The following is a 57,671-nucleotide window of genomic DNA, read 5'->3' as shown; positions in this document are numbered from 1 at the left end:
TTGAAACAATTCGATAATGCATTAGTGGTTTATCAAAAAGGAATGCAGCGCCCCCATTTTTTAATATTTTTAGCCATAGCGCATAGTCTTGACCTGTTCGTATGTCTGGCATCATCAGATCATCAAATCTATCGCATTTAAGTATCACTGTAGAACAGCCCAACGTAGCTTTTTTTAATAACATATCACGGTAGTCAAAAGACTTTTTCCTTCTTCCTACATCAATATTTTTATTGATTAAAGCTCCACTTTCATCCATCAATTCATAACCTGTAAAAGAAAAACCATAATCACATTCTTCCATAAAGGAAATTTGCTCAGAAAGCTTTTCTTTTACCCACAAATCGTCACTATCAATAAAAGCTATATATTCACCTGCTGCATGAGATATTGAACAATTACGAGATATTGCCGCTCCAGAATTAACAGCATTGTGAAATACTCGAACACGCGAATCTTCATTTTGAATTTTAGTTAGAAATTCTTTCGTCTTGTCAGTGGAACAATCATCAGTTATTAACCATTCCCAGTCCGTCAGTGTTTGACTTTTAATTGAATCATAGGTTGTATTTATAAATTTATCTGAATTATATGTAGCTGTGATAATAGAAACTTTAGGCATAATAAACTCTAAAATGGTTATTCATACGGATAAGATAAATCACCTTGAATCGAAATGAAAAAAATTTCAGGAATTTTGTCATCACGGTAAAAATGATTCACTCCCCTTTAAGCAGTTTAAAAAGATATTTGCCGTAATCATTTTTCGCCAGCGGCTCCGCCAGCTTTTTCACCTGCGCCGCATCGATAAAGCCTTTACGGTAGGCAATCTCTTCCGGGCAGGAAACCTTCAGTCCCTGGCGGTCTTCAATGGTTTTAATAAAATTACTGGCTTCAATCAGGCTGTGATGCGTGCCGGTATCCAGCCACGCGTAGCCGCGCCCCATCATCGCTACTTTCAGCGCGCCGCGTTCCATATAGAGGCGGTTGATGTCGGTGATTTCCAGCTCGCCACGCGGGGAAAGTTTAAGGCTTTTCGCCATCTCAATGACGCTGTTGTCGTAGAAATACAGGCCGGTTACCGCATAGTTGCTTTTTGGCTCCAGCGGTTTTTCTTCCAGCGAAACGGCAATGCCCTGTTTGTCGAACTCAACGACGCCGTAGCGCTCCGGATCGTTGACGTGATAGGCAAATACCGTCGCCCCGGAAGGCTGACTGATGGCTTCTTCCAGCTCTTTTGGCAGATCGTGGCCGTAGAAAATGTTGTCGCCGAGCACCAGCGCGCAGTTATCTTCACCGATAAATTCTTCACCAATGATAAAGGCCTGCGCCAGCCCGTCCGGACTGTCCTGCACTTTATACTGCAGATTCAGTCCCCACTGACTGCCATCGCCCAGCAGCTGCTCAAAGCGCGGCGTATCCTGCGGGGTACTGATAATCAAGATATCGCGAATTCCCGCCAGCATCAGGGTGCTGATTGGGTAATAGATCATCGGCTTGTCGTAGATTGGCAGCAGCTGTTTACTTACCGCCATGGTGACCGGATAGAGGCGGGTTCCGGAACCGCCAGCGAGAATAATGCCTTTACGCTTCATAGTTTTCTCTTTTTTAATTCTACCGCAGAGATTTAACGTGTGACCTGCGAATCGTTAAGTTCTTGCAACATCCGCCGCACGCCGACCTGCCACTCAGGCAGCGAAAGCCCAAAGGCCGCGCAGAACTTATCGGTTGCCAGTCGGGAATTTAACGGACGTCGCGCCGGGGTCGGGTAACTGCTGGTTGGTACCGCATGCAGCTGTTTTAACGCCAGTTCAGTACCATTGTTCCGGGCTTCGTCAAAAACGAAGCGGGCATAGTCGAACCAGCTTGTCGTACCGGATGCCACCAGATGGTAAAGCCCTGCCGCATCGGGGTTATGCTGAACCGTACGGATGGCGTGTGCGGTACAGTCCGCAATCAAATCAGCCCCCGTTGGTGCACCAAACTGATCGTTAATGACCGACAGTTCTTCACGCTCAGCGGCAAGACGCAGCATGGTTTTGGCGAAGTTATTGCCCCGGCTGGCATACACCCAACTGGTTCTGAAGATTAAATGTTTTTTGCAGTGCTGCTGAATCGCCCGTTCGCCCGCCAGCTTACTGAGCCCGTAAACGTTCTGCGGATCGGTGGCATCGTTTTCCTGCCACGGGCTATCGCCCTCCCCCGGGAAGACATAATCGGTGGAGTAATGCACCAGCAGCGCGCCCAGCCGATGGGCTTCTTTTGCCAGCACCTCAACGCTCGCGGCATTGACCTGATGCGCCTGCTCCGCTTCCGACTCTGCCTTGTCTACCGCCGTCCAGGCAGCGGCATTCACAATCACATCGGGCCGCAGCAGGCGCACGGTATCAGCGAGATCCTGTGGCCGGGTGAAGTCGCCGCAGTAGTCGGTTGAGTCAGAGGACAGGGCCGTTAGCTGGCCCAGTGGCGCAAGAGCACGCTGCAGCTCCCATCCCACCTGACCATTTTTACCGAGTAGCAAAATCTTCACGGCTGACGCCCGCTGTAGTTTTGCGCAATCCACGACTGATAGGCACCGCTTTTGACGTTGCTGACCCATTCCGCGTTATCCAGATACCACTGTACGGTTTTGCGAATGCCGCTTTCAAACGTCTCCAGCGGCTGCCAGCCTAGCTCACGGCCGATTTTATCGGCATCGATGGCATAGCGACGATCGTGGCCCGGACGGTCAGCAACGTAGCTGATTTGCTGGCGATAGCTCCCGGCTTTCGGCACCATTTTGTCCAGCAGGTCGCAGATCGTTTCCACCACCTGCAGATTCTGCTTCTCGTTATGGCCGCCGATGTTGTAGGTTTCGCCAACCTCACCACGGGTCACCACCGTGTACAGGGCACGAGCGTGATCCTCGACATAGAGCCAGTCGCGGATCTGATCGCCCTTGCCATAAATGGGCAAGTTTTTTCCTTCCAGCGCGTTGAGAATAACCAGCGGGATTAACTTCTCGGGGAAGTGATAAGGTCCATAGTTATTGGAACAGTTAGTCACCACCGTCGGCAGGCCGTAGGTACGCAACCATGCACGAACCAGATGGTCGCTGGAGGCTTTAGAAGCAGAGTAAGGGCTGCTGGGCGCGTAGGATGTCGTTTCGGTGAACAGCGGCAGGTTGCTTTGCGCATCGCTGACTTCATCAGGATGGGGCAGATCGCCATACACCTCATCGGTCGAAATATGGTGGAAACGGAAGGCCGCCCGGCCTGAATCGTCCAGCCCGCTCCAGTACTGGCGAGCAGCCTCCAGCAGCACGTAGGTTCCGACGATATTGGTTTCAATAAAATCAGCAGGGCCGCTGATAGAGCGATCGACGTGGCTTTCCGCCGCCAGATGCATCACCGCATCCGGCTGATGACGGGCGAAAACAGCGGCCATGGCGGCTTTATCGCAAATATCGGCCTGCTCAAAGGCGTAGCGGGGATCCTGACTGACGGCGGCGATGGATTCGAGGTTTCCTGCATAGGTCAGTTTATCAACGTTGACCACGCTGTCGGTGGTTTCGTTGATGATATGGCGCACGACGGCAGAGCCGATAAAGCCGGCACCGCCGGTCACTAAAATTTTCACGCGGTATCTCTCTTGTTATAGCACCTGGCAAAATGACGCTGAGGAGTGGGTTTCCCCAGCGTTAACGCACGCTAAATCGGCCTATTTTACGGCCAGCAAGCGTCCAAAGGTCACTTTTAGTTTTTCCAGCGATTTCATCGCCAGCAGCATTGAAATAAAGCTGCCGACAAACAGGGCGAGCTGCCAGTTATCAGGCACGCGACAGCCTTCCAGGATAATGCCGATCATGCCACTGAATACCTGCGCTGAAGTCATAATCACTAACGTCCAGCGCCCGCTGAGACCGGCACGCATCAGGATATGGTGCATATGCTCGCGGTCGGGACGGAACGGGCTACTGCCACGACGAATACGCGCAATCATCACGCGCATCATATCCATGAGCGGTACCGCAATCAGCCATAACGCGGTTACCGGGCTCATAATCGCATCCTGCCCCTGAGAGGCAACGATCAGCAGCCAGATCACCGTAAAACCAATCAGCATACTGCCCGCATCGCCCATGAAAACTTTGAATTTTCTGCCCCACGGAATACCGAGGTTCAGCAGGATATAAGGCAGGCAGGCCGCCATCAGGCACATGCACCACATTGCCATATTATCATTGCCGCCCATGATAAATGCGATCCCAAGCGAGCCAAAGGTGACACAGGAGAGTGCACCTAACAATCCGTCAATACCGTCGACCATATTGAAGGCGTTAATAGCTGCAATAACGGCGAACAGGGTAATCACATAGCCACAGGTTCCCAAAATCAGCTGGTAACCAAACAGGATATTACCCAGTGAGGATAAATAGAGCCCGTTGTACATCATAATGCCCGCTACCGCAGCCTGCAGACCCATGCGCGGCATCACCGGCAGGTCGAACCTGTCATCAAGCACACCCACCAGCAGCAGCAGCGTAGCGCAAATCATGTAAATGTCGAAATCAGGCAGCCACGCTGGCTGCAGCGCATAAAGGATCCATAAGGAAAAGTAGACAGAAACGCCGCCGACCAAAGGGATATGCCCGCTATGAAGCTTACGCGCGTTTGGCTTGTCCACCAGCCCCACTTTACGAGCTATTTTCCTCGCAATAAACAACAGCGCTAAAGCCCCCAGAAAGATGAGAACAATCTCTTGCATATGTGCACCAATGCTCACTTAGCTTTTTGCATTTCGCTCAATGAAACCACGCTACCGCCCCTGGCACTGCAATCCAGCCCACTAAACGCGATTTCCCCTACTCAAGCATAGTCAGACTATCCTGCCTGGCTAAATTTTTTCTTCAGATAACTCCTGGAAACAAAATCACATCAAGGATTATCAAAAGAGTCACTAATTCTCCCGCCTCGGCATGAGGCATACAAGTTTAATTTGAAAATTTTTATGAAGAGTAGGGATAATTGCTTTATGTGCGCAATTAAGCAGCATGTGAGCTCTTTTTTTTCATCTTTTAGCGTCAAAAATTCGTTATTGGGAATTTTCCCATATAATTCAGAAGATAAACAAAAAATTAAATCTTTTCGTTTTGAAAGAGAGCAAAAAAAGCTCCCACAAAGGGAGCTTTCGATTTAATTACAAAACTAATTGATTATTAACGATAACCATTTGGGTTATTTGACTGCCAGTTCCACGTATCGCGCATCATTTCATCAATACCGCGCGAAACCCGCCAGTCGAGCTCGCTGTCGGCCAGAGACGCATCGGCCCAGAAAGCGGCCAGATCGCCATCACGGCGTGGAGATACCTGATAAGGCACCGGGCGACCAGAGGCTTTCTCAAAAGCCTTAACCATCTCCAGCACAGAATATCCCTTGCCGGCGCCCAGATTATAGGCCTTATAACCGGCAATCGCGGGCAGATGGTCCAGCGCTTTAAGGTGCCCTTCAGCCAGATCCATTACGTGGATATAGTCACGCACGCCGGTACCATCTTTCGTTGGATAGTCATCACCAAAAATGCCCAATTTTTCCAGACGGCCGATCGCCACTTGTGCAATATACGGCAGCAGGTTGTTAGGAATCCCGTTAGGATCTTCACCAATCAGCCCGGACTCATGCGCACCGACCGGATTAAAATAACGCAGGGCGATGGTTTTAAACTCTGGATTGGCTTTAGCGTAGTCGCGCAGGATCTGCTCGACCATCAGTTTAGACGTGCCGTAAGGACTGGTCGTGCCGCCAATCGGCGTCGTTTCCACATAGGGAACCGGCGCATCGGCGCCGTAAACGGTGGCCGAGGAGCTGAAGATAAACTGATTAACGCCCGCGCTGCGCATCTCTTCCAGCAGCACCAGCGTACCGGTGACGTTATTCTGGTAGTACTCCAGCGGCTTACGCGTTGACTCCCCTACCGCTTTCAGCCCGGCAAAGTGGATCACCGCGCTGATATTGTGGCTGGCGAAAACATCTCGCAGACAGGCGCGATCGAGAATATCGCCTTCGCGAAAGGTTGCGGTTTTCCCCGTCAGCTTTTCAACACGATTCACCGATTCTTTCGAGGCGTTGCTCAGATTATCCAACACCACCACATCATCACCGCGGGCCAGCAGCGACAGTACAGTATGGGAACCGATATAGCCTGCTCCACCCGTTACTAAAATAGCCATTCAGACTCCTTCACTCAGCGGGCAGACCCGCAGCACCCTCAGATTGTTATTTTGCCAGAATTTTTTTCACTGCATTGCGGAAATCACGCCCCTGGTCGTTATTACGTAGTCCCCAGGTGACAAATGCCTGCATGTAACCCAGCTTGCGGCCACAGTCGAAGCTCTGTCCCGTCAGCAGGTGCGCATCGACTGGTTTCTTTTTGCTCAGGTTAGCGATCGCGTCGGTTAACTGATAGCGTCCCCACGCGCCCGGTTCCAGATTTTCCAGCTCGGACCAGATATCGGCAGAAAGCACGTAGCGGCCCACTGCAGAGAGGTCAGAGTCCAGCGCCTGTGGCTGCTCTGGTTTTTCAACATAATCGACAATCTGACTAACGCGGCCAGGAATGGTCAGCGGATCTTTCGTGGTGATCACCGAGTATTCGGAAAGATCGGCGTCCGGCAGGCGGTTAACCAGCACCTGGCTACGTCCGGTTTCTTCAAAGCGAGCTACCATCGCGGCCAGGTTGTAACGCAGCGGGTCCGCTGAAGCGTCATCCAGCAGCACATCCGGCAGCAGCACAACAAAAGCTTCGTCGTGCAGCATTGGGCGGGCGCACAGCAGGGAGTTCGCGAGGCCCAGAGGCTGCGGCTGACGAACGTTCATAATGGTTACGCCCGGCGGGCATATTGACTGAACTTCGCTGAGCAGTTGGCGCTTAACGCGAGCCTCAAGCAGCGCTTCAAGTTCGTAGGAGGTATCAAAATGGTTTTCTACTGCATTTTTAGAAGCGTGGGTGACCAGTACAATTTCCTTAATGCCCGCAGCCACACATTCATCGACGATATATTGAATCATCGGCTTATCAACGATAGGCAACATCTCTTTAGGAATCGCTTTTGTAGCAGGGAGCATATGCATACCGAGACCCGCGACCGGGATAACTGCTTTAAGCTTGGTCATAATTTTTCCATATAAATGAAGTAATAAGCGTTAGCTGATTATGCATTATCGGTGCGATCCTTAAGTATAATCTCAATCTGAAAATTGTTCAGCAGTCAGTACCAATTAAAACTCAAGAAACCGGCGAAGTCGCTCTTTAATATGCAGTTAGTACGGCTTAATAATATGCTACGCCACCGACAATAAACCAGCTTAATCGGGATGATTTTAGTATTTATAGTCAATAAACAGTTCATTCCATATAAGTCAATAAATGATAATAATCTGCAACTATCTCAGCAGGGGGTTAGCAGTTGAAATCATGGGGATTCACACTCATCATTAACGCAACAACTTTTGGTTAACAGGTAAAAACAATGTTCGAATGGATCGCCGACCCGTCAATCTGGGCCGGACTGGTCACCCTGGTGGTGCTGGAATTAGTGTTGGGCATTGATAACCTGGTGTTTATCGCCATTCTGGCGGAGAAACTGCCTCCAGCCCTGCGCGACCGTGCTCGCGTCACCGGTTTGCTGCTGGCGCTGCTGATGCGGCTGATGCTGCTGGCCTCTATCTCCTGGCTCTCTTCCCTCACAGCTCCGCTGTTCTCGATTGCCGGGCACGCCTTTAGCGCACGTGATGCCATTATGCTGACGGGAGGCGTTTTCCTGCTGTTTAAAGCTACGGTTGAACTGAATGAGCGGCTGGAAGGTAAAGATGAAGAGGAAAATCCACAAAAACGCGGTGCGCGATTCTGGCCGGTGGTGGCACAAATCGTGGTACTGGATGCGGTATTTTCCCTCGATTCGGTAATCACCGCCGTGGGCATGGTGGACCACCTGGCGGTGATGATGGCCGCGGTGATTATCTCGATCATGCTGATGCTGCTGGCCAGTAAACCGCTGACCCGCTTCGTGAACGGCCACCCGACGATTATTATTCTCTGTCTCAGCTTCCTGCTGATGATTGGTTTCAGCCTGGTTGCCGACGGTTTTGGCTATCACATTCCTAAAGGCTACCTCTACGCGGCCATCGGATTCTCAGTAATGATCGAGGCACTTAACCAGCTGTCGCAGTTCAATCGTCGTCGTTTTCTCTCAGCTAAAGCTCCGCTGCGCAAACGTACCGCTGAAGCGGTTTTACGCCTGCTGCGCGGCAGCCATGAGCCGGCGGAACTGGATGTGGAAACCGCCTCTCTGGTGGCCAGCAACAGCGCGCCAAAGGCGATTTTTAATAAGCAGGAGCGGATGATGATTGCGCGGGTGCTGGCAATGGGGCAGCGCAGCGTCAGCAGCATTATGACCTCGCGCCATGATATCCAGCATATTGACCTGGCCGAATCGCCGGAAGAGATTATGTCCTGTCTGGACAATAATCAGCACACGCGTCTGATCATTACTGAAAAGAGCGAAGAACCGCTTGGCGTGGTTCACGTGATTGAACTGCTGAAACAGGCGCTACACGGTAACAGCCTCGATCTGCGGGCGTTAATCCGTCAGCCGCTGGTGTTCCCTGAACAGCTACCGCTACTGCCCGCACTGGAGCAGTTCCGCAACGCGCGCACCCACTTTGCTTTCGTGGTGGACGAGTTTGGTTCGGTTGAAGGCGTGGTTACGCTGAGTGACGTGATGGAAACTATTGCCGGCAATCTGCCAAACGAAGGTGAACGGCTGGACCCACGTTATGATATTCAACAAAATGCCGACGGTAGCTGGACCGCTAATGGCCATATGCCGCTGGACGATCTGACGATGCATCTGCCGCTGCCGCTGGATGAAAAGCGTGAATACAATACGCTGGCAGGACTGCTGATGGAACATTTACAACATGTCCCTCAGCAGGGAGAAGAAGTGCAAATCGGTGATTATCTGATCCGCACCCTGCAGGTAGAAAACCATCGGGTACAGAAAGTGCAGATCGTACTGACACAGGCGGAAGAGTAGCAGAACGGCAAAGCCGGGTTGTGCTGGCCCGGCTTACATATCCTTCAGCAGCTTTTTCACATCGTTACGCTTTTCATTTTCCGGGTTGCGCCCCATCCACTCTTTCAAACGCTGTTTCGCTTCATCACGCAGCTGCTGGCGAAGCACCTGATCGACTTTCAGACTGTAATTAATCGTTGACCAGGGGCCGTAAATACGCAGCGGTATCGGCGTTTGCTGAAGGCGCCTGATCAGCGAATCATCGCCCTGCCAGCCGCGCATCACCGTCACGCCAAAGTTAATATCCAGCTCCCTTTTGGCCAGATCGACATTGCCGCTGCCGGTATAGTTCAGGATGGTCGATTGTGCATTCAGCTCAGGGAAGGTTACCAGGCCGTTATTCAGCGTGGCGTGGCCGCTGATCTGCTGCAGGATCGGCTGATCGTTACGCTCACCGCGCACTTTGTCACTGTTGCCTTCCACGGCACGCTGAATCAGCTGCTGGAAGTTAAGCCCGGCAAACTGGGCGTTATCCAGCTTGAGATCCGCACTGCCCTGCCACTGGTGGTTAAATTCAGCCACGGTCAAGCCGTTACCGCTGAAATCACCGTCCAGCGACAGCTCGCCGCTGATGGTATCCGGCAGGTTAAACGCCTTTAACAACGGGCCGATGCCAACGCGCTGTAGCGAAGGCTTAAGTGCAACCCGGGTCTGCGAGCTGCGAACGTCAACGCTTCCCGGCAGGGAGAAACGGCCGCCGCTTGCCTGACCCTGTAGCGTAGACAGATTGAGTAAGCCCTGCTGATTATTGGCCTTAAGCTGCACAGTATCCATATCGATACCGCGCCAGCGCAGTTTAGCAATCTGCAAATCAACGGTCCCGTCGATCGCATTGAGCGGTGAGTCCGCATTATTAGCAGGGGCAGATTCTGCGATCACCGGCGCTCGTCCGGCGCGCTGGCTTTGCTGGGCGGTGTCACCGTTAGAGGATTCTGAAATCCCCAGCAGAGTATCTATATTCAGCGACGGGGAACTGAGGTCCGCCACAACCTGCGGCCGGTTACCGAGACTGCCGGTAATTTTCCCGCTCAGCTGGCTGTCATTGGCGCTGAGCTGGATGTCGCTAAGGCTGAAGCGCTGATTAGCATTATCCCAGCTTGCCGTCATGGCCGCCTGACCTTTAATACCGGTTTGCGGCAGATCGGCCCCCTGCAACTGGTAGTCGAGCTGTTTAATGGCGGCGTTTATCTGGCGGGGATAGTGGGTGATATCAAGTTCGCTGCTGAACTGAAGGCGCAGATCGCGCTGGTCACGGCTAATCCGGCTGCTGAACTCAATATTAACCCAGCGCGGCTGAGTCTGATCAAACCGCAGATTAAAATCACGGACGTTAAGCTGCTCGCCGTTATCCTGCTGCCAGATCAACAGACTATCGACAATCCGCAGATGAGAAATATCGAATCGCCAGCCACGAGTCACATCTTCAATCACCGAAGGCGGCGCACTGCCTGCAGGACCAATCGGCGCATCGGCAGGCCGCTGGTGCTCGCTTTCCGGAATCAACCGCACAACGGCATTCTTAAGCATGACCTGTTTTACGGAAAGCTGGTGGGAGAGAAGAGGCAGAAGATTGACATCCAGACGCATGTTTTCCGCACTGACCACCGGCTGAGAAGCCCCCTGCGCGGTCAGCGTGACCGGCCCGGAAAGAATACTCAGCTGCGGCCAGACGTGCCAGCGCAAATCGCCTTTCAACTCAAGCTGATAGCCGCTGCGCTGCTCAACCTGCTGGGCCATATAGGCGCGAAAATCATTGGGATTGACCAGCAGAACGAGTGCGGTCATTCCGACCACCATCACCACCAGTAGAATGGCCAGTGTGGTTATCAATCTTTTCATGCCTCTGCCACCTTTAGTCTTTATCGATTCGACTGGCAACCGCGCCCTGCTGACCTTTATATTTCGCATCCTGGCGGCTGTTGTACGGGCGTGCTGCCGGGCCCGATAGCGGTTCAAAACTCAATGCGCCAATCAGCATGCCGGGGCGAAGAGCCAGCGGAAGTTTACCGGAATTGTAGAACTCCAGCACAATACGCCCCTGCCAGCCGGGATCGATACGGTGCGCGGTCACATGCACCATCAACCCCAGTCTCGCGAGGGAGGAGCGCCCGTCCAGCCAGCCGACCAAATCGTCAGGCAGTGTCACCGACTCAAAGGTCACTGCCAGCGCCAACTCGCCCGGATGCAGAAAGAACGCTTCACCTTCCGGCAGAACGATTTCGTCGCTCATCACCCGATCCAGCGCAGCGCTGACTTCATGCTTTGGTCCGCTCAAATCAATAAACGGAGCCGTGTGGCCGCGAAACGTGCGGAACTGGTTGCCAAGACGCACGTCAACCGTAGCTCCACTGATGCGCTCCACCGGCGGGCGTGGGGTAATGCCCAGTTTGCCATTATCGAGCCAGGCTTCAATATCGCGGTCACATAATCTCATAACGGGTACTCCAACCTATTCAGAAATGCTTAAAAGCGGCTACGAGAACAACGGGAAAGAGCACCGTTCGACATCCGTAGCCTGCCCGCCACGCGGGCCTGCGAGGGTTACTCAAAGAACTGATTAATCTTCGCCTTGAGGATATCAATAGCAATACGGTTTTTCCCGCCGCGCGGCACGATAATATCCGCATACTGCTTTGATGGTTCAATAAACTGCAGGAACATCGGGCGAACCGTCTTCTGATATTGAGCCATAACCGAATCCATCGAACGACCACGTTCATTTACATCACGTTTCATGCGGCGCATCAAACAGATATCAAGCGGAGTATCAACGAAGATCGAGAAATTCATCTCCTGGCGCAAGCGCGCATCGGTCAGCAGCAGGATACCTTCGAGAATAATGACCTTCTTCGGCTTCTGCGTGATGGTTTTTTTCTCACGTGTGTGTTCGACATAGCTGTAAACCGGCAGTTCAATCGACTGCCCGGCTTTCAGAATTTGCAGATGCTGAAGCAGCAGCGTGTGATCCATAGCACTCGGGTGGTCGTAGTTAGTTTTAACCCGTTCTTCCATCGTTAAATGGCTTTGGTCTTTGTAATAGGCATCCTCCGGGATCACGCCAATATTGTCATCACCCACACGGTCGCGCACTTCGCGATACAGCGTGCTGGCGATAAGACTTTTCCCCGAGGCTGAAGCGCCTGCGATACCTACGATGACGCACTGATGCGACTTGTCAGCCATAAATTAACGACCTGATTCCGAGACAAAATGAAAGGATAAATAGCCAGCTTCCTGAAATATGAAGGGCATAGCGCGCGCAATTATAGGGAGTTCACCCATCTGATGCCAGAAAAAAGCATCCCCGGCCTTTTCAGATTATACCGTTAGATAATATGCTGGCGCCCGGTTAAAGTACGACAAGCAAAAAAGCCTCCAGGAAACAGCGTGCCAGATCACATAATGCATCTTTTGACCTATTTTGGTGACAGCATGCTGTTACTGCCGACTGCGGCCATCATCGCCTTCCTGCTGCGCTGGAAAAACGACGACAAACGCGCCGTCTGGTTCTGGCTGCTGACGTTCAGCTGTGCGGGACTGGTGGTCAGCCTGTCAAAAATCGCCTTCCTCGGCTTTGGTATTGGCAGCGTGCACTTTAACTTCACCGGCTTCAGCGGCCACAGTGCCATGTCCGCCACGCTGTGGCCCGTGATGTTCTGGCTGCTAAGTGGCCGTCTCTCTTCCCCGTGGCGGAGCGGGCTGCTTATCGCGGGTTATCTGATCCCGATCATCGTTGGTATATCACGCCTTGAACTTAACGCTCATTCAGTGAGCGAAGTGATTGCCGGCCTGGTTCTGGGCTTTACGCTTAGCACCGCCTTTCTGCTCAGCCAGCGTACCGTTCGGCCGAGGGGGTTTTCTCTTGCGCAGCTGTGCATCGCGCTGCTGGTACCCGTGCTTCTTTTCAGTAACGGACGCGTCGCCACCACCCAGCAGTTTCTGCAGAAGCTGTCGGCGCAAATTGCCGGCATCGAACACCCGTGGACGCGTGCGGATCTGTTAAAAATCAAGCAATAAACTCGACTTAATCTGGGGCATTTCTCGCAGGTTTTTTGTACCATCCCCTTCAACCTGGTTTTCTTGTGCTAGCATGGCTTTAGAGATAAAGATTGCGCCGCTGACTGGCGCCGTGCTGGATAAGTGTGGATGGCCTCAGAAACGTTAGCCAATGTACAACATAGCCGGACGCAGTGGCTGAACAGCCTGCTGCTGGGTTTACTGAGCCTGGCATCCACCCTTTACTGCCTTGAGTTGATTAAAATCAGCGGTCAAATCTCGCTGCTGTGGTTTTCTACTGCGCTGATGACCATCGTGGTATTTCGCAACCCGGTGCGTACCCTGCCGCTGTTGTTAAGCGGCTGCATGGTAGGGGTGATCTGCGCGAATGCGATTATCCTCGGCCCCGGCCTGTCTAATCTGAAACTTCCACTGATTAATCTGGCCCAGGCGCTGATGGGGGGCGTCATGTTACGTCTGTTGCTGGATCATCAGACCCCGCTGAATACGCTTTACAGCTGGGCCAGAATGATGCTGGCGGTCGGCCTGTTTACCCCCCTTTTGGGAGCAATACTGGCCAGCGCGCTGCTGAACATTCCCACCGCGTCACTGACGCAGTTTTTCTCAACATGGGTTGCTTCAGAGGTCATCGGTATGCTGGCGCTCGGTCCGGTAGCACTGCTGTGGCGGCGCGACTCGCTGATGAAGCATCGGGTACTGATCGAAACGTTACTCACCCTACTGGTCACCCTGGCTCTCAGCTGGCTGGCCTTGCGCTTTCTGCCGTGGTCGTTTGCCTTCGTGATTGTCATTCTGTTTTACAGCGCCGTGCGTCTGCCGCGGCTGGCCGCGTTTATTGTTTATCTTGTGACGGTATCGATGATCTCACTGATGCTGGCGCTGAACCTGATCCCGCAGGACTTTATCAGTGCGCCGCTGCTGGTCTCGGTTCCCTGGCTACCCTTCATGCTGGCGCTGGTGCCCAGCCATTTGATGACCCTGGTAATGCACTCGTTCCGCGAGGAGCGTAAGCATATCTCGGAGAGCGAAACCCGCTTTCGACACGCGATGGAATATTCGGCTATTGGTATGGCGCTGGTCGCACCCGGCGGCCAGTGGCTGCAGGTGAACAAGTCACTGTGCCGCCTGCTTGGCTATCGCCAGGACGAACTTGAAGGAATGACCTTTCAGCAGCTCAGCCACCCTGACGACCTGAATGCCGATTTAATACAGATAAATGCTCTGCTGGCGGGAGATATCGCTAGCTACAGTATGGAAAAGCGATACCTGCGCAGCGACGGCCAAACCGTCTGGGCACTGCTGGCGGTTTCTCTGGTGCGCGATAGTGAGCAGCAGCCGCTCTATTTCATATCGCAAATAGAGGACATAACCGGACTTAAGCAAACCGAGAAGATCAATCAGCAGTTGATGGAGCGCATTACTCTGGCCAATGAAGCTGCCGGCATTGGGGTGTGGGAGTGGAATCTGATCAGTGGGGAAATGACCTGGGATCGGCGCATGTTTCAGCTCTACCATCTGCCGGAAAGCGCAACGATTACTCAGCAGAACTGGATAAACTGCCTGCTTCCCACCGATCGCAAAAAAGTCACTGACCTGCTCGCTGAGGCGGTCAGAACCGTCTCGCCGGTGGATGTTGAGTATCGCATCGAAACGACCGCAGGCATCCGCTATATCCGCTGCCAGGGCAATATGGTGGCGGATGAAACCGACCATACCTCACGCATGCTAGGAATTAACCAGGATGTTACGGTATTCCGCCAGTTAACCGATGCGCTCGATCAGGAGCGGGAACGCATGCATATCACGCTGGATGCCATTGACGAAGCGGTAATCAGTACCGATGAAGAAATGCTGGTGATCTTTATGAATCCCGTGGCGGAAAAGATGACCGGCTGGCCGCAACATCATGCTGTTGGCAAGCCTATTACCGATATATTGCAGATCACGCACGGCGGCGAAGGGCCAGAACAGGAAATCGTGCTGAGCTGTGCGTTGCCGAAAAATGCCAAACCCGGTACGGCGGATGAGGACCTGGTACTGCACAACCGCGCCGGGGAGCAGTTTGCCATCAACTACAGCCTGTCCCCTCTCAGCACCCAGGAGGGCGACAATATTGGTAGCGTAATGGTAATCCAGGACGTTAGCGAGTCGCGGGAAATGTTTAAGCGTCTGCGCTACAGCGCCTCTCACGATATACTGACCCGCCTGCCGAACCGTGCCAGCTTTGAGCAGCGATTAAAAGCAATGCTGATGTCGCAGGACAATCAGCGTCTGCATCACGTGCTGGCCTTCGTCGATCTGGATCGCTTTAAGGCGGTGAATGACAGCGCCGGACATGCCGCCGGAGATGCACTGCTGCGGGAGCTATCGACGATCATGATGCGGCAGCTGCGCGGTAGCGATTTCCTCGCCCGTCTTGGCGGTGATGAATTTGGCATGCTGCTACCGGAATGCTCCCTGGAGGATGCCGGCGAGATCGCCAGCCGCCTGGTCGCCACCATCAGCCAGTATCGCTTCCTGTGGAAAGGCCACGAGTTCTCTGTTGGGGCCAGCGCCGGACTGACGGTTTTCGACAGCAGCAGCAACGCGGTTGAAGTGATGTCACAGGCCGATATCGCCTGCTACCAGGCCAAAAACAGCGGTCGGGGCAAGATTGCGGTTTATGGCGAAGCAACGAATAACGACCTGCCTCCGGCAGCGGGCATCTCCCCCTTCCTCCGTTAATAAAACCACTATTCCCCCTTGCTCTGCCGACACGGCCAGGCTAAAGTCGCCCCCTTTTTTTTCCCCACTCAGCGGAGAGAACGATGTTTATCGGTTTCGACTACGGTACGGCCAACTGCTCGGTCGCCATCATGGACCACGGCCAGCCCAAAATGCTGCCTTTAGAGCAGGGTTCACCTTATTTACCCTCAATGCTGTGTGCGCCAACTCGTGAAGCCGTGAGTGAATGGCTGTTTCGTCATCATCAGGTACCCACGCCACAGGCGGAAAGCCAGGCGCTGCTGCGCTGCGCCGTCGCCTTCAACCGCGAAGAAGATATTGAAGTCACACCGGCCAGCGTGAAATTTGGGCTGGCCTCGCTGGCGCAGTATATGGACGATCCGGAAGAGGTGTGGTTTGTAAAATCCCCGAAATCCTTCCTCGGTGCCAGCGGCCTGAAGCCCCGGCAGGTCGCGCTGTTTGAGGACCTGGTCTGCGCGATGATGCTGCATATTCGTCAGTCGGCAGAAAGCTCACTGAACGACAGCGTGACCCAGGCGGTGATTGGCCGCCCGGTCAACTTCCAGGGTCTGGGCGGCGAAGACGCCAACCAGCAGGCGGAAGGCATTCTGGCCCGTGCAGCCAGCCGCGCCGGTTTCCGCGATGTGATTTTCCAGTTTGAACCGGTGGCAGCTGGTCTGGACTTTGAAGCCACGCTGAGCAAGGAAAGCCGGGTACTGGTCGTGGATATCGGCGGCGGAACCACCGACTGCTCGATGCTGCTGATGGGGCCGCAGTGGCATGATAAATCCGATCGTAGCGACAGCCTGCTGGGCCACAGCGGCTGCCGCGTGGGCGGTAACGATCTGGATATTATGCTGGCCTTTAAGGAGCTGATGCCGCTGCTGGGCCTGGGCGGTGAAACCGTGAAGGGAATGGGTATGCCTGCCCTGCCGTGGTGGAATGCGGTGGCGATTAACGACGTTCCGGCACAAAGTGATTTCTATGCCGCGGCCAGCAACAAGCTGCTGCAGGATCTGATCCGCGACGCGCGCGAGCCGGAGAAGGTGAAGCGCCTGCTGAAAGTGTGGCGTCAGCGCCTGAGCTATCGTCTGGTGCGCGCGGCGGAAGAGAGCAAAATTGCCCTTTCCGACCGACCGCAGTCGCTGGCGGGTCTGGATTTCATTGACGACGGGCTGGCAACGGATATCAGCGTGGCGGCGCTACAGGCGGCGATCAGTCAGCCCCTTGAGCGCATTCAGGAGCAGGTGGCGCTGGCGCTTGAAACCAGCGGCACGAAGCCCGATGTGATTTATCTGACCGGCGGCAGTGCCAAGTCACCGGTTCTGCGCCAGGCGTTGCAGCGGCAGTTGCCGGATATTCCGCTGACCAGCGGCGATGATTTTGGCTCGGTCACGGCGGGGCTGGCGCGTTGGGCGCAGGTGATGTTCCGCTAAGAACTGCCTCAGTTTCTTCACCCGGCTGCTGTCTCTTCAGGCCGGGTGATAGTGACCCGGCATCTCACAGAAGAAATCGCGACTTATGCTTTACGTCGATTAATTATCGCACGGGCACAGCGGCCAATCAGCGGAACGGCAATTATTGCCAGGATCACCGAGACGATCGCCAGGAAGAGCAGCACGGAGGCGATTGGGTTAAGCACGCCACCAAGGCTGGTGATATGGCTGAACGAGGCAAAGCGCTCTGGCGGCATATCGCGTAGAATAGCTCCCGGCAGGATCATAAAGAACACCAGGCTGACCGGCAGGTAGACGATAAAGATCTTTTTCTTGTTCATACGGTTTGCCTCACGGCGGTGGGAACATATACAGGGCAGTGATGATACCTCAAAGCCGCGAGTTGCATCAACGCGTTGCCGTGCGGGGCGCAGTAAAATGGGTGCCTGGGGTACAGCCTCTGCTGCTGCTCCAGGGCGGGTCCTCGCGCCGCGTTGCGGTACCCTCGGTTACGCCATTTCGCCGACGGTTCGGCCAGGATTGAACATCCCTGTTCAAACCCGGCCTGACGCCAACATCCCTGTTGTCGTCTCCTGGTTCAATGGCTCCACCTCAGCGCTGCGGATGCCCTTACGCAGCAGCAGAGGCTGTCCTCTTTAATTTTTTCATCGCTTTTAGATTTCAAAGAATAACCAGGTTTGCAGATAAACTTGATGCTGCATGGGGCAACTCATTGGGCAAAAATCGACCTGCTAACCGTAAATGAAAGAACACCAGTTCTGCATAAATGCTCCAACACCGCTTAACCAATTATTTTCAGGCAACACAAGAGTTTGAGAGCAGGCGGGTTGTGCCCCCGAGAGGGCAATCCGCAGCGCTGAACGCAGAGAGGAAGCCAGGATTTGGCCGCATGGACGCGGCCAAAAGTCACAGCCGGGCCAGGACGGCCCGTCTGTGGCGGTCCGGGAGGCTGACGAGCGAAGTGAGGGGACCGCAACGCGGTGCGAGGACCCGCCCTCTCGGGGGCACAACCCGCCAGCGCCAACTCCGGAATTTACAATCAGGCAACCAGCCAGCGCTAACTACCGAACCGGCAAACAGCACTCGTCCCTTTTACGGTCATCCTGCAACCGGCTTACTCGCAACTCAGTAACTACTGACCTCAGAAAGCAAACGCTTATCTGCATCACTCAGCTTCAGCTGAGTCGCCTTCACCAGCTCATCCACCTGCGCCAGCGACGTCGCACTGACAATCGGCGCGGTAATGCTCGGGCGGGCAATCTGCCAGGCCAGTGCCACCTGCGTTGGCGACGCGTGATGCGCTTCGGCCAACTCCACCAGCGCATGAACAATCTTCAGCCCGCGATCGTTCAGATACTTCTCCACCACGCCCTGCCCGCGCGCACTCTTCGCCGCATCTTCCGGCTTGCGGTATTTACCGCTGAGGAAACCGCTGGCGAGCGAATAATAGTTAATCACGCCCAACCCATGCTTCTCCACTACCGCTTCCAGCCCACTTTCATAGCCTTCGCGATCGTACAGGTTATATTCCGGCTGCAGCGTTTCATAGCGCGCCAGTCCGGCATCCACACTGATTTTCAGCGCTTCGCTCAAACGGTCGGCAGAGTAATTTGACGCACCGATAGCGCGGACCTTACCCTCTTTAATCAAAGCATCAAAGGTAACCAGCGTATCCTGTAATGGCGTATCTTCATCATCGCGGTGCGCCTGATACAGATCGATATAGTCGGTTTGCAAACGTTTGAGGGAGGCCTCCACCGCCTGGCGAATGTATTTTGGTGCCAGACCGGTTTTACCGTTGCCCAAATCCATCCCCACCTTGGTGGCCAGAATGATTTTGTCGCGCTTGCCGCTCTGCTTCAGCCAGTTACCGATGATGGTTTCTGATTCGCCACCCTGGTTGCCGGGAACCCAGCGGGAATAGACATCAGCGGTATCAATAAAATTCAGGCCTTTCTCTACCAGCGCATCCAGCAGGGAAAAGGACGTTGATTGATCGGCCGTCCAGCCAAAAACGTTACCCCCAAAGGTCAGTAGCGGAACCTGAATGCCGGAACGACCAAGCTGGCGATGTTCTGAAGTACTCATTTCAATCTCCTGGTAGATGGGTTGCACGGCATCAATCTTAGCAGACTAACTATCTGTGGCTTCGACATTTTCTGTCTAATAATTTGCAGAATGTGAACAGAAGACAATGCAGAACTATACAGTTATCCTTATTTCCTTCATTTTTCGTAAGTTATAATTAGCTAATATGAAAAGTGGACGCCTTTTGGTCCCATCTGGACATTTCCCCGCTACCGGAGAGCATGAGAGTTAATGAAAGCACAGCGCCGTTTCCCCGTTATTCCACTGGTTGTTATTCTTGCCGCACTGGTTGGCGGTGGCCTGTACTGGTGGCACAGCCAGGCTGATGCTCCGGGAGCAAAACCTGCCGCTGCAGAAAAATCCGCGCATCCTCGTGGCCGTGGTGGACGCGGGCCGGGCGGTCCTGGCGGTATGGGCGCAGAATTAAGCCCGGTGCAGGCGGCCGTCGCGCAAAGCAAAAGCGTGCCGCAGTATCTCTCCGGCCTTGGCACCGTCACCGCAGCCAACACCGTGACCCTGCGCAGTCGCGTTGACGGCGATTTGATGGCGCTGCACTTTACCGAAGGGCAGCAGGTGAAAGCCGGACAGCTGCTGGCTGAAATCGATCCCCGCCCGTGGCAGGTCGCGCTGATGCAGGCAGAGGGCCAGCTGGCGAAAGATCAGGCGACGCTGGCGAACGCCCGCCGCGACCTGGCGCGCTATGAAAAGCTGGCTAAAACCAGCCTGGTTTCGCAGCAGGATCTCGACACCCAAAAATCACTGGTCAGCGAAACGCTGGGCACCATTAAAGCCGATGAGGGCAGCGTTGCCAGCGCCAAACTTAACCTTACCTATAGCCGTATCACGTCACCGATTGATGGCCGCGTGGGCCTGAAACAGGTTGATATCGGCAACTACATCACCAGCGGCGACACCAACGGGATCGTGGTGATCACCCAGACGCACCCGATCGATCTGGTGTTCAGCCTGCCGGAGAACGATATCAGCGCGATCCTTGCCGCGCAAAAACAGGGTACCGTGCCGGTTGAGGCCTGGGACCGCAGCAATAAAACCCTGCTGACGCAGGGCGCGCTGCTCAGCATGGATAACCAAATCGACACCACCACCGGCACCGTCAAACTGAAAGCTCGCTTTAGCAACGAGGACGACCGGCTGTTCCCTAATCAGTTTGTGAATGCCCGCCTGAAGGTCGCGACGCTACAGGATGCCATCGTGATCCCGGCTGCGGCGCTGCAAATGGGCAATGAAGGCCACTTTGTCTGGGTGGTTAATGCCGATAATAAAGTCAGCAAAAAATCCGTCACCGTGGGTATCCAGGACAGTGAAACCGTGGTGATTAACAGCGGCCTGCAGGCGGGCGAAAAAGTCGTCACCGACGGTATCGATCGCCTGACCGGAGGTGCAAAAGTCGAAATCGTCGCCCCGCAGTCCACACCACTGACCTCTGGTAAAAGCGCGCAGCCAGCCAAGGGAGCCAGCGACTGATGCAGGGAATGCCTTCCACAACCGGCGGTGGACCATCACGCCAGTTTATTCTGCGCCCGGTCGCCACCACACTGCTGATGATTGCGATCCTGCTGGCCGGAATTATCGGTTATCGTTCGCTGCCCGTATCGGCACTGCCCGAAGTGGACTACCCCACTATTCAGGTGGTGACGCTCTACCCTGGCGCCAGCCCGGACGTGATGACCTCCGCCGTCACCGCTCCGCTGGAGCGCCAGTTTGGTCAGATGTCCGGCCTGAAGCAGATGTCCTCGCAAAGCGCGGGCGGTGCCTCTGTGGTGACGCTTCAGTTCCAGCTAACGCTGCCGTTGGATGTGGCCGAGCAGGAGGTTCAGGCCGCGATCAATGCCGCGACAAACCTGCTGCCCAACGATCTGCCTAACCCACCGGTTTACAGTAAGGTTAACCCGGCAGATCCGCCGATTATGACCCTCGCCGTCACCACCACCAGCATGCCGATGACCCAGGTCGAGGATATGGTGGAAACCCGCGTGGCGCAGAAAATTTCACAGGTGTCCGGCGTCGGGCTGGTGACGCTTTCCGGCGGGCAGCGCCCGGCGGTCAGAGTGAAGCTGAACGCGCAGGCGCTGGCATCCCTCGGTATCACCACCGAAACGGTGCGCACCGCCATCAGCAACGCCAACGTCAACTCGGCGAAGGGTAGCCTTGACGGCCCGGAACGCGCCATCACGCTGTCGGCCAACGACCAGATCAAAACCGCCGAAGGCTATCGCCAGCTGATTGTCACTTACCTTAACGGCGCGCCGGTGCGGCTGGGCGATGTGGCCACCGTTGAACAGGGTGCGGAAAACAGCTGGCTGGGCGCCTGGGCCAACCGCCAGCAGGCGATCGTGCTCAACGTCCAGCGCCAGCCGGGTGCCAATATTATTGATACGGCCGATAACATCCGCCAGATGCTGCCTGCGCTGACCGCCTCGCTGCCAAAATCGGTGGACGTCAAGCTGCTGACCGACCGCACGACCAATATCCGCGCGTCGGTTAATGACGTACAGTTTGAGCTGCTGCTGGCGATTACGCTGGTGGTGATGATTATCTATCTGTTCCTGCGCAACGTTCCCGCCACGATTATTCCGGCCGTGGCGGTGCCGCTGTCGCTGGTCGGCACCTTTGCGGTGATGTATTTCTGCGGCTTTTCGATCAACAACCTGACGCTGATGGCGTTAACCATCGCCACCGGCTTCGTGGTGGATGATGCGATTGTGGTGATCGAGAATATCTCGCGCTACATCGAGAAAGGCGAAAAACCGCTAACCGCCGCGCTGAAAGGTGCCGGAGAGATCGGCTTCACCATTATCTCGCTGACTTTCTCGCTGATTGCGGTACTGATCCCACTGCTGTTTATGGGCGACATCGTCGGCAGGCTGTTCCGCGAATTTGCCGTCACGCTGGCGGTGGCGATCCTGATTTCCGCCGTTGTCTCACTCACCCTGACGCCGATGATGTGTGCGCGCATGCTGAGCGTGGAGTCGCTGCGCAAGCAGAACCGCTTCTCGCGCGCCAGCGAGGCGATGTTTGATAAGGTCATTGCTCGTTATGGCAGCCTGCTGAGCCGGGTACTGAATCATCCGTGGATCACCCTCAGCGTGGCGCTGAGTACGCTGGCGATCACCGTGCTGCTGTGGCTGGCGATCCCGAAAGGCTTCTTCCCTGTACAGGATAACGGCATTATCTCCGGCACCGTGCAGGCCTCGCAGTCGGTTTCCTACGCCAGCATGGCGCAGCGCCAGCAGGAAGTCGCCTCGGTGATTATGAAAGATCCGGCGGTACAGAGCCTGACCTCGTTTGTGGGCGTTGATGGAACCAACTCGGCGCTGAACAGCGGCAGGCTGCAAATCAACCTCAAGCCGCTGGATGAGCGCGACAACCGCATTCCGGTGGTGATGGCCCGCCTGCAACAGCAGGTTTCGCAGATCCCCGGCATCAGCCTTTGGCTGCAACCGGTGCAGGATCTCACCATTGATACTCAGGTCAGCCGCACGCAGTATCAGTTCACCCTACAGGCCGGATCGCTTGACTCACTCAGCCTGTGGGTGCCGAAGCTGCTGGCAAAACTGAACACCATGCCGGAACTGAAGGACGTCAGCAACGACTGGCAGGATCAGGGGCTGGAAGCCTATATCCGCGTCGATCGCGATACCGCCAGCCGTCTGGGCATTACCATGGCCGACGTGGATAACGCACTGTATAACGCCTTCGGCCAGCGCCTGATCTCCACCATCTACACCCAGGCAAATCAGTACCGCGTGGTGTTGGAGCACGACACCACCGCCACGCCGGGCCTGGCCGCGCTGCAAAGCGTGCGGCTGAAAAGCACCGACGGCGGCAGCGTGCCGCTGAGCGCGATTGCCAGCGTTGAACAGCGCCACGGCGCGCTGAGTATCAATCACCTTGACCAGTTCCCGTCGGCGACCTTCTCGTTTAATGTCAGCGACGGCTACTCGCTGGAGCAGGCGGTGAATGCCGTCACTCAGGCCGAGAAGTCGATGGCAATGCCTGCGGAAATCATGACCCAGTTCCAGGGCAGCACCCTCGCCTTCCAGGCGGCGCTTTCCAGCACCGTCTGGCTGATCGTGGCAGCGATCGTGGCGATGTACATCGTGCTGGGCATTCTTTATGAGAGCTTTATTCACCCGATTACCATTCTCTCAACGCTGCCCACCGCGGGCGTCGGCGCGTTGCTGGCGCTGTTGATTAGCGGCAGCGAGCTGGACGTGATCGCCATTATCGGCATCATCCTGCTGATTGGTATCGTGAAGAAAAACGCCATCATGATGATCGACTTTGCGTTAGCCGCCGAGCGCGAACAGGGCATGTCGCCGTACGATGCGATTTATCAGGCCTGCCTGCTGCGCTTCCGTCCGATCCTGATGACCACCCTCGCCGCCCTGCTCGGTGCGCTGCCGCTGATGCTGAGCACCGGCGTTGGCGCCGAGCTGCGCCGTCCGCTGGGTACGGCGATGGTCGGCGGGCTGATCGTCAGCCAGGTACTGACCTTGTTCACCACCCCGGTGATCTACCTGCTGTTTGACCGCCTGGCCCACGCCACTCGCCAGCGCTTCGCGCGCCGGGAGGCAGAGTGAAATTTTTTGCCCTGTTTATCCATCGTCCGGTCGCCACTATCCTGATGACCGTGGCGATCCTGCTGGCCGGTATTCTGGGCTTCCGGCTGCTGCCGGTAGCCCCGCTGCCGCAGGTGGATTTCCCGGTGATCATGATCAGCGCCTCGCTGCCGGGTGCCTCACCGGAAACCATGGCCTCGTCGGTGGCGACGCCGCTGGAACGGGCGCTGGGGCGTATTGCCGGGGTGACCGAGATGTCCTCCAGCAGTTCGCTGGGCTCCACGCGCATTATTCTGGTGTTTGACTACGACCGCGATATTAACGGTGCCGCCCGCGACGTGCAGGGTGCCATTAACGCCGCACAAAGCCTGCTGCCAAGCGGTATGCCGTCGCGGCCAACCTACCGCAAGGCCAACCCGTCCGACGCGCCGATCCTGATCATGACCCTGACTTCGGATACCTATTCGCAGGGCCAGCTTTACGATTACGCCTCCACCCAGCTGGCGCAGAAGCTGGCGCAGATTGAGGGCGTAGGGGATGTGTCGGTCGGCGGCAGCTCGCTGCCCGCGGTGCGCGTTGAGCTGAATCCACAGGCGCTGTTTAACCAGGGGGTGTCGCTGGATGCGGTGCGGGAAACGATTGCCAACGCCAACGTGCGTAAGCCGCAGGGCGCGGTGGAGGATAATCACCGGCGCTGGCAGCTAAAAACCAACGACGAGCTGAAAACCGCCGCGGAATATCAGCCGCTGATCGTTCACTACAGCAACGGCGCGGCGGTGCGGCTGAGCGACGTCGCCAACGTGACCGATTCGGTTGAGGATGTGCGCAATGCCGGGATGGCCAATGCCAAACCGGCGATCCTGCTGATGATCCGTAAGTCGCAGGAAGCCAATATCATTGATACCGTTGACCGCATCCGTGCCGAAGTACCGGAGTTGCGCAAGATTATCCCGGCGTCCATTGAGCTGAATGTAGCGCAGGACCGCTCGCCGACCATCCGCGCCTCACTGCATGAGGTTGAGCAGTCGCTGGCTATTTCCGTCGGTCTGGTCATTCTGGTGGTGTTTGCCTTCCTGCGCTCCGGGCGCGCGACACTGATCCCGGCGGTGGCGGTGCCGGTTTCGCTGGTGGGCACCTTTGCTGCCATGTATCTGTGCGGTTTCAGCCTCAACAACCTGTCGCTGATGGCGCTGACGGTAGCCACCGGCTTTGTGGTCGATGATGCGATTGTGGTACTGGAGAATATTTCCCGCCATGTGGAAGCCGGGATGAAACCGGTGCAGGCGGCGCTCCAGGGCGTGCGCGAAGTCGGCTTTACCGTGGTGTCGATGAGCATTTCGCTGGTGGCGGTATTCCTGCCGCTGCTGATGCTCGGCGGGCTGATTGGCCGGCTGTTTACCGAGTTCGCCGTGACGCTGTCGGTGGCGATCGGCATTTCGTTACTGATTTCGATTACCCTGACGCCGATGATGTGCGGACTGCTGCTGAAGCCGCAGCGCAAACATCAGCAGCAGCGCATTCGCGGCTTCGGCAAGGTGCTGATGGCCGTGCAGCAGGGCTATGGCCGCACGCTGAGAATAGTACTTAACCACGCGCGCTGGACGCTGCTGGTATTCTTCGCCACGATCGGCCTGACCATGTACCTCTACGTGTCCATTCCGAAAACGTTTATGCCGGAGCAGGATACCGGGCGGCTGATGGGCTTTATTCAGGCCGATCAGAGTATCTCCTTCCAGTCGATCCGCGACAAGCTGCAGGACTTTATGCGCATCGTACATGACGACCCGGCGGTGGACAGTGTAGTCGGCTTTACCGGCGGTTTCCGTACCAACAGTGGTTCGATGTTCATCTCCCTTAAACCGCTTTCAGAACGCACCGAAAACGCTCAACAGGTGATTGCCCGACTGCGCACCAAGCTGGCGAAGGAGCCGGGTGCCAACCTGTTCCTGATGGCGGTACAGGATCTGCGCCTTGGCGGGCGCCAGTCCAACGCCGGATATCAGTATTCCCTGCTGTCGGACAGCCTGGACGATCTGCGCGAGTGGGAGCCGAAAATCCGCCGCGCCTTTGCCGCCCTGCCGGAGCTGGCCGACGTCAACTCGGACCAGGAAGACAAAGGCGCAGAGATGGCGCTGACCTATGACCGCGCGGCTATGTCCAGCCTTGGCATTGACGTGTCCGACGTCAATAACCTGCTGAATAACGCCTTCGGCCAGCGCCAAATCTCCACCATTTACCAGCCGCTGAACCAGTACAAAGTGGTGATGGAGGTCGATCCGCGCTACACCCAGGATATCAGCGCGCTGAACCAGATGTACGTGATTAACAGCGAAGGGAAACCGATCCCACTTTCCTACTTTGCCAGCTGGAAACCGGCGAACTCGCCGCTGTCGGTGAACCACGAGGGACTGTCGGCTTCCTCGACCATTTCCTTTAACCTGCCAGAAGGCGTGTCGCTGTCGCAGGCCTCGGCGGCGATCGATCGCAGCGTGACCGCGCTGGGCGTGCCGTCCAGCGTGCGCGGCAGCTTTGCCGGAACGGCGGCAGAGTTTGAGAAATCTCAGAGCAGCCAGCTATGGCTGATTATTGCGGCAATCGCCACCGTTTATATCGTGCTGGGCATTCTGTACGAGAGCTACGTGCATCCGCTGACCATTCTCTCCACCCTGCCCTCTGCGGGCGTCGGTGCGCTGCTGGCGCTGGAACTGTTCGGCGCGCCGTTCAGTCTGATCGCGCTGATCGGCATTATGCTGCTGATCGGCATCGTGAAGAAGAACGCCATTATGATGGTGGACTTCGCCATTGAAGCGCAGCGCAAAGGCGGGCTGACGGCGCGTGAAGCAATTGAGCAGGCCAGCCTGCTGCGCTTCCGGCCGATTATGATGACCACCCTGGCTGCCCTGCTCGGCGCGCTGCCGCTGGTGCTGACCAGCGGTGACGGTGCCGAACTGCGCCAGCCGCTGGGGATCACCATCGTTGGTGGCCTGGTGATGAGCCAGCTGTTAACGCTGTACACCACGCCAGTGGTTTATCTGTATATGGATAAACTGCGCCGTAAGCCGCGCCCGCAGCCTGTGGTTGAGGAAGCCTGATGTGATCGCCTCGCCGCCCTCCTCCGTTCGCTGGCAGCTGTGGATCGTTGCCTTCGGGTTCTTTATGCAGACGCTGGACACTACCATCGTCAACACCGCGCTACCGTCAATGGCCGCCAGCCTGCATGAAAGCCCGCTGCATATGCATTCGGTGATCGTCTCCTACGTGCTGACGGTGGCGATTATGCTGCCGGTCAGCGGCTGGCTGGCGGACCGGTTCGGCGTGCGCAACGTGTTCTTCAGCGCGATTATCCTGTTCAGCATCGGTTCGCTGTGCTGTGCCCTATCCACCACGCTGGATCAGCTGATTATGGCGCGAGTGGTACAGGGCATCGGCGGGGCGATGATGGTGCCGGTCGGTCGCCTGACGGTGATGAAGCTGGTGCCGCGCGATCAGTATATGGCGGCGATGACCTTCGTCACCATCCCCGGACAGATTGGCCCGCTGATGGGGCCGACGCTGGGCGGCGTGCTGGTGGAATACGCCAGCTGGCACTGGATTTTCCTGATCAACATTCCGGTGGGCATCGTCGGTGCCGTCGCCACCCTGCGGCTGCTGCCCAACTTCACTCTGATTACCCGCCGCTTCGACTTCACCGGCTACCTGCTGCTGGCGCTGGGCATGGCGACCCTGACGCTGGCGCTGGACGGCCAGCGCGGTCTGGGGATTTCCCCGCTGCTGCTGTGCCTGTTTATCCTTGCCGGGGTGTTTGCGATGCTGTTTTATCTGCTGCACGCCCGCCACAACGACCTCGCCCTGTTCAGCCTCAAACTGTTTGATAACCGCGTGTTCTCCATTGGCCTGCTCGGCAGCCTGACCGCCCGTATCGGCAGCGGTATGCTGCCGTTTATGACGCCGCTTTTCCTGCAGATCGGCATGGGATACAGCCCGCTGCACGCCGGACTGATGATGATCCCGATGGTGCTGGGCAATATGGGCATGAAGCGCATCGTGGTGCAGATCGTCAACCGTTTTGGCTATCGCCACGTACTGGTGGGCTCCACCCTCGCACTGGCGCTGGTAACGCTGCTGTTCCCGGCGGTGGCGCTGCTGGGCTGGGATCTGCTGCTGCCGCTGGTGCTGTTTTTGCAGGGCATGGTTAACGCCATTCGCTTTTCGGCGATGAATACCCTGACGCTGAAAGAGCTGCCGGACGACCTCGCGAGCAGCGGCAACAGCCTGCTGTCGATGGTGCAGCAGCTGTCGATGAGTATCGGCGTGACCGTTGCCGGGCTGCTGCTGGGCACCTTCGGCCATCAGGCGGCGGCGGACAGCCCGCTGGTGCATCAGGCATTTATCTGGACTTACCTTTGTATGGCGTTGGTGATTGCCCTGCCCGCGCTGGTGTTCTGGCGCGTACCGGCTGAAATTGCCCCCAATACGATACTGGCCCGCAGGAGAAAACAATGATCTTTGCCCGCTTGCGCATCGGCATCACCGCTAAGCTGTTCGCCGCTATCTTATCAACCTGTATGCTGGTGCTGATCACCATGCACTGGGGCGTGCGTCTGAGCTTTGAGCACGGCTTCATCGATTACATAAAGCGCGGCAACGAGCAGCGTATCACCATGCTCAGCAATGCGCTGGCCGATCAGTACGAGCAGCACGGCAGCTGGACCTTTCTGCGCAATAACAACCGGCTGGTCTTCAATATTCTGCGCTCGCTGGATCAAAACCCGGGGTCCAGCAATCAGCTGCCGCCGCACGGCTGGCGCACACAGTTCTGGATTATCGATCAGAATTTTCGCGTGATGGTGGGTCCGCGCGGCCCGGTTCCACCGGAAGGGACGCGCCGGGCGATTACCACCAGCGATAATAAAGTGGTCGGCTGGGTGGTCGGTTCCCCGTCCGAACGGCTGACCCGCGTGGCGGATATTAATTTCGACCAGCAGCAAAATCGTACCAGCTGGATGATCGTCGGCCTGACCATGCTGCTTGCCGCGCTGGTGACCTGGCTGATGTCGCGCGGGCTGCTGGCACCGGTTAAGCGGCTGGTTGAGGGCACGCATCATCTGGCCGCCGGTGATTTTACCAGCCGGGTGGAATCCACCAGCCGCGACGAGCTTGGCCGCCTGGCGCAGGATTTTAACCGCCTGGCCAGCACGCTGGAAAAAAACGAACGCATGCGCCGCGCCTTTATGGCCGATATCTCCCACGAGCTGCGCACGCCGCTGGCGATCCTGCGCGGCGAGCTGGAAGCGATACAGGACGGCATACGCAAGCTGACGCCGGAGTCGATTATCTCGCTACAGGGAGAAGTCGCTACGCTGACCAAGCTGGTTGATGATGTCCACCAGCTGTCGCTGTCCGACGAGGGCGCGCTGGCCTATCGCAAGCGCGACACCGATCTGGTGCCACTGCTGGAAATGGTCGCCGCCAACTTCCGCCATCGCTATGAGCAACAGGGCCTGCTGCTCAACCTGTCGCTGCCGGAGGCCGCGCCGCAGTTCGGCGACCCGGACCGGCTGGGGCAGCTGTTGACCAATCTGATGGAAAACAGCCTGCGCTATACCGACGCAGGCGGCAGCCTGAATATTTACCTGGAATCTGGCCCCGACGGTAATCAGCTGCGCTTTGAAGACAGCACGCCGGGGGTGAATGACGACCAGCTGCAGCAGATTTTTGAACGATTTTACCGCACTGAAGGTTCACGCAACCGCGCCAGCGGCGGCTCCGGGCTGGGCCTGGCGATCTGCCAGAATATTGTTGCGGCCCACGACGGTACGCTGAACGCGCAGCACTCTTCCGCCGGAGGCCTGAAAATTACGGTAAACTTACCCAATAAACCGCATTGATTGATCCGTACTGAGGAAGTGATATGGAGCAGGAAAAACCGGCACCGCTGATTTTAATCGTGGAAGATGAACCCAAGCTTGGCCAGCTGCTGGTGGATTATCTGCAGGCGGCTAATTATCGCACGCACCATCTGCTGCGCGGCGATGAAGCACTGGAATGGGCAAAGCAGAATCAGCCCGATTTAATGCTGCTGGACCTGATGCTGCCGGGACTGGATGGCCTGTCGGTATGCCGCGAACTGCGCCGCTTCTCCGAGCTGCCGGTCATTATGGTCACCGCCAAAACCGAAGAGATCGATCGCCTGCTGGGGCTGGAAATTGGCGCGGACGACTATATCTGCAAGCCGTTCAGCCCGCGTGAAGTGGTGGCACGGGTGAAAACCATCCTCAAGCGCTGCCTTCGCCCAAAAGAAGAGGCGGTACAAACTTCGCTGCTGTGCATGGATGAAAACCGCTTCCAGGCCAGCTGGGATGAGAAACCGCTGGATCTGACCCCCGCCGAGTTTCGCCTGCTGAAAACCCTCGCCCACGAGCCGGGCAAGGTGTTTTCCCGCGAACAGCTGCTGAACCAGCTGTATGACGACTATCGCGTGGTGACCGACCGCACCATCGACAGCCATATTAAAAATCTGCGCCGCAAGCTGGAATCGCTGGATGCCAGCCAGCCGTTTATCCGCGCAGTGTACGGCATGGGCTATCGCTGGGAAGCCGATATCTGCCGATTGATTTAGATCAATTAATCTCGCGCTTCCCTGCCTTACAATCCCGCACCGAAATCTGCCCTTAGCGACGCCACGTTGCAGAGGGCAGCCATCCTGGCAATAGCTGGCGCATCATCAGACTGAGAAAACATGTTTAAACCGGAACTCCTCTCCCCGGCCGGCACGCTGAAAAATATGCGTTACGCCTTCGCGTATGGCGCTGATGCCGTTTACGCCGGTCAGCCGCGCTACAGCCTGCGCGTGCGTAACAACGAATTCAACCACCAGAATCTGGCGATTGGCATCAATGAAGCCCACGCTCAGGGCAAAAAACTCTACGTGGTGGTGAATATCGCGCCGCATAACGCCAAGCTGAAAACCTTTATCCGCGATCTTCAGCCGGTGATCGATATGGGGCCGGATGCGCTGATTATGTCCGATCCCGGGCTGATTATGCTGGTGCGCGAGGCCTTCCCGCAGATGGACATTCATCTGTCGGTGCAGGCCAACGCGGTGAACTGGGCGACGGTGAAATTCTGGCAGCAGATGGGGCTAACGCGGGTGATCCTGTCACGCGAGCTGTCACTGGAAGAAATCAGTGAAATTCGCCAGCAGGTACCGGGAATCGAGCTGGAGATCTTCGTCCACGGCGCGCTGTGCATGGCCTACTCCGGCCGCTGCCTGCTTTCCGGCTATATCAACAAGCGCGACCCGAACCAGGGCACCTGCACCAACGCCTGCCGCTGGGAATACAACGTGGAAGAAGGCAAAGAGGATGCGATCGGCAACATCGTCCATCGCCGGCAGCCGATTGCGGTGCAAAACGTTGAACCGACGCTGGGCGTGGGCCAGCCGACCGACAAGGTGTTTACGATTGAAGAGGCGATGCGCCCCGGCGAATATATGACCGCCTTTGAGGACGAACACGGCACCTACATTATGAACTCGAAGGATCTGCGCGCGGTGGCGCACGTGGAGCGGCTGACGCGGATGGGCGTGCATTCGCTGAAAATTGAAGGCCGCACCAAGTCGTTTTACTACTGTGCGCGTACGGCCCAGGTTTACCGCCGCGCCATCGACGATGCCGCCGCCGGTAAGCCGTTCGACCCCGCTCTGCTGGAGACGCTGGAAGGGCTGGCGCACCGAGGCTATACCGAAGGCTTCCTGCGCCGCCACACGCACGACAGCTATCAGAGCTACGACGCGGGCTATTCGGTTTCCGACCGTCAGCAGTTCGTTGGTGAATTTACCGGTGAACGTCGTGGCGCGCTGGCACAGGTTGACGTGAAGAATAAATTCAGCGTCGGCGACAGTCTGGAGTTGATGACCCCGTCGGGCAATATCAGCTTCACCCTGACGCAGATGGAGAACGGCAAGGCGCAGGCGATTGAGGTGGCGCCGGGCAACGGACATCTGGTGTGGTTGCCGCTGCCCGAAGAAATGGATCTGCAATTTGCACTGCTGATGCGTAATCTCGAAGGCACCACCACCCGCAATCCGCACGCGTCAGAACTGGCAAAAGAAGTTTCATAAGGTTATCAATCTTAGAATCCGATCACAGTACCGGGTGATGTTCCCGGCTATGATGTGCTGGCTACTAAAGACAAACATTAAACAGCATTCTCTGTACGTCCGGATATCAAGCTGAACTCCGGGCGGAATGAACCACCTCATTGGCCCGGTCGGCTCCCCCGTCCGGGCTTTTTCTTGTCCTTTTTTCCGAAAATTTTCCCTTCTGACGCCCCACAGTTCACCGCCTGTAACAGGATATGCTATATCTTGAAACCATCCGCCACGAACTTCAGGAAAATAAAAAAATGGTAAATAATTTAATCACGCTGGCGATTTTGAACGGTAAAAGCGCGGGCAATGAGGATCTTCGCCAGGCGATTGCCACTCTGCGCGAGGAAGGTTATCGGCTGGAGGTGCGCGTGACCTGGGAGCACGGTGACGGCGAGCGTTACGTGCGTGAAGCCGTGGATCTGAATGCCACCACGGTGATTGCTGCCGGCGGTGACGGCACGATTAATGAGATCGCCACCGCGCTGGCCGGTCTGCCACCTGAACGGCGACCGGTGCTGGGTATTGTACCGCTGGGTACCGCTAACGATTTCGCCACCAGCGCGGGCATTCCACTGGAGATGGAGAATGCGCTGCGGCTGGCGATTATTGGTAAGGCCACAACCATAGATTTAGCGCGGGTAAACGGCGATCGTTATTTTATCAATATGGCGACCGGTGGTTTCGGTACACGCATCACGACGGAAACGCCGGAGAAGCTGAAGTCTGCGCTGGGCAGCGTTTCCTATTTTATTCACGGTTTGATGAGGATGGATACGCTAAAGGCGGACAGCTGCCATCTTCACGGGCCGGATTTCGACTGGCAGGGTGATACGCTGGTGATTGGGATTGGCAACGGGCGCCAGGCGGGCGGCGGTCAGCGTCTTTGCCCACAGGCGTTGATTAACGACGGCAAGCTGGAGCTGACGATTGCGACGTCGCAGGAGCTGCTGCCAACCCTGCTGCATACGTTAACCAGTGATGATGAGAATCCGAATTTGATTACGGCGTCGCTGCCATGGCTGACGATTGATGCGCCGAATGAGATGACGTTTAATCTGGACGGCGAGCCGCTGACGGGGACGAAGTTTAAGATTGAGGTGATGCCGGATGCGCTGGAGTGTCGGTTGCCGCCGTCGTGTGAGTTGCTGGCGTAGTTTTGGATTCGGTGTTTGTAGGGCCGCTGTTTGCAGGGTCGTTAGTTAGCGCTGACTGGTTGTGCCCCCGTTCGGGCGTCCTCGCGCCGCGTTGCGGTCCCTTCACTTCGTTCGTCTGCCTGTCGGACCGTCACAGACGCGCGTCCTGCGCGGCTGTGACTTTCGGCCGCGTCCATGCGGCCGAATCCTGGCTTCCTCTCTCCGTTCAGCGCTGCGGATTGCCCGCTCGGGGGCACAACCAGCCTGCTTTCAAATTTTCGTGTAGCCTGAAGTCCCCAAAAAAAGCGATGAAATTGTTGGAGGGGACAGCCTCTGCTGCTGTGTAAGGGCATCCGCAGCGCTGAGGTGGAAGCTGATGGCCAGGAGATGCCAGCAGGGAAGCTGGCGTCAGGCGGGGTCGGTACAAGGATGTACCGTCTCCGCCGAGCCGGCAGGCCAGCAGCTGTAACCGAAGGCACCACGCAACGCGTGGCGCGAGGACAGCCCTGAAGCAGCAGCAGAGGCTGAACCCCAGATACCGATTCAACAGCAAGAAAAATGTGCACACCGGGGATTTGTACTGTGTTGCTTGCAGAGTTGGAAGTTAACGCTGGCGGGCTGTGCCCCCGTTCGGGCTGGTCCTCGCGCCGTGTTGCGGTCCCTTCACTTCGTTCGTCAGCCTGTCGGACCGTCACAGACGCGCGTCCTGCGCGGCTGTGACTTTCACCCGCGTCCATGCGGGTGAATCCTGGCTTCCTCTCTCTGTTCAGCGCTGTGGATTGCCCTCTCGGGGGCACAACCCGCCTGCTATCTGACTTTCGTGTTGCCTGAAAACTCAAAAGCAAAAAAGCGATGAAATTGCCTGGAGGGGGCATCCTCTGCTGCTGCGTAAGGACATCCGCAGCGCTGAGGTGGAGCCATTGCGCCAGGAGACGACAGCAGGGATGCTGGCGTCAGGCCGGGTTTGAACAGGGATGTTCAATCCTGGCCGGTCCGACCGGCACAATGGCGTAACCGAGGGTACCGCAACGCGGCGCGAGGACCGCCCTGAAGCAGCAGCAGAGGCTGAACCCCAAACACCCATCTCACAGCGCATTAAAAAAAACCAAGGCTCAGCGCCTCCCCCCAATCTGTGATCGCTCTCGAAAATCCAACCAATCCAACTTGTATGGTAGTACGTTATTAGCGTAATTTTGCGCCATAGCGAGTCAACAAGGCGAATTGAAATGAAAATTGTTAAAGCGGAAGTGTTTGTCACCTGCCCCGGCAGAAACTTTGTCACCCTGAAGCTCACCACCGATCAGGGACTCACCGGGATCGGTGACGCCACGCTCAACGGCCGCGAACTGCCCGTCGCGTCCTACCTGAAAGATCACGTCTGCCCGCAGCTGATCGGCCGCGATGCCCACCAGATCGAAGATATCTGGCAGTTCTTCTACAAGGGAGCCTACTGGCGCCGCGGGCCGGTCACCATGTCCGCGATCTCTGCCGTTGACCAGGCGCTGTGGGATATCAAAGCCAAAGCCGCCAATATGCCGCTTTACCAGCTGCTCGGCGGCGCATCGCGTACCGGAGTAATGGTTTATTGCCATACCACCGGCCACAGCATCGATGAAGTGATGGACGACTACGCCAAACATAAAGAGCTGGGTTTCAAAGCTATTCGCGCCCAGTGCGGCGTGCCGGGAATGAAAACCACCTACGGTATGGCCAAGGGCAAAGGAGAAACCTATGAACCGGCAACCAAGGGCGCACGGCCGGAAGAGCAGCTGTGGTCAACCGAAAAATACCTCGACTTCACGCCAAAACTATTCGATGCCATCCGTAACAAATTCGGCTTTGATGAACACCTGCTGCACGACATGCACCACCGCCTGACGCCAATTGAAGCCGCGCGCTTCGGCAAAAGCGTGGAGGACTATCGCCTGTTCTGGATGGAAGACCCGACCCCGGCCGAAAACCAGGAGAGCTTCCGCCTGATCCGCCAGCACACCGTCACGCCGATTGCGGTGGGCGAAGTATTTAACAGCATCTGGGACTGCAAGCAGCTGATTGAAGAACAGCTGATCGACTATATCCGCACTACCATCACCCACGCGGGCGGCATTACCGGCATGCGCCGCATCGCCGACTTCGCCTCGCTGTATCAGGTACGGACCGGCTCTCACGGACCGAGTGACCTGTCGCCGATCTGCATGGCCGCCGCCCTGCACTTCGATCTGTGGGTGCCAAACTTCGGCGTGCAGGAGTACATGGGCTACTCCGAGCAGATGCTGGAAGTGTTCCCGCACAGCTGGACGTTTGATAACGGCTATATGCATCCGGGCGATAAGCCGGGCCTCGGCATTGAGTTCGATGAAAAGCTGGCGGCGAAATATCCCTATGAACCGGCGTATCTGCCCGTTGCCCGTCTGGAAGACGGCACACTGTGGAACTGGTAAGGAGAACATGATGAAAAGCGTGGTTATTGAACGCCCGGGCGATCTGCAAATTCAGCAACGTCCGCTGCCGCTGCCGGAAGCGGGTGAAGTACGAGTGAAGGTGCAGTACGCCAGCATCTGCGGGTCCGATGTGCATATCTGGCACGGCCATAATCCTTTTGCCCGCTACCCCCGGACCATCGGCCACGAGTTTTTTGGCCGGATTGATGCCGTGGGCGACGGCGTGGACAGCACGCGTATTGGCGAGCGCGTGGCGGTCGATCCGGTGGTCAGCTGCGGGCACTGCTACCCCTGCTCCATCGGCCGGCCTAACGTCTGCAAAGAGCTGCAGGTGATCGGCGTGCATCGCGACGGCGGCTTCAGCGAATATGCGCTGGCTCCCGCCGAGAATGCCTGGCGGCTGCCGGAAAGCATTCCCGATACGCTGGCCAGCCTGGTCGAACCGTTTACCATCGCCGCCAACATTACCGCGTTTTTACAGCCGCAGCCCGATGACGTGGCGCTGATCTACGGTGCCGGGCCGATGGGTCTGACCGCAATCCAGGTGCTGAAAGGCGTTTACGGCGTGAAGATGGTGATCGTCGCCGACCGGATAACGGAACGACTGACTCTGGCGCTGAACAACGGTGCGGATCGCGCACTGAACAACAGCGAAATCCCGCTGGCAGAACAGCTCGATGGCGTGCAGCCAACACTGATTATTGATGCCGCCTGCCATCCGTCGATTTTCGCCGAAGCGGCCGCGCTGTCTTCGCCCGCAGGGCGCATCGGCCTGCTCGGATTCTCCGGCGAACCCTGCGCTATCACCCAGCAAAGCCTGACCAGCAAAGAGCTGTCGGTGTTTACCTCCCGACTGAACAGCAACCGCTTCCCGCAGGTGATTAGCTGGATTGAACAGGGGCTGATCGAGCCGGAAAAACTGGTCACCCATACCCTGCCGCTCAGCCAGATTGAACAGGCGATGACCCTGTTTGAGAAGGACCCGCGCAGCTGCTGCAAAGTGATTTTAAAAGTCAGCTAGCAAAAACACCGAAGGGTTTGACCCAGTCCTCCGGCCACAATACCTCTACCTACAGCCCCCAACCGCCAGCAGGCCGGAAAGAGGGGGGAGGAGTCATGATGATTAAAAACCTGCGCTGGACCATCGTACTGCTGCTGTTCCTGGTTTATATGATCAACTACCTCGATCGCGTGGCGCTGTCGCTGACCGTGCCGATGATCGAGAAAGACCTGATGCTGAATGCCGAAGAGTTCGGCCTGATTTTTGGCAGCTTCTTCTTCGGCTATGCGATTTTTAACTTTGTCGGCGGCCTGGCAACGGACCGCTTCGGCCCGACCATTACCCTCGGCGTGGCGGTGGGCATGTGGTCGCTGTTCTGCGGTTTTACCGCACTGGCGACCGGCTTCTGGTCGATGCTGATCCTGCGCATTCTGTTCGGCATGGCGGAGGGCCCGATCTGCGCCTCGGCCAACAAGGCGATCAACGGCTGGTTCCCGAAAAAACAGGCGGCGACTGCGATGGGGCTGCTCAGCGCCGGTTCACCGCTTGGCGGCGCGATTGCTGGCCCGATTATCGGCTATCTGTCGCTGGCTTTCGGCTGGCGCCCGGCGTTCGCCATTATCTGTTCGATCGGCATTATCTGGATGGTGGTGTGGTTCTTTATCGCCGCCGATAACCCGCTGAAGAGCAAGCTGATCGGCGAGCGCGAGCGCGCCCTGATTGCCCAGCTGAAAGACGAACAGCTGAGCGCCGAAGAAGAACTTTCACAGTCCCGGCACGGCCTGGGCCACTACCTGCGTCAGCCGATTATTCTGGTCACCGCCTTCGCCTTCTTCTGCTACAACTATATTTTGTTCTTCTTCCTCAGTTGGTTCCCGGCGTATCTGGTGCAGTCGCATGGCCTGGATATTAAGGCGATGAGTATTACCACCACGATCCCGTGGATTGTCGGTTTCGTTGGCCTGGCACTGGGTGGAATCATCTCCGACAAGATTTTCCGTATGACGGGCAAACTGCTGCTGTCGCGAAAAATTGTGCTGGTGGTGTGCCTGTTCGCTGCCGCAATTTGCGTGACCTGTGCGGGGACAGTGAAAGATGTGGTGCCAGCCGTTGGGCTGATGTCGGTATCTATCTTCTTCCTGTATATCACCGGGGCGATTTACTGGGCGATAATTCAGGACGTGGTACACAAAAGCCGCGTGGGCAGCATCAGCGGCTTTATCCACCTGATCGGCAGCATCTCCGGGATTATCGGACCGATTGCTACCGGCTTTATCGTGCAGCATACCGGTAAGTTCGATAGCGCCTTTATCCTGGCCGGGGGTATTGCCGCGCTGGGTGCCCTGCTGGTGCTGGTGGTGGTGCGTCCGCCGAAAAAATACAGTAAGGCTGTTTCAGTTTAAATGGTTGTGCGGGGCGCTCCCCCGCACTTTCAATTAAGGATAATTTATGTTGTCTGTGGAGAATCTTCCTGCCGGCGTGCAGAAACCCGCTTATAACCGCCAGGCATTGCAAACGCGTATGGTGCATATCGGCTTCGGTGCCTTTCATCGCGCGCACCAGGCCGTTTGCAGCGACAGGCTGGCCAACGAACAGGGCAGCGACTGGGGCTACTGCGAGATCAATCTGAACAACGGCGATGCCATTCACGCCCTACGCCAGCAGCAGCTGTGCTACAGCGTGGCGGAAATGGCCGATGACCGGCTGGATCTGCGGATTATTGGCGTGGTCACCCAGGCGCTGCACGGCCAGTCGGACGGCGTGGAGGCGGTGATTAACGCGCTAAGCCAGCCGGATGTGGCGATTGTGTCGATGACGGTAACCGAAAAAGGTTACTGCCACCATCCGGCAAGCGGCGAGCTGAATCTGCAGCATCCGGCGATCGTTCACGACCTGGCGAATCCCGATGCGCCGCAGTCACTGCCGGGGATTATTCTGGCCGCCATCCGCCGCCGCCGCGAACGGGGGCTGCAACCGTTTAGCGTGATGTCCTGCGACAATATGCCGGAAAACGGTCACGTTACCTGCCGGGTGGTTAGCCAGCTGGCGCGCCAGCAGGAGCCTGAACTGGCGGAATGGATTGCAGAGAACCTCACCTTCCCCTCTACCATGGTTGACCGGATTGTTCCGGCGATGACCGAAGAAACGCACCGTGCGCTGCGCGAACAGCTGGGCTGCGACGATCCGGCAGGCGTGGTATGTGAGCCGTTTTTCCAGTGGGTGATTGAGGATAATTTCGTCAGCGGGCGCCCGCGCTGGGAGCTGGCGGGGGCCGAACTGGTGAAGGACGTGCTGCCGTTCGAAGAGATGAAGCTGCGCATGCTCAACGGCAGCCACTCCTTTCTTGCCTATTTGGGAAATCTGGCAGGCTACGAGCACATCAGCGACTGCATGGATGACGAGCTGTTTCTGCTGGCCGCGCGCCGCCTGATGCTGTCGGAGCAGGCGGTAACCCTGCGCATGAGCGGAGTGGACCTGGAAGCCTATGCCGATTCGCTGATTGCCCGTTATCGCAACCGTGCGATCAAACATCGCACCGCGCAGATTGCCAATGACGGTACGCAGAAGCTGCCGCAGCGCTGGCTGGACAGTATTCGCTGGCACCTGCAGCACGGTAGTGATTTCGATCTGCTGGCGCTGGGCGTGGCGGGCTGGATGCGCTACGTTGGCGGCGTCAGCGAGCAGGGAGAAGCAATTAACATCAACGATCCGCTGCGCGCGGAGCTGGCTCAGCGCGTGGCCGGGAGCCGGGAAGGCAGCGAACGTGTCGCCGCGCTGCTGGAGCTGAGCAGCGTATTCGGCCACGATCTGCCCGCCAGCACCGCGTTTGTCGCCAGGGTGAATCATTTCTATCGCCTGCTGCTGGATCAGGGGGCGAAAAGGACCGTTCACCGGCTGGTCAGCCAGGCCAGTTGACCGCATTTGCACCGCCTGTAAGCCGGGGCCGATAAAGCCCTGGCGCTCCGCCATCTTGCTGATTAGACTGAACGCTTTGCTACCATGCGCAGACGGGTTGAGATGACCTGCCGCTAAAGGGACATTGCCGAATGTCGATTGTATATACCATTACCGCCAGCGAACCGGTAAATCAGCAGATTTACCGCTATCTGCGCCATGAAATTGTGACCTGCGCCATTCCTCCCGGCTGCCTGCTGTCCGAAAAAGACGTCTCTACGCGTTTTAACGTCTCTCGCCAGCCGGTGCGCGAAGCCTTTATCAAACTGGCCGAGGCCGGGCTGGTACAGGTACTGCCGCAGCGAGGCACCTTCGTGCGCAAGATATCGGCGCAGCGGGTGGCCGACGGGCGCTTTATCCGCGAAGCCGTGGAAGTGGCCGTGGTGCGCAGAGCGGCACAGGAAGCCAGTGCAACCGGGCTGGCTGCGCTTGAGCATAACCTTCAGCTGCAAAAACTGGCGGCAGAACGCCGCGACAGTCAGGCATTCCTGGTGCTGGACGATGAGTTCCACCGTCTGATAGCCGAAAGCATCGACTGCGGACTGGCGTGGGAAACGGTAGAGAATATTAAAGCCACCATGGATCGGGTGCGTTTTCTGACCCTCAGCAAGGTCTCGCCGCCGGAGAGTTTGATAGAGCAGCACTGGAAAATCTATCAGGCGCTGGTGGCGAAAGACGCTAATGCTGCTGAAAGCGCCATGCGCACTCATCTGCAGGAGATGATCTTCTCTATAACTCCGATAGCAGAACAGAATAGCGAGTGGTTTGAAGCTGTATAAAACAGCGCTTCGGGGTGAAAAATACGCCCCGCCCCTCTTTTTTCGCTATCAATGAGGCGTACAAACAAGAATTGACGGTGTAAGACATTTGCGGCTGTACACTGAGCATTTATAGTAGATCTACATCACAAGATCGGCATAATTAGCGAACCCTGATATTTTATTAATATCAGCACCTGCTGATTTTCTTCAGACGTCATCACTATTCGTTATCGATACTTAGTGTTTCATAATAAATAACAGCAATCATTGCAGTCAACCAACTTAAATAAGGCTGTACTTTATGAGTTATATCATATTAAATAAATATGATTATTTCAGCCATGGATTAAAAAGCGTTATCAATGAAGCAGGCGGTAAAAAAAAGGATATTCATCTGCTGGATAATCTTCCTAACTGCGCACGACTATTACAGCAAAACTCTACCCAAATAGCGTTTATTTGCGAATCCATCTACAGCACTGAAAACGACAGGAAGAGATAAAAAAACTGATTGCAATGAATCCAGAAACTCTGTTTATTATCTTTATGCGGGTGGTTCATTCATCATTTGAAGATTACATTTACATCAAGCCGAACGTGGTGATTATGGCGCAGAACGTGTCAATCAGCACAGTAAAAAACCTTTTTTGCAAACAACAGATTAAAGCAGGAATCTCAACCTGTTGGACTCTACCCGGCTGATGAAACACCGCTGTCATTCAGCAAACGTGAATCTGAAATACTCAGTTTGTGGATGAAAGAAAGAAGCTCGATAGAGATTTCTGAGCATATTAATATCAAGCTGAAGACCGTACCTTTCTCATAAAAATAACCTGAAGAAAAAAAGCAAATCAAAGCGGACTAAAGTGCTGTTCCAGATAATTAATCCGGCCAAAAGTCTGACCCACGTACCGCATTTGAGTTAGTCGTTTGTTGGTGGGAAGATTGCGCCAACACCAGGGTGTTTTATATAGTAAGTGGCAGGATATGAAAGGCGGATATTTTATGTCCGCCTTTCATATTATTAAGCTATGGTGACTTTTTTATCCAGATAGACATCCTGAACGGAATTAATAAGTGCCACGCCGTCTTTCATTGATTTCTTGAATGCTTTACGGCCAAGAATCAACCCCATTCCTCCGGCGCGCTTATTAATCACGGCAGTACGTACGGACTCCGCAATATCGGTATCCCCCGCTGCTGCACCGCCGGAATTAATCAGTCCCGCTCGTCCCATGTAGCAGTTAGCCAGCTGGTAGCGTACCAGGTCGATGGGGTTATCGGTGGTCAGCTTGCTGTAAACCCGCTCATCGGTATGACCGAAGTTCACCGCCTTGTAGCCGCCGTTATTTTCCGCCATTTTCTGCTTAACGATGTCAGCACCGATAGTCGCTGCCAGATGGTTCGCCTGACCGGTGAGATCCGCACTGGCATGGTAATCCACACCGTCTTTTTTAAAGTCATTGTTGCGCAGATAGGCCCACAGCACCGTGACCAGCCCCAGCTCGTGTGCGCGCTCAAACGCCACCGAGATCTCTTCGATCTGACGGCGCGACTGTTCTGAACCGAAATAGATCGTCGCCCCCACGGCAACCGCACCGAGGTTGAAGGCCTGCTCAACGCTGGCATACAGGGTCTGATCGTACTGGGTAGGATAACTGAGGGTTTCGTTATGGTTCAGCTTAACCATAAACGGAATGCGGTGTGCATAGCGGCGGGAAACGGAAGCCAGCACGCCATAGGTGGAAGCGACGCAGTTACAGCCCGCTTCAATTGCCAGCTCGACGATATTCTTCGGGTCGAAGTACAGCGGGTTCGCGGCGAAAGAGGCGCCGGCGGAGTGCTCAACACCCTGGTCAACCGGCAGGATAGAGAGGTAACCTGTCCCGGCTAAACGACCGGTGTTATACAGGGTTTGCATATTGCGTAAAACCGCCGGAGGACGGTTATTATCAACCATCACCCGATCTACGTAATCCGATCCCGGAAGATAGAGGCTGTCTGCTGGAATAGTCATGCAGCGATGTTGCAAAAGAGAATCTGCTTCTTTGCCCAATAACTGTACGATGTCCGTCATGATAACTCCTGTCAAAGGTAGGGAGGGCCACGACCAGCCAACGGTCAAATGGCCCGCTGTTCAGAAACACGACTGATTTCTGACCTCAACAGGGTGAACCTAAACCTTTAACCAGGCAAACTGCTGACTGGATTTTTCAGACTAATGCGCACAAAAGCGCGTTTGCCCCTGCATTCATTACCACCATTTGTGGAAGTGATGTACCGGACCAATCCCCTGCCCGACTTCGAGTGAATCCGCCTGCTCCAGCGCACCCTGCAGCCAGGTCTTCGCCACCTGCACGGTTGCCACCCAGTTATCATGGCGCGGGCGCAGCGCGGCCAGCGCCGCAGAGAGCGTGCAGCCGGTGCCGTGGGTATGGCGGGTATTGACACGCGTCGCGGTGAAACGCTGCTCCAGCTCGCGCGTGAACAGCCAGTCCGGGCTTTCCGACTCGCTGAGATGGCCACCCTTCATCAGCACCGCCTGGCAGCCCATCGCCAACAGTCCCCTGCCCTGCTCGCGCATCTCCTGCTCGTTGCTCGCCATCGGGCAACCCAGCAGCGCGGCAGCCTCCGGCAGATTCGGTGTGATAATCGACACCTGCGGCAGCAGGCGTTCGCGCAGTGTGGCAACCGCCTGCTGAGAAAGCAGCGGATCGCCGCTTTTCGCCAGCATCACCGTATCCAGCACAATCCAGGGCGTGGTCGCTGCCTGCAAACGCTCGGCTACGACTTCCACAATGTCGGATTCCGCCAGCATACCGATTTTGATCGCATCGATACGTACATCCGACAGCACTGAATCCAGCTGCGCGCCAACGAAATCCGGCTCAATACGATAAACCGACTGCACGCCCCGGGTGTTCTGCGCAACCAGCGCGGTGATCACGCTGGTGCCGTAAGCGCCCAGCGCCGAGAACGCTTTCAGATCCGCCTGGATACCCGCTCCGCCGCTGGGATCGGTACCGGCAATGGTCAGTGCATTAATTCGCTTCATGCCAGTTCCTCCGGGGTCAATAAATAGAGCGCATCCAGGAAGGCAGGGATAAAGCTCCCCGGTCCTGATGCGATCGCGGCGGCACGCTCGCCGGCCAGCGATACCACACGGCAGGCGCTGGCAACGTGGGTCAGACGATCGCCGGGCAGCGAAGCAAACCCCGCCACCACCGCCGACAGCGCGCAGCCGGTACCGACCACACGCATCATCAACGGTGAACCGCCGCTGACACTGAGAGTACGCTGACCGTCAGTAATAAAGTCCACTTCTCCGGTGACCGCCACAACCGCCCCGCTCTGCAAAGCGAGCTTGTGCGCGGCCGGGATCGCGGCATCGGACTGATGCTGAGAATCCACCCCGCGGCCGGATACCGCTTCTTTTGCCAGCGCCATAATCTCTGAGGCATTACCGCGAATGGCGGCAGGTTGATGATTCAGCAGCTGATGACAGAATTCAGTACGGAACGCTAACGCACCGACCGCTACCGGGTCCAGCGACCAGCTGCGCCCTGCACGGTTTGCTGACTCCACCGCCGCCAGCATCGCCGCGCTGCGCGAGCGCGTCAGCGTGCCGACATTGACCAGCAGCGCGCTGGCTACCGCACTGAACTGCGCGGCCTCTTCGGCATCGATCACCATCGCCGGCGATGCACCCAGCGCCAGCAGAACGTTGGCCGTAAAGGTCTGTACTACATCATTGGTCATGCAGTGAATAAGGGGGGATTGCTGGCGGAACAGCGCCAGAGAGTGCGCCACATCGTGGTGGCTGAGGGGAAGGGGTTGGCTCATTTATACTCCCAACCGGCGATCAAGAAGGCGATGCCGGTTGGAGGCATCTGACTTCCCTCCGCTGGCATTATCCAGTTCAGGTTATGCGGGTTTTTCTCAGCCGTATCCTCAAAGAAAAGGACGGGCACCCCGAGTCATTTGTTTCGACGGAAAGAATATGCAAAGGGATTGGCGAAATCAAGCATAAGGATTATAAAGTAAAAAAACCGCATGGCGGATTTTTTACTCGTCTTAACATCATGTCCAACACATTCTTTAAAGAATGTCTAAAATCAATACGCAGCTTTATTAACAAAGCCTTTAAAAAAAGTCAGGAATATAATTTTCAGATCTAACCAAATACTCCAACCACGAATATAGATCAGGTCGAAGTCAACGCGCTTTTGCATTTTTTCCAAGGTATCTGTTTCACCACGGAAGCCGTTAATCTGGGCCAAACCTGTAATCCCTGGTTTAACTTTGTGGCGCAGCATATAGCCTTCAATTAGCGAACGATACTGTTCATTGTGCGCAACGGCATGTGGGCGCGGCCCCACTACGGACATCTGACCAAAAAGCACGTTAAAGAACTGCGGCAGCTCATCCAGTGAAGTATTGCGTAAAAACTTACCGAGTTTGGTCACGCGAGGATCATTTTGCTTGGCCTGGGTGACTTTAGCACCATTCTCCATCACTGACATGGTTCGGAACTTCCAGACCATAATCGGTTTACCGTCCATGCCATAACGAATCTGGCGGAAGATAACCGGGCCAGGAGAACTCATCTTCACAGCACAGGCAATAACAATCAACGGCAGCGAGATAAACAGCAGAATAATCGATGACACAATGATGTCTTCAAGACGCTTGAATACCATATTGATACCGCTAAGAGGCGTATCAAATAATGGGACCACCGGCACACCATTGATCTCCTCAGTACGAGACTGAAGAATATTAAAAGTGAAAACGTCCGGTATCAGTAAAACAGAGCAGGTCGTATCCGTTAAGCGTTTGACAATATCTTTAATTTTGGACTCATCTTTCATGCTCATAGCGATGTAGATACGGTCCAGTTTTCCTTCACGAGCATCTTCTATTAGCTTGTCAAAATCACCCGCGTAATTGATGCCGTTACTCATTTCAATCGGTTGTTCATCATAAATTCCAACAACCACGAATCCCATCCACGGCTCGTCAAGAAAACTGCTGATCAAGTTGATGCCCGCAGGCATTGTTCCTACAACAGCAACCTTACGAGTGTTGTAACCCATTTTCCTTAACATGCCGGAACCAATGCGAATAGCCATACGGCAAATAAGGAATCCAGCAACAACAACAAGGTACCATTGAATGAATATTTTAAAGCTTAAGTCAAAGTCACTTAGCAGTGAGCTCAATCCTAAGGTGAGTAACAGACTTAACGTCCAGTTTTTGGAGATCAGGATCAACTCAGCGGAAGACTTCACTCCTCGCCATGAGCGGTAGAAATCGGTCATTCCCCCAATCATTTGGAAGACAACCAGAACCACGAGTGCAATCAATACATGTTTATAATCGAACTGCCGATCGTTAAAATAGGCAACAATATATAAACCTAGAAATATAATAGAGATATCAGAAAATCGTTGCACCATTGAAATCAATGATGCATTTGCATTAGAGCGTGTTCGATGATGTAGAATTGTCATTCTATTGTCACTCTTGTTAGCTGTAGGTCAACAACCTGAAGTGATTAGGTGTATTTATGGCATCAGATAATTGCGTTATGATCTTAGGTCGAGTTTGCGACAAACCCAATCATCATTAAATTAGTAACGAATTTTTTTGTTTTCGTTAAATAAAGACCATTTTTCCTCAACGTAATCAGCAATTTCCTTCTTAAATCTTTCGCTTGAGAAGCGTACAGCATTTTCACGACAATTTTGAGGTGTGATTGCATCATTAATTTCATCGAACTTTTTAACCGCATCTATCACCGACTCAATAGTTTGATGTTCGAAAAATATGCCCGTTGGTTTTACAACTCCGTAAGGACGAATCGTTTCCAGTGCACCACCTTTACCGAAAGCGATCACAGGTGTGCCGCATGCCTGTGCTTCTACTGAAGTTATACCAAAATCTTCCTCTGCCGCAAAAACAAACGCTTTAGCCCTTTGCATATGATCAACCATAACTTCGTTTGGCTGATATCCCATGATCACAACGTTACTTCCGGCTTTAGACTTGATTTTAGCCATTTCAGAACCATCACCGATAACGACTAGCTTTTTATCCGGCATTTTACTGAAGGCTTCAACAATCAAATCGATACGCTTGTAAGGTACCATACGTGAAGCTGTAAAATAGAAGTCATCTTTTTTATCATGCAAGGTAAATCTATCAACATCTACCGGTGGATAAATGACATCAGCTTCACGCCCGTAAACTTTCTTAATTCTGCGAGCAATAAACTGAGAGTTAGCAATGAAATGATCTACACCGCTTGCCGTCCTGTAATCCCACACTCGTACTTTATGCAACAACCATTTGGCCAGGAATCCTTTTATTCCTTTATTCAAACCCGCTTCTCGTAAATACTGATGCTGCATATCCCAGGCATAGCGAATTGGCGAGTGAACATAGCTGATATGCAGTTGATCTGGCCCTGTTAAAACACCTTTTGCAACTGCATGACTGCTGGACAGAACTACATCATGTTTTGAAACATCAAGCTGTTCTACAGCTAGTGTCATGAAGGGAAGATATTTTTGATACTTCTTTTTCGCTGAAGGGAATTTTTGAATGAAAGTAGTATTAACTTTTTTGTTATGGAAAAGTTTTTTTGCATCATCATTCAGAAATTCAACGACAGAATACAGCTCAGAGTTTGGATAAACATCCACAAAATCCTTCACTACTCGCTCGGCACCAGCATAAGTTACTAACCAATCAACAACAATGCCGATGTTTTTATCCGTAGACATATAATACCCTCTGGCTTAAATATTAACCCTGATGAAAAGATTACATACTTATTATCACATCAAGATTTTGAAATAATGATTTATACAGGTGGGTAGCCCCACCTGTCAGAAATAGATTACTTACGTAAAATTTCCAGAATTTCATTCGTTCTTAACTTCATTAAATCTTCGTTGGCACGTGATTCAACATTCAAACGAACAACAGGTTCGGTGTTAGAACTGCGGAGATTGAAGCGCCAGTCAGCATACTCAACGCTGATTCCATCGGTATAATCAACATTAATAGCATCGCCCTGATACTTTTCGAGTACGCGAGCAATTGCTTCTTTCGGAGCTTCTAATGAACTATTGATTTCGCCCGATGCCGGGTAAGCGGCCATGCGGTCACCAACGAGTTCACTGAGAGTTTTGCCTTTAACACATAGCAGTTCGGCAACCAGCAACCATGGGATCATACCGCTGTCGCAGTAAGCAAAATCACGGAAGTAGTGATGCGCACTCATTTCACCGCCGTACACGGCATCTTCCAGGCGCATACGCTCTTTGATAAACGCGTGGCCGGTTTTAGACATCACAGGTACGCCACCCGCTTTTTCAACAATGTCTACCGTATTCCAGCTTAGACGAGGATCGTGAATAATGCGTGAGCCTGGGTTTTTCTCGAGGAAGGCTGCGGCCAGCAGTCCAACGATATAGTAGCCTTCAATAAAGTTACCCTGATTATCAAACAGGAAACAGCGATCGAAGTCACCGTCGAAAGCGATTCCCATATCTGCCTGATGGGCAACAACTGCATCCGTCGTGTCCTGGCGGCATTCAGGCAGCAGCGGGTTAGGAATACCGTTAGGGAAGTTACCGTCTGGAGTATGGTGAACCTTAATGAACTCTACATTTACACCCGCCTGCTTAAAGCGAGCTTCCACTGCATCCACAACGTGGCCCGCCGCGCCATTGCCTGAGTTCAGAACCAGCTTCAACGGGCGGTTGAAGTTGTTTAAATCAACATAGCTAAGCAGCTTGTCAACATACGCATCCAGAATGGAAAGCTGTTTGTAAGAACCACGTTTGCTTTCATTTATTGCAGGGAAGTCGTTAGCTTCAGCCAGTTTCTGAATGTCTCTCAGCCCGGTATCACCGCTGATCGGCTTCGATTCCTCACGCACCAGTTTCATACCGTTATAGTCTAACGGGTTATGGCTGGCGGTAACTTCAATGCCACCATCAACTTTCAGGTATGAAGTTGCGAAGTAGATCTCTTCCGTTCCGGTCAGGCCGATATCGATTACGTCAGTACCGGCATCCTGTAACCCTTTGGCCAGCGCCAGCTTAAGGCCTTCACTTGTCAGTCTAACATCGCCGCCCAGCACCATTTGCTTTGGTTTAAGGTATTCACCGTAGGCACGACCAATGCGGTAGGCGATATCTTCATTAAGCTCTGCGCCTAGTTTTCCGCGGATATCGTAAGCTTTAAAACACGTTAATTCACCAGACATATTTTTTCCCTGAAATTAGCAATGGCCGTAATGGTCTTTTAATCGAATGATGTCATCTTCGCCCAGATAGGAACCGGAAGAAATCTCCAGAAGTTCCAACGGGATTTTCCCCGGGTTTTCCAGCATGTGGACAGAACCGATCGGAATAAAGGTGGACTGGTTTTCAGTCAGCAGATAGGTTTTGCCTTCAAGAGTCACTTCCGCAGTTCCTGCCAGCACAACCCAGTGTTCCGCACGATGTAAATGTTTCTGCAACGAGAACTTTCCACCAGGCTTAACCGTTACGCGGTTGATCTGATAGCGAGGCGCATCAACCACTTTGTCGTGGTGGCCCCAGGGACGGTAAGATTCGCGATGCACTCGGTATTCACGACGGTCGTTAGACTTAAGGAACTCAACAACCTTCTTCACGTCCTGAACCTGCGATTTATCAATGACCAGTACGGCATCTTTGGTGTTAACAATCACCAGGTTCTCAACGCCGATTGCTGCAACTAAAGTGTCATCGGTATTGATATAGCAGTTCGAGGCTTTATGCGTGAAGATATCGCCAGTCAGTGCATTACCATTATCATCACGCTCGTTTACTTCCCAAAGGGCTGACCACGAACCAACGTCATTCCAACCAGCATCCAGAGCGATAACAACGGCGTCCGTTGTTTTTTCCATTACGGCGTAGTCAACGGACTCATCCGGGCAGGCAGAGAAGGCTTCAAGATCGACACGAATAAAGTCCTGCACCGAATCAATCTTCACATCAGCCATTGCCAGCTGACATGCAGCCAGGATGTCTGGTCTGAATTCACCCAGCTCTTCCAGATAACGCTTCGCGCTAAACAGGAACATCCCGCTGTTCCAGTAGTATTCACCGCTGGCAAGATATTCAGTTGCAGTTGGCAGATCCGGTTTCTCTACGAATCGTTTTACGTTAAACGCTGACTCGCCGAAAGAATCACCACGTTGAATATAGCCATAACCCGTCTCTGGGCCAGTTGCCACTATACCAAAGGTGGCCAGCTTGCCCTGCTCTGCCAAAGGCGTTGCTAACTGGATTGCCTGGTGGAAAGCATCCTTGTTTTCGATGACGTGATCGGCAGCCAAAACCAGTAAAAGTGGATCTTCACCGTTGGCGGTGGCACTCAAAGCAGCAAGTGCGATTGCCGGGGCGGTATTGCGGCCAACCGGCTCAAGGATAATATTATTAGACAGCTGGTTGATTTGACGAAGTTGTTCAGCGGCTAAAAAGCGGTGTTGCTCGTTGCAGATAAGCAGTGGTCCTGAGACATTCAGGCCATCCAAACGTGTTACGGTATCCTGTAGCATTGATTGCTCACCATTTAGGCGCAGGAATTGTTTAGGATACAGTTCCCGAGACATTGGCCATAAACGGCTACCAGTACCGCCTGCCATAATAACTGGAAGAATCATAACTGCCTCCGCAGTAAAAAAATTCAAAATGAATATGGAAGATTGATTTCAATCAGAAACATTATTCCAATGAATCTACTTTCCGATACTTAATCATATGAAAAATGCCAATAATGTCTTTTTTGAAAAAGACATACGTACTCAAAGCATAAATTAAAGCACAAGAAAAAACTTGCATAAATAAATACAAAAATAAATTTATAGAGTGAAAACTTTCTTTTAAAATAAAAAATGATATTACAAGAACACCCAGCGGAAGAAAAGGCTTTAATATAACTTTCAAATAATCAAAAACTGAAATATCGAGCAATCTGCTGATATAAAAAATAGTATATGGCCAAGTCAGATAAGTTTTTATTACAATGGCCATAATTACATACTCGGGACCATAGCCTGCCAATATTAGAGCTAAGATACCAGTAGTTACTTGCTGAAATAGTTGGTATTTAAATATCCAGCCTGTGAATCCCTTCGCCTTAATCAAAGATAACTGTAGACTTCCTATGCACGATAAAAAACCAAACGCGAAGAAGAACTTTATCGTAGGAACTGCTGAAGACCATTGCTGACCAAATATAAGAGGAACTATATCATCCGATATTAATATAAGCCCCATAAATATAGGCATGCTTATTAAAACCGAAAAATATATCGTTTTCAGATATATTACCTTCAGTTTATTACTATCACCGTGGTTTAGCGTAGAATATATAGGGTATGAGACATTGGAAATTGCACTACTTATTATGTCAGTAAAGATGCTTAATACTCGCTTTCCAAAACCATAGATTCCAAGTGTTGAAAGACTACCAAAAAAACCTAAAAATATATTATCAAAATTGAATGAGTTTACAATTTTTGTCAGAGAGTTATTAATCCCAAAGTTATAAATCTCAGATAAATTTTTTCCAGGATACACTAACCGGGGTTTATAACCAGCGGAAAGCCATAGCACAGAAAAACTAACGAAACTTGTAGTTAGCAAACTTATAATTATTGCATAAAATCCATTGTGATTAATTAACGCAGGCACAGATATCAATGCCGATAAGATTGAACATAGAATAGTCCTTATTGCAATTTTTTTAAATTCCATTTTTCTTGAAAGAATAGCAAGGGGAACAAAAGAGACTGAATCCAAAACCAATTTAACACCTAAAACTGGATATGTGTTTGCTACTAAGGGACTTACACCGTAATTTACAAGAAAAAAAAGCACGGACACCGAAAATATATAAAAAAGAATGCTTAATGAAAAAATCAAAGTAAATATAGCATCGATTTCAGCTTTTTTCACATCCTGCCTATTGACAATAGCATCAGCAAACCCAACAGCACTTACATTTATTAAAATAGCTGTAATTGTAGTGCAAAGGGTGATACTACCTAATTCAACAACAGATATCGAATGGGATGCAAAAGTGAAAATAAAAAAAGCACTTAATGCTGGAAAAACATTACTTATAAAATACCATACGATGTTTAATATGGATAGCTTAGACTTATTCATTACGAAATCCTATCCCCTCTCATAGAGAGGGGTACAATTATTTTAACTTCAATAACGATTCTTTACATTCAAGCAAACGTTCAATATTCCTATAGAAGTCAACATCCTTACTGAGGAAACCATTACTTGCCTTTAATTCAACCAAGGCTTTGATGATAGCAACTTGATATTTTTCATCAAAAACCTTCTCAACTAAATCATTTGAGAGAAGCTTGTTAGGCGCTGAAAAAACCAGTTTTTCTGTAGTCATTTTATATGTACGCCACCAGGAATTTGATTTTAAATTTCTTTTCCGATAAAAATCTGAAACTGCATCATCAATCGATAAGCTTTTTATGAAATAATTCTCACCATATAGTGAAAGTGTTCGACTTCTGTATGCTTCCCTGAAACTACTGGAACCCAATATTTTTGGTTCATATGATAAATTTATAGTTTGTGTCCAATCCAACCATTTGAACGTATTGATTTGAGGTGATGTTATGACAGGGACCCATGGAACACGCATAGCATCTGCAATAATTGCAGCATGCATAGCATCAGCAATTACTAGTTTTGCATGTCTTATCTTCTGTATCACGAGTTTAGAATCCCATTGAGGGTTCACGAACTCCACGCCAGCATGCTTGCAGGCTAATTCCCATTTTCCTGAAAGCAGTGCATGATGATGAGGTATGAAAATTACACCATTCCTTTCGCTTTCAGGCAATGGCTGGAATTCATCAAGCGTATTAAGTAGCGCAGCTCCGTCTGTAATAGCCTTACTTTTGTCAAGACCAAGCACTTTTGCAGACAAGGGTCCACGAACACTAAGCACATTCCAACTGTCATCGCCAAAGTTTACAGGTGGGTAGCCATATCCAACACCGCTAGTAAAAACATACCATTTTTTTGCCGGTGGCATTGAAGTATTAATTATGGTGCCGATACCTGATAGTCTTACTGTATCATCAGTATCAAAATAATTTGGAAGTAAAGCATCCCATAACCAAGAATTCAAGTCATCACCAAAGTTACCGACGGGGTCTTTGAAATAATATATTTGCATGAAACACCTTAAAATTGTTAGCTCAAATACAATTAAAAATAATTAATGAGGCAAGACTCTTTTTCTAACCCGGATAGGAACAAGATATGGTTATATAACCAATCATTGAGAAAATTATAAAATATTTAGCTTTTGAAATGTCATACAATTGAAAAAGTATTAACTTTATTGCAATTGCATATTTATAGTAAATTATGATATTACTTTAACTCATTAAAACTTTATTCACTGGCACTGAAATTCATTTTGTCTTTATGTTCGACGATGCGTTTCTTTATCTTTTTCCCTAAATCCTCAATGGAATCGAACAATTTCTCACTATCTAAATAATCTATCATACCATCAATATTTGAAGCCAACACATCTATCTTTAACTCTATAGATTCAAGCATAACTAATGGGACACCTTCAAATCTTGAAGGAATAACAATCAAGTCTACATGATAGATTTTTTCCCATGGTTCCTTACACCATCCATGATAAATAACACTCATATTGGCACAGTTTTTAGATACAAGATCTTTAAGCAGCTTCAGATCTTTACCATCTCCTACAATATGTAGTCTGATCTTATCAATTATTTCGGGTGGAAGTTGGGCAAGAGCTAAAATCAGTTTATCATGTCCCTTTTGCTTTAGTGAGATGCGCCCCACAATCGCAATTTCGTACTTCATGTCAGATTTATCGCAGCATTCTTGTCTCTTCTTCTTTATATCATTGAGACATCTCACATTATTTTCCACAATATAAACATTCGAATTGCTGTTTATATTTATTAATTCCTTTTTGAATTGCTCACTAATTGTTATATAGTTTTTAACTTTTTTATACAACACTGGATAATAAAGATCACGAAAAAAAGCCAAAGCTTTATTCATTTTCTTCGCAGAATGCGCATAGGGAATGTAAGAATATAAATCAATATTATTCTTTTTAGCTGAGTTAATATAGGCCGCACCTAGTTCGATATCTCCTTGAACTACTACTATATTTCCGTTTGCGAAAGAATCCATCTTCAGCATGGATTTATCAACTTGATTACAGTAGTAAAAATTAAATAAAGCATGTAAAAACTCAAACCTTGGTTGTTTTAAATCAATAACCATGAAATCAATATCAATGCCATTTTTTGAAATTCTTTCTTTAAGCTCTTCATTCTGTGACAAATAAGCAACACTGATACTTTTCCCCTTTTCATAAAGCTGCTTTATTAATTCAATAGCCATTAACTCATGGCCACCTATTATTTTAGAAGGGAAAAAAAAGCATATTGGTTTATTAAGAAGGTCGTGAGGTAAACTACTAATGCTGTACTTCATTAATCACCTCGCTCCATTTTCTTTTTATGTTATTTATATCATATTCCATGGCCGTTTTCCGTGCACCAGCCCTTATGAAATCAAGTTCCATATTTTTAAGGTTATTAATGCTTTTGATTAAATTATCTTTCAAATTAACATCTGATATCAAAAATCCATTTTTTCCATTGCTTATTATTCCTCTTGGCCCAATGTGATCACTTGCAATGACTATCAAACCACAAGCCATTGCCTCAATTATCACCAAGCCAAATAACTCCTCCCAGCCATCTATTTTTTTTGAGGGTAGGACCAATATATCGTGTTGCTTGAAAACCTCTGCAACTTTACTTTTTTCGGCTATGTGCCCCAGAAATTCAACATTTTTAAATCGGTTCAACTCACTTACGAGCTTTTTCTCTTCAACACCTGCACCTACTATTGTGAAAGTATATTCAGAATCTAATTCTCTAATTGCTTCAGCAAGTTCGAAAACACCTTTTTCTTTAACCAACCTACCTACATATAGTATTTTTTTTGCCGAATTTTTTTCACCACCGTCATGTTTAAATAAATCTACATTGACCGCGTGAGGGATAAAAGAACACTCCAGTTTTGAATTGGTTAGTTCGCTACTGATACTTTCAATACAAGGTTCTGTTACACCAACGACCTTAAAATTTAAATTATTTAAGTAAAACTTGAAAATTTTTTTTATTATTAAATTTTTTCCATTATATGGATAAGGAACATTATCCCCCCACCAATACGGCCATGACGTGTGATAAATAATATTATTTCTAATACCTAATAATCCGTAAAAAGCAAAGCGTATATTATAAGGTGCTATACCGAATATAATTGTTTTGTTCTTTAAAAAAGGCAACTGCAATCTGAATAAAGTATTATTCAGCCCGCGCTTGAACCATAATGAGACATCTTTTCTTTTAATTATGGCTGATAACATTTTTTTTATAACAGAAGTCTCTCTATATTTTATGCTTCCTATTACTTTGTCATCTGAAAGTTTTTTTAATGCTTCAAAATAAATTCGCCCATCAACATCATGAAGAATTATTAAATCTTTATTTTTCTTCATCCAATCCCCCTAATGTATTAGATAAAAAAACTGCCCAACCATGGATAGTTAAACCATAATCCATAAATGTTATTGGCATATGGCCCCAGTCTAACAAACCTTAGAATACAGTAGGCTAAAAGTAATAATCTGAATATTGTCACATACCTTTTGAAGCATATAAAAAATAAACCGCCAAGCATGAATCCCGTTATTGGCATAAACAACCTATCTGAAGCAAAAGGGATTAATGTCAGAGCTAAATACGCTGGGCAAGAATAAAAGATAAGGCTTTTATATGATTCAATTGAATTATCACGTATAAATCGTGACAAGACAAATAGCACAATGAAATGTAGAACAAACCCAGCACCAGCCGTTGTTTCTATTACATCATTTTCATATACTGCCATTTTATATGTAGCTACGCCAAAAATGTTGTGCGCTACAATAAATCCAATAAGAAACTTAAAGGATATGACGGAAAAAACGATAAAAGACACAACTGCCACTTTAAGATACTTTCTACTACCAAGGAAAACTATAAACAACGGAATTATAATGGCTGATGATAGATGACAAACACAAGCGATAATAAAAAAGATAATACCTTTTCTATTTTTATGCTCTTGAAAATAACCAATGCTGAACAAAACAAATAGTGACGCCAATGACTGACGCATTAAATGAACTAAAATTAGATAGTTAAAGAAAATTAATAAAGCTGCCAAAGCTATTCCTTTATACTTATCTTCAATGTTTTTTAGAAAAAAACGCTCAACCCATAAAATAAATATAAACGAATAGATAAATGTAATAATACCACTCAGTTGAATGTAATTAGCATCAGGGAAAAATTTATTTATTATATAAAAAAATAAAGGCAATCCAAATTCTACACCGCCAGAGAAAAAGGAGAAAATACTACCACCTTTATCAATTGACTCATAGACTGGAATATAAACATTATAATAATCATCACCATGCCCATATCCAACCTGGATTGAGGCGGCAATAACACTCATGCAAATAATTGCGAATATTTCACCAGGTAATCTTAATACTACAGAATCCACCTTTACAAACAAGAAGTATAATATAGTTAAGTAAAGCCCTAATAACGGGGAAACAAATAGGGTAATAGAGCAGGCTATCGAAACCAATAGGAAAATAACATATTCTCTAGATAAGCCCATATAGCTAAATGTGTTCATCTTTTTTAAACCTTATAAAATAGTTTATTATAGCCCCTTCGCCATTGAAATAAACTTGTTTACTACTGGCTTATCCGTTTTATTGAAATTCAACAATCCAAAATTATGCTCGATATTGTCCTTATTATCTCCGTCATCGATTAAATCATACCACCAAACACCTTTAATATAGTCTTTTGATTTTAACAAAGGTATCAATCGTTCAAAATAATCAGCTATATCACTATCGTTATAACGGGATGATGAAATTCCAGGCACACCAATCTCTGTAATATAAAACGGAATAGGCCTTCCATCCTTGACACTTCCATGAAGATAATTTTGTAATTCATCTAATTTTTTAACTACACTTTCAGCATTTATTGTTTTTCTTTTCGGGAAATAATGATATGCATGTAAAGAAATCCCTTCAACACATTTCATATTAAGGTTGGTAATTAATGACCTTAACCACAAATTAGATTTATCATCAAATGGACTTGTAGAGCCGATAATAACTTTTGCATTTCTATTATTATTTTTTATTGCAAAACACGTCTTATTTATTAAATTTGAGTAACTTCTAATGGATGCATCACTCAACGTAATCCTTTTACCACCACCGCCTCCCTGTACCCATTCATTCCATATTTCGAAAATAACATCTTTATCTGCAAAATGATTTGAAGCCCACGTTGCATAATTTACAAAACCAGCAACAGATTTTTCTCCAATAGGTTTCATCCTTGGGTTGTTTTTTGTTTTTTCATTATATATTGGATTTCCATAACCTAGAATTATAAGCGGTGTAATATTGTTATCTATTGCTTTTTTTAGTGTATCTTCTATTTCTTTATTAGGTGCTGTATAAACTCCTTTACTACCCTCAACCTGATACCAAGGATAATCTGTTCTAATCGATTGCGCATGAAGCCTTTCTATTTGCCTAAAGAGAGAGTCAGCCCCCCCCGGAAAAGACTGAGGATGTACACCAACGCCTAAAAGAAAATCGTTTGCCAAAGCGATTGACGGCCCTATTAGTATCGTTAATAGGGATATATAATGTGCCATTTTTTTAAGCATGTTCGCCTTCTTATTTCAAAATCGATATTTTTTTCAACCCTTTAATTATCTTGTATATTTTTGTATTAAATGGAATCATATATAAAACCTCAGACCAGTGTAGCAATGGAAATACACCAACACCCTGTTTTTTGTGCTCTTCAAAATAAAATTCTGAAATATCTTTTCTTCCATAAATCATAAGTTCCTTGCATATGATTGCTATATTTTTCTTTTTTTCTATAGTAACATCAGATTTATATGAAGAAATGATCTGGATATTTCTTTCATTCACCAGTCTTATATTTTCAATTTTCTTGTATGACTTTACAGTACTCAGCGTTCCA

General features: G+C 52.1%; 46 protein-coding genes and 1 riboswitch (2 of these 47 running past the window's edge). Of the genes, 20 read left to right on the top strand and 26 right to left on the bottom strand.

The window, feature by feature from the left end; genetic code table 11:
- The 7 genes from AC07U6_RS04495 to galF form a co-directional block, all read right to left on the bottom strand.
- On the bottom strand, positions 1-622 hold the 5' portion of the coding sequence (locus tag AC07U6_RS04495; RefSeq protein ID WP_494763090.1) for a glycosyltransferase family 2 protein. It extends 131 nt beyond the left edge of the window; only the first 622 of its 753 coding nucleotides appear in the window; its start codon is at positions 620-622; the stop codon falls past the left edge of the window.
- Positions 623-719: 97 nt separating this feature from the next.
- Positions 720-1,595: a glucose-1-phosphate thymidylyltransferase RfbA gene (gene rfbA / locus AC07U6_RS04490; protein ID WP_494763091.1), complete on the bottom strand. Its 876-nt coding sequence runs from the start codon at positions 1,593-1,595 to the stop codon at positions 720-722.
- A gap of 32 nt (positions 1,596-1,627) precedes the next feature.
- Complete coding sequence (rfbD, locus tag AC07U6_RS04485) at positions 1,628-2,530, bottom strand: dTDP-4-dehydrorhamnose reductase (protein ID WP_494763092.1); 903 nt, start codon at positions 2,528-2,530, stop codon at positions 1,628-1,630.
- On the bottom strand, positions 2,527-3,618 hold the full coding sequence (gene rfbB / locus AC07U6_RS04480) for a dTDP-glucose 4,6-dehydratase (protein WP_494763093.1): 1,092 nt from the start codon (positions 3,616-3,618) through the stop codon (positions 2,527-2,529). Before rfbB ends, rfbD begins: the two co-directional genes overlap by 4 nt.
- 81 nt (positions 3,619-3,699) lie before the next feature.
- On the bottom strand, positions 3,700-4,746 hold the full coding sequence (gene wecA, locus AC07U6_RS04475) for a UDP-N-acetylglucosamine--undecaprenyl-phosphate N-acetylglucosaminephosphotransferase (RefSeq protein ID WP_494763094.1): 1,047 nt from the start codon (positions 4,744-4,746) through the stop codon (positions 3,700-3,702).
- A 451-nt stretch (positions 4,747-5,197) separates the two neighbouring features.
- Positions 5,198-6,211, bottom strand: coding sequence for a UDP-glucose 4-epimerase GalE (gene galE / locus AC07U6_RS04470; protein ID WP_494763095.1), 1,014 nt, complete (start codon positions 6,209-6,211; stop codon positions 5,198-5,200).
- A gap of 46 nt (positions 6,212-6,257) precedes the next feature.
- Entirely contained in the window at positions 6,258-7,154 is an 897-nt protein-coding gene (galF, locus tag AC07U6_RS04465) for a UTP--glucose-1-phosphate uridylyltransferase GalF (RefSeq protein ID WP_494763096.1), read from the bottom strand.
- 356 nt (positions 7,155-7,510) lie between these two features.
- Here galF and AC07U6_RS04460 point away from each other — a divergent pair, with 356 nt between their 5' ends.
- Entirely contained in the window at positions 7,511-9,076 is a 1,566-nt protein-coding gene (locus tag AC07U6_RS04460; RefSeq protein ID WP_494763097.1) for a TerC family protein, read from the top strand.
- A gap of 33 nt (positions 9,077-9,109) precedes the next feature.
- Here the strand turns inward: AC07U6_RS04460 and asmA are convergent, their stop codons facing one another.
- From asmA to udk, 3 genes are all read right to left on the bottom strand, one after another.
- Entirely contained in the window at positions 9,110-10,954 is a 1,845-nt protein-coding gene (gene asmA, locus AC07U6_RS04455) for an outer membrane assembly protein AsmA (protein ID WP_494763098.1), read from the bottom strand.
- 13 nt (positions 10,955-10,967) lie between these two features.
- Entirely contained in the window at positions 10,968-11,549 is a 582-nt protein-coding gene (dcd, locus tag AC07U6_RS04450) for a dCTP deaminase (protein WP_200545991.1), read from the bottom strand.
- A 107-nt stretch (positions 11,550-11,656) separates the two neighbouring features.
- A complete protein-coding gene (gene udk, locus AC07U6_RS04445; RefSeq protein ID WP_494763099.1) occupies positions 11,657-12,298 on the bottom strand; it encodes a uridine kinase in 642 nt (213 codons plus the stop codon).
- Positions 12,299-12,517: 219 nt separating this feature from the next.
- Between udk and AC07U6_RS04440 the strand changes: the two genes are divergently transcribed.
- The 3 genes from AC07U6_RS04440 to yegD all read left to right on the top strand — a co-directional run bounded on the left by AC07U6_RS04440 (position 12,518) and on the right by yegD (position 17,292).
- The gene (locus AC07U6_RS04440; protein WP_494764512.1) at positions 12,518-13,132 is read left to right on the top strand and encodes a phosphatase PAP2 family protein; all 615 of its coding nucleotides are present in this window, start codon (positions 12,518-12,520) and stop codon (positions 13,130-13,132) included.
- 129 nt (positions 13,133-13,261) lie between these two features.
- A complete protein-coding gene (locus AC07U6_RS04435; RefSeq protein ID WP_494763100.1) occupies positions 13,262-15,856 on the top strand; it encodes a diguanylate cyclase in 2,595 nt (864 codons plus the stop codon).
- A gap of 83 nt (positions 15,857-15,939) precedes the next feature.
- Positions 15,940-17,292, top strand: a complete 1,353-nt coding sequence (gene yegD / locus AC07U6_RS04430; RefSeq protein ID WP_494763101.1) for a molecular chaperone — start codon at positions 15,940-15,942, stop codon at positions 17,290-17,292.
- Between the two features lie 83 nt (positions 17,293-17,375).
- On the opposite strand, the gene AC07U6_RS04425 is transcribed toward yegD, so the two are convergent.
- Entirely contained in the window at positions 17,376-17,633 is a 258-nt protein-coding gene (locus AC07U6_RS04425) for a hypothetical protein (protein ID WP_494763102.1), read from the bottom strand.
- Positions 17,634-18,438: 805 nt separating this feature from the next.
- On the bottom strand, positions 18,439-19,401 hold the full coding sequence (locus AC07U6_RS04420) for an aldo/keto reductase (protein ID WP_494763103.1): 963 nt from the start codon (positions 19,399-19,401) through the stop codon (positions 18,439-18,441).
- Between the two features lie 231 nt (positions 19,402-19,632).
- Here AC07U6_RS04420 and AC07U6_RS04415 point away from each other — a divergent pair, with 231 nt between their 5' ends.
- The 16 genes from AC07U6_RS04415 (at position 19,633) to AC07U6_RS04340 (ending at position 41,252) form a co-directional block, all read left to right on the top strand.
- A complete protein-coding gene (locus tag AC07U6_RS04415; RefSeq protein WP_494763104.1) occupies positions 19,633-20,886 on the top strand; it encodes an MdtA/MuxA family multidrug efflux RND transporter periplasmic adaptor subunit in 1,254 nt (417 codons plus the stop codon).
- Entirely contained in the window at positions 20,886-24,005 is a 3,120-nt protein-coding gene (locus AC07U6_RS04410) for an MdtB/MuxB family multidrug efflux RND transporter permease subunit (RefSeq protein WP_494763105.1), read from the top strand. Before AC07U6_RS04415 ends, AC07U6_RS04410 begins: the two co-directional genes overlap by 1 nt.
- Positions 24,002-27,076, top strand: a complete 3,075-nt coding sequence (gene mdtC, locus AC07U6_RS04405; RefSeq protein WP_494763106.1) for a multidrug efflux RND transporter permease subunit MdtC — start codon at positions 24,002-24,004, stop codon at positions 27,074-27,076. The genes AC07U6_RS04410 and mdtC overlap by 4 nt, the downstream gene beginning before the upstream one ends.
- Before the next feature lie 4 nt (positions 27,077-27,080).
- Complete coding sequence (gene mdtD, locus AC07U6_RS04400) at positions 27,081-28,487, top strand: multidrug transporter subunit MdtD (protein WP_494764513.1); 1,407 nt, start codon at positions 27,081-27,083, stop codon at positions 28,485-28,487.
- A complete protein-coding gene (gene baeS, locus AC07U6_RS04395; RefSeq protein ID WP_494764514.1) occupies positions 28,487-29,872 on the top strand; it encodes an envelope stress sensor histidine kinase BaeS in 1,386 nt (461 codons plus the stop codon). The genes mdtD and baeS overlap by 1 nt, the downstream gene beginning before the upstream one ends.
- A gap of 23 nt (positions 29,873-29,895) precedes the next feature.
- A complete protein-coding gene (gene baeR, locus AC07U6_RS04390; protein ID WP_494763107.1) occupies positions 29,896-30,603 on the top strand; it encodes an envelope stress response regulator BaeR in 708 nt (235 codons plus the stop codon).
- 120 nt (positions 30,604-30,723) lie between these two features.
- The gene (gene trhP / locus AC07U6_RS04385) at positions 30,724-32,106 is read left to right on the top strand and encodes a prephenate-dependent tRNA uridine(34) hydroxylase TrhP (RefSeq protein WP_494763108.1); all 1,383 of its coding nucleotides are present in this window, start codon (positions 30,724-30,726) and stop codon (positions 32,104-32,106) included.
- Between the two features lie 284 nt (positions 32,107-32,390).
- The gene (gene yegS / locus AC07U6_RS04380; RefSeq protein ID WP_494763109.1) at positions 32,391-33,290 is read left to right on the top strand and encodes a lipid kinase YegS; all 900 of its coding nucleotides are present in this window, start codon (positions 32,391-32,393) and stop codon (positions 33,288-33,290) included.
- Positions 33,291-34,495: 1,205 nt separating this feature from the next.
- Positions 34,496-35,710, top strand: coding sequence for a D-mannonate dehydratase ManD (manD, locus tag AC07U6_RS04375; protein ID WP_494763110.1), 1,215 nt, complete (start codon positions 34,496-34,498; stop codon positions 35,708-35,710).
- 10 nt (positions 35,711-35,720) lie between these two features.
- Positions 35,721-36,731: a Zn-dependent oxidoreductase gene (locus AC07U6_RS04370; RefSeq protein ID WP_494764515.1), complete on the top strand. Its 1,011-nt coding sequence runs from the start codon at positions 35,721-35,723 to the stop codon at positions 36,729-36,731.
- A 98-nt stretch (positions 36,732-36,829) separates the two neighbouring features.
- Positions 36,830-38,113 (top strand): MFS transporter, encoded by a 1,284-nt coding sequence (locus AC07U6_RS04365; protein ID WP_494764516.1) that lies wholly within the window; start codon positions 36,830-36,832, stop codon positions 38,111-38,113.
- 46 nt (positions 38,114-38,159) lie between these two features.
- Entirely contained in the window at positions 38,160-39,626 is a 1,467-nt protein-coding gene (locus AC07U6_RS04360) for a mannitol dehydrogenase family protein (protein WP_494763111.1), read from the top strand.
- Between the two features lie 131 nt (positions 39,627-39,757).
- Positions 39,758-40,444 (top strand): GntR family transcriptional regulator, encoded by a 687-nt coding sequence (locus AC07U6_RS04355; protein WP_494763112.1) that lies wholly within the window; start codon positions 39,758-39,760, stop codon positions 40,442-40,444.
- Between the two features lie 283 nt (positions 40,445-40,727).
- On the top strand, positions 40,728-40,928 hold the full coding sequence (locus tag AC07U6_RS04350) for a hypothetical protein (protein WP_494763113.1): 201 nt from the start codon (positions 40,728-40,730) through the stop codon (positions 40,926-40,928).
- Between the two features lie 14 nt (positions 40,929-40,942).
- The gene (locus AC07U6_RS04345) at positions 40,943-41,128 is read left to right on the top strand and encodes a hypothetical protein (RefSeq protein WP_494764788.1); all 186 of its coding nucleotides are present in this window, start codon (positions 40,943-40,945) and stop codon (positions 41,126-41,128) included.
- A gap of 10 nt (positions 41,129-41,138) precedes the next feature.
- Positions 41,139-41,252: a LuxR C-terminal-related transcriptional regulator gene (locus AC07U6_RS04340; protein WP_494764518.1), complete on the top strand. Its 114-nt coding sequence runs from the start codon at positions 41,139-41,141 to the stop codon at positions 41,250-41,252.
- 198 nt (positions 41,253-41,450) lie between these two features.
- Here AC07U6_RS04340 and fbaB read toward each other — a convergent pair whose 3' ends face one another.
- The 14 genes from fbaB to AC07U6_RS04270 form a co-directional block, all read right to left on the bottom strand.
- A complete protein-coding gene (gene fbaB / locus AC07U6_RS04335) occupies positions 41,451-42,503 on the bottom strand; it encodes a class I fructose-bisphosphate aldolase (protein WP_105591385.1) in 1,053 nt (350 codons plus the stop codon).
- Between the two features lie 177 nt (positions 42,504-42,680).
- The gene (gene thiD, locus AC07U6_RS04330) at positions 42,681-43,481 is read right to left on the bottom strand and encodes a bifunctional hydroxymethylpyrimidine kinase/phosphomethylpyrimidine kinase (protein WP_494763114.1); all 801 of its coding nucleotides are present in this window, start codon (positions 43,479-43,481) and stop codon (positions 42,681-42,683) included.
- Positions 43,478-44,269 (bottom strand): hydroxyethylthiazole kinase, encoded by a 792-nt coding sequence (thiM, locus tag AC07U6_RS04325; RefSeq protein ID WP_494763115.1) that lies wholly within the window; start codon positions 44,267-44,269, stop codon positions 43,478-43,480. Before thiM ends, thiD begins: the two co-directional genes overlap by 4 nt.
- A 36-nt stretch (positions 44,270-44,305) precedes the next feature.
- Positions 44,306-44,411, bottom strand: a riboswitch (TPP riboswitch).
- Positions 44,412-44,541: 130 nt separating this feature from the next.
- Positions 44,542-45,939 (bottom strand): undecaprenyl-phosphate glucose phosphotransferase, encoded by a 1,398-nt coding sequence (wcaJ, locus tag AC07U6_RS04320; protein WP_494763116.1) that lies wholly within the window; start codon positions 45,937-45,939, stop codon positions 44,542-44,544.
- 120 nt (positions 45,940-46,059) lie between these two features.
- Positions 46,060-47,214, bottom strand: coding sequence for a glycosyltransferase family 4 protein (locus AC07U6_RS04315; RefSeq protein WP_494763117.1), 1,155 nt, complete (start codon positions 47,212-47,214; stop codon positions 46,060-46,062).
- Between the two features lie 116 nt (positions 47,215-47,330).
- On the bottom strand, positions 47,331-48,707 hold the full coding sequence (gene cpsG / locus AC07U6_RS04310; RefSeq protein ID WP_494763118.1) for a phosphomannomutase CpsG: 1,377 nt from the start codon (positions 48,705-48,707) through the stop codon (positions 47,331-47,333).
- 15 nt (positions 48,708-48,722) lie between these two features.
- Positions 48,723-50,135: a mannose-1-phosphate guanylyltransferase/mannose-6-phosphate isomerase gene (locus AC07U6_RS04305; RefSeq protein ID WP_494763119.1), complete on the bottom strand. Its 1,413-nt coding sequence runs from the start codon at positions 50,133-50,135 to the stop codon at positions 48,723-48,725.
- A 61-nt stretch (positions 50,136-50,196) separates the two neighbouring features.
- Complete coding sequence (locus AC07U6_RS04300; RefSeq protein WP_494763120.1) at positions 50,197-51,645, bottom strand: oligosaccharide flippase family protein; 1,449 nt, start codon at positions 51,643-51,645, stop codon at positions 50,197-50,199.
- A gap of 37 nt (positions 51,646-51,682) precedes the next feature.
- Positions 51,683-52,693, bottom strand: coding sequence for a polysaccharide pyruvyl transferase family protein (locus AC07U6_RS04295; protein ID WP_494763121.1), 1,011 nt, complete (start codon positions 52,691-52,693; stop codon positions 51,683-51,685).
- A 221-nt stretch (positions 52,694-52,914) separates the two neighbouring features.
- Positions 52,915-54,012 carry a glycosyltransferase gene (locus AC07U6_RS04290; RefSeq protein WP_494763122.1) on the bottom strand — a complete coding sequence of 366 codons (1,098 nt, stop codon included), beginning with the start codon at positions 54,010-54,012 and terminating at the stop codon, positions 52,915-52,917.
- Positions 53,996-55,090: a glycosyltransferase family 4 protein gene (locus tag AC07U6_RS04285; RefSeq protein WP_494763123.1), complete on the bottom strand. Its 1,095-nt coding sequence runs from the start codon at positions 55,088-55,090 to the stop codon at positions 53,996-53,998. The genes AC07U6_RS04290 and AC07U6_RS04285 overlap by 17 nt, the downstream gene beginning before the upstream one ends.
- A 17-nt stretch (positions 55,091-55,107) precedes the next feature.
- Positions 55,108-56,283, bottom strand: coding sequence for an EpsG family protein (locus tag AC07U6_RS04280; protein WP_494763124.1), 1,176 nt, complete (start codon positions 56,281-56,283; stop codon positions 55,108-55,110).
- Positions 56,284-56,310: 27 nt separating this feature from the next.
- Complete coding sequence (locus AC07U6_RS04275) at positions 56,311-57,345, bottom strand: glycosyl hydrolase (RefSeq protein ID WP_494763125.1); 1,035 nt, start codon at positions 57,343-57,345, stop codon at positions 56,311-56,313.
- 10 nt (positions 57,346-57,355) lie between these two features.
- Positions 57,356-57,671: the 3' end of a glycosyltransferase family 2 protein gene (locus AC07U6_RS04270; protein ID WP_494763126.1), read on the bottom strand. It continues 650 nt past the right edge of the window; only the last 316 of its 966 coding nucleotides appear in the window; its start codon lies off the right edge, out of view — the gene reads right to left on this strand; the stop codon is at positions 57,356-57,358.

Source organism: Erwinia sp. GW821-FHT03D09 (assembly GCF_059420805.1).
The sequence above is the reverse complement of the archived record's forward strand: the minus strand, read 5'-3'. Positions and strand labels throughout refer to the sequence as shown.

Bases quoted from the DNA above. Each gene is read 5' to 3' on its own strand.
- rfbA (WP_494763091.1), bottom strand. From the start codon at position 1,595: ATGAAGCGTAAAGGCATTATTCTCGCTGGCGGTTCCGGAACCCGCCTC.
- wecA (WP_494763094.1), bottom strand. From the start codon at position 4,746: ATGCAAGAGATTGTTCTCATCTTTCTGGGGGCTTTAGCGCTGTTGTTT.
- galE (WP_494763095.1), bottom strand. From the start codon at position 6,211: ATGGCTATTTTAGTAACGGGTGGAGCAGGCTATATCGGTTCCCATACT.
- galF (WP_494763096.1), bottom strand. From the start codon at position 7,154: ATGACCAAGCTTAAAGCAGTTATCCCGGTCGCGGGTCTCGGTATGCAT.
- AC07U6_RS04460 (WP_494763097.1), top strand. From the start codon at position 7,511: ATGTTCGAATGGATCGCCGACCCGTCAATCTGGGCCGGACTGGTCACC.
- asmA (WP_494763098.1), bottom strand. From the start codon at position 10,954: ATGAAAAGATTGATAACCACACTGGCCATTCTACTGGTGGTGATGGTG.
- dcd (WP_200545991.1), bottom strand. From the start codon at position 11,549: ATGAGATTATGTGACCGCGATATTGAAGCCTGGCTCGATAATGGCAAA.
- udk (WP_494763099.1), bottom strand. From the start codon at position 12,298: ATGGCTGACAAGTCGCATCAGTGCGTCATCGTAGGTATCGCAGGCGCT.
- AC07U6_RS04440 (WP_494764512.1), top strand. From the start codon at position 12,518: ATGCATCTTTTGACCTATTTTGGTGACAGCATGCTGTTACTGCCGACT.
- AC07U6_RS04435 (WP_494763100.1), top strand. From the start codon at position 13,262: ATGGCCTCAGAAACGTTAGCCAATGTACAACATAGCCGGACGCAGTGG.
- yegD (WP_494763101.1), top strand. From the start codon at position 15,940: ATGTTTATCGGTTTCGACTACGGTACGGCCAACTGCTCGGTCGCCATC.
- AC07U6_RS04425 (WP_494763102.1), bottom strand. From the start codon at position 17,633: ATGAACAAGAAAAAGATCTTTATCGTCTACCTGCCGGTCAGCCTGGTG.
- AC07U6_RS04420 (WP_494763103.1), bottom strand. From the start codon at position 19,401: ATGAGTACTTCAGAACATCGCCAGCTTGGTCGTTCCGGCATTCAGGTT.
- AC07U6_RS04415 (WP_494763104.1), top strand. From the start codon at position 19,633: ATGAAAGCACAGCGCCGTTTCCCCGTTATTCCACTGGTTGTTATTCTT.
- AC07U6_RS04410 (WP_494763105.1), top strand. From the start codon at position 20,886: ATGCAGGGAATGCCTTCCACAACCGGCGGTGGACCATCACGCCAGTTT.
- baeR (WP_494763107.1), top strand. From the start codon at position 29,896: ATGGAGCAGGAAAAACCGGCACCGCTGATTTTAATCGTGGAAGATGAA.
- trhP (WP_494763108.1), top strand. From the start codon at position 30,724: ATGTTTAAACCGGAACTCCTCTCCCCGGCCGGCACGCTGAAAAATATG.
- yegS (WP_494763109.1), top strand. From the start codon at position 32,391: ATGGTAAATAATTTAATCACGCTGGCGATTTTGAACGGTAAAAGCGCG.
- manD (WP_494763110.1), top strand. From the start codon at position 34,496: ATGAAAATTGTTAAAGCGGAAGTGTTTGTCACCTGCCCCGGCAGAAAC.
- AC07U6_RS04370 (WP_494764515.1), top strand. From the start codon at position 35,721: ATGAAAAGCGTGGTTATTGAACGCCCGGGCGATCTGCAAATTCAGCAA.
- AC07U6_RS04365 (WP_494764516.1), top strand. From the start codon at position 36,830: ATGATTAAAAACCTGCGCTGGACCATCGTACTGCTGCTGTTCCTGGTT.
- AC07U6_RS04360 (WP_494763111.1), top strand. From the start codon at position 38,160: ATGTTGTCTGTGGAGAATCTTCCTGCCGGCGTGCAGAAACCCGCTTAT.
- AC07U6_RS04355 (WP_494763112.1), top strand. From the start codon at position 39,758: ATGTCGATTGTATATACCATTACCGCCAGCGAACCGGTAAATCAGCAG.
- AC07U6_RS04350 (WP_494763113.1), top strand. From the start codon at position 40,728: ATGAGTTATATCATATTAAATAAATATGATTATTTCAGCCATGGATTA.
- AC07U6_RS04345 (WP_494764788.1), top strand. From the start codon at position 40,943: ATGAATCCAGAAACTCTGTTTATTATCTTTATGCGGGTGGTTCATTCA.
- fbaB (WP_105591385.1), bottom strand. From the start codon at position 42,503: ATGACGGACATCGTACAGTTATTGGGCAAAGAAGCAGATTCTCTTTTG.
- thiD (WP_494763114.1), bottom strand. From the start codon at position 43,481: ATGAAGCGAATTAATGCACTGACCATTGCCGGTACCGATCCCAGCGGC.
- thiM (WP_494763115.1), bottom strand. From the start codon at position 44,269: ATGAGCCAACCCCTTCCCCTCAGCCACCACGATGTGGCGCACTCTCTG.
- wcaJ (WP_494763116.1), bottom strand. From the start codon at position 45,939: ATGACAATTCTACATCATCGAACACGCTCTAATGCAAATGCATCATTG.
- AC07U6_RS04315 (WP_494763117.1), bottom strand. From the start codon at position 47,214: ATGTCTACGGATAAAAACATCGGCATTGTTGTTGATTGGTTAGTAACT.
- cpsG (WP_494763118.1), bottom strand. From the start codon at position 48,707: ATGTCTGGTGAATTAACGTGTTTTAAAGCTTACGATATCCGCGGAAAA.
- AC07U6_RS04305 (WP_494763119.1), bottom strand. From the start codon at position 50,135: ATGATTCTTCCAGTTATTATGGCAGGCGGTACTGGTAGCCGTTTATGG.
- AC07U6_RS04300 (WP_494763120.1), bottom strand. From the start codon at position 51,645: ATGAATAAGTCTAAGCTATCCATATTAAACATCGTATGGTATTTTATA.
- AC07U6_RS04295 (WP_494763121.1), bottom strand. From the start codon at position 52,693: ATGCAAATATATTATTTCAAAGACCCCGTCGGTAACTTTGGTGATGAC.
- AC07U6_RS04290 (WP_494763122.1), bottom strand. From the start codon at position 54,012: ATGAAGTACAGCATTAGTAGTTTACCTCACGACCTTCTTAATAAACCA.
- AC07U6_RS04285 (WP_494763123.1), bottom strand. From the start codon at position 55,090: ATGAAGAAAAATAAAGATTTAATAATTCTTCATGATGTTGATGGGCGA.
- AC07U6_RS04280 (WP_494763124.1), bottom strand. From the start codon at position 56,283: ATGAACACATTTAGCTATATGGGCTTATCTAGAGAATATGTTATTTTC.
- AC07U6_RS04275 (WP_494763125.1), bottom strand. From the start codon at position 57,345: ATGCTTAAAAAAATGGCACATTATATATCCCTATTAACGATACTAATA.